General features: G+C 42.1%; 45 protein-coding genes (1 of these 45 running past the window's edge). 13 read left to right on the forward strand and 32 right to left on the reverse strand.

Annotated features, from left to right (window positions below):
- On the forward strand, positions 1-236 hold a 236-nt coding region (locus B151_RS20265), incomplete at its 5' end, for a hypothetical protein (RefSeq protein ID WP_211207852.1).
- 285 nt (positions 237-521) lie between these two features.
- Entirely contained in the window at positions 522-1484 is a 963-nt protein-coding gene (locus B151_RS0111550; protein WP_020403794.1) for an integron integrase, read from the forward strand.
- Between the two features lie 368 nt (positions 1485-1852).
- On the opposite strand, the gene B151_RS0111555 is transcribed toward B151_RS0111550, so the two are convergent.
- From B151_RS0111555 to B151_RS0111575, 5 genes are all read right to left on the reverse strand, one after another.
- The gene (locus B151_RS0111555; protein ID WP_020403795.1) at positions 1853-3127 is read right to left on the reverse strand and encodes an MgtC/SapB family protein; all 1275 of its coding nucleotides are present in this window, start codon (positions 3125-3127) and stop codon (positions 1853-1855) included.
- 275 nt (positions 3128-3402) lie between these two features.
- Positions 3403-3882, reverse strand: a complete 480-nt coding sequence (gene smpB / locus B151_RS0111560; RefSeq protein ID WP_020403796.1) for an SsrA-binding protein SmpB — start codon at positions 3880-3882, stop codon at positions 3403-3405.
- Positions 3883-4080: 198 nt separating this feature from the next.
- A complete protein-coding gene (locus B151_RS0111565) occupies positions 4081-4509 on the reverse strand; it encodes a hypothetical protein (RefSeq protein WP_020403797.1) in 429 nt (142 codons plus the stop codon).
- Between the two features lie 24 nt (positions 4510-4533).
- Positions 4534-5754 carry a site-2 protease family protein gene (locus tag B151_RS0111570; RefSeq protein ID WP_020403798.1) on the reverse strand — a complete coding sequence of 407 codons (1221 nt, stop codon included), beginning with the start codon at positions 5752-5754 and terminating at the stop codon, positions 4534-4536.
- A gap of 18 nt (positions 5755-5772) precedes the next feature.
- Complete coding sequence (locus B151_RS0111575; protein WP_020403799.1) at positions 5773-7002, reverse strand: arginine deiminase; 1230 nt, start codon at positions 7000-7002, stop codon at positions 5773-5775.
- Between the two features lie 116 nt (positions 7003-7118).
- Between B151_RS0111575 and B151_RS0111580 the strand changes: the two genes are divergently transcribed.
- Positions 7119-7886, forward strand: a complete 768-nt coding sequence (locus B151_RS0111580) for a transglutaminase family protein (RefSeq protein ID WP_026166633.1) — start codon at positions 7119-7121, stop codon at positions 7884-7886.
- A gap of 91 nt (positions 7887-7977) precedes the next feature.
- Here the strand turns inward: B151_RS0111580 and B151_RS0111585 are convergent, their stop codons facing one another.
- The 3 genes from B151_RS0111585 to B151_RS0111595 are packed head-to-tail and all read right to left on the reverse strand — an operon-like array spanning position 7978 to position 13539.
- Entirely contained in the window at positions 7978-10587 is a 2610-nt protein-coding gene (locus B151_RS0111585; RefSeq protein WP_020403800.1) for an ABC transporter permease, read from the reverse strand.
- Positions 10588-10593: 6 nt separating this feature from the next.
- Positions 10594-13188: an ABC transporter permease gene (locus B151_RS0111590; RefSeq protein ID WP_020403801.1), complete on the reverse strand. Its 2595-nt coding sequence runs from the start codon at positions 13186-13188 to the stop codon at positions 10594-10596.
- An 18-nt stretch (positions 13189-13206) separates the two neighbouring features.
- A complete protein-coding gene (locus tag B151_RS0111595) occupies positions 13207-13539 on the reverse strand; it encodes a PadR family transcriptional regulator (protein WP_020403802.1) in 333 nt (110 codons plus the stop codon).
- A gap of 149 nt (positions 13540-13688) precedes the next feature.
- Between B151_RS0111595 and B151_RS0111600 the strand changes: the two genes are divergently transcribed.
- From B151_RS0111600 to B151_RS0111610, 3 genes are read left to right on the forward strand one after another with little or no spacing between them, the layout of a single operon-like run.
- On the forward strand, positions 13689-14255 hold the full coding sequence (locus B151_RS0111600; RefSeq protein ID WP_020403803.1) for a hypothetical protein: 567 nt from the start codon (positions 13689-13691) through the stop codon (positions 14253-14255).
- A gap of 33 nt (positions 14256-14288) precedes the next feature.
- The gene (locus B151_RS0111605; RefSeq protein ID WP_020403804.1) at positions 14289-14705 is read left to right on the forward strand and encodes a HEPN domain-containing protein; all 417 of its coding nucleotides are present in this window, start codon (positions 14289-14291) and stop codon (positions 14703-14705) included.
- The gene (locus tag B151_RS0111610; RefSeq protein ID WP_020403805.1) at positions 14699-15091 is read left to right on the forward strand and encodes a hypothetical protein; all 393 of its coding nucleotides are present in this window, start codon (positions 14699-14701) and stop codon (positions 15089-15091) included. The genes B151_RS0111605 and B151_RS0111610 overlap by 7 nt, the downstream gene beginning before the upstream one ends.
- Here the strand turns inward: B151_RS0111610 and B151_RS0111615 are convergent.
- The 14 genes from B151_RS0111615 to ppk1 all read right to left on the reverse strand — a co-directional run bounded on the left by B151_RS0111615 (position 15088) and on the right by ppk1 (position 39502).
- On the reverse strand, positions 15088-15741 hold the full coding sequence (locus B151_RS0111615; RefSeq protein ID WP_020403806.1) for a response regulator transcription factor: 654 nt from the start codon (positions 15739-15741) through the stop codon (positions 15088-15090). The genes B151_RS0111610 and B151_RS0111615 overlap by 4 nt on opposite strands.
- Positions 15742-15753: 12 nt before the next feature.
- Positions 15754-19242: a sensor histidine kinase gene (locus B151_RS0111620; protein WP_020403807.1), complete on the reverse strand. Its 3489-nt coding sequence runs from the start codon at positions 19240-19242 to the stop codon at positions 15754-15756.
- Positions 19243-19709: 467 nt separating this feature from the next.
- A complete protein-coding gene (locus B151_RS0111625) occupies positions 19710-21341 on the reverse strand; it encodes a sodium/sugar symporter (RefSeq protein ID WP_020403808.1) in 1632 nt (543 codons plus the stop codon).
- Between the two features lie 12 nt (positions 21342-21353).
- Positions 21354-24038 (reverse strand): MGH1-like glycoside hydrolase domain-containing protein, encoded by a 2685-nt coding sequence (locus B151_RS0111630; protein WP_020403809.1) that lies wholly within the window; start codon positions 24036-24038, stop codon positions 21354-21356.
- A gap of 180 nt (positions 24039-24218) precedes the next feature.
- The gene (locus B151_RS0111635; RefSeq protein WP_083909909.1) at positions 24219-25367 is read right to left on the reverse strand and encodes a T9SS type A sorting domain-containing protein; all 1149 of its coding nucleotides are present in this window, start codon (positions 25365-25367) and stop codon (positions 24219-24221) included.
- A 63-nt stretch (positions 25368-25430) separates the two neighbouring features.
- Positions 25431-26870 (reverse strand): alpha-galactosidase, encoded by a 1440-nt coding sequence (locus B151_RS0111640; protein WP_026166634.1) that lies wholly within the window; start codon positions 26868-26870, stop codon positions 25431-25433.
- Between the two features lie 111 nt (positions 26871-26981).
- Positions 26982-27761, reverse strand: a complete 780-nt coding sequence (locus B151_RS0111645) for a SusF/SusE family carbohydrate-binding protein (RefSeq protein WP_169332212.1) — start codon at positions 27759-27761, stop codon at positions 26982-26984.
- A gap of 42 nt (positions 27762-27803) precedes the next feature.
- Positions 27804-29276, reverse strand: a complete 1473-nt coding sequence (locus tag B151_RS0111650) for a RagB/SusD family nutrient uptake outer membrane protein (protein ID WP_020403813.1) — start codon at positions 29274-29276, stop codon at positions 27804-27806.
- 13 nt (positions 29277-29289) lie between these two features.
- Positions 29290-32646: a SusC/RagA family TonB-linked outer membrane protein gene (locus tag B151_RS18610; protein ID WP_051069746.1), complete on the reverse strand. Its 3357-nt coding sequence runs from the start codon at positions 32644-32646 to the stop codon at positions 29290-29292.
- A gap of 2 nt (positions 32647-32648) precedes the next feature.
- Entirely contained in the window at positions 32649-33722 is a 1074-nt protein-coding gene (locus B151_RS0111660; RefSeq protein WP_020403815.1) for a FecR family protein, read from the reverse strand.
- A gap of 175 nt (positions 33723-33897) precedes the next feature.
- Positions 33898-34089 carry a PID-CTERM protein-sorting domain-containing protein gene (locus B151_RS0111665; protein ID WP_020403816.1) on the reverse strand — a complete coding sequence of 64 codons (192 nt, stop codon included), beginning with the start codon at positions 34087-34089 and terminating at the stop codon, positions 33898-33900.
- 12 nt (positions 34090-34101) lie between these two features.
- On the reverse strand, positions 34102-36258 hold the full coding sequence (locus B151_RS19605; RefSeq protein WP_020403817.1) for a T9SS type A sorting domain-containing protein: 2157 nt from the start codon (positions 36256-36258) through the stop codon (positions 34102-34104).
- Between the two features lie 149 nt (positions 36259-36407).
- Positions 36408-37031, reverse strand: a complete 624-nt coding sequence (locus B151_RS18620) for an RNA polymerase sigma factor (RefSeq protein ID WP_020403818.1) — start codon at positions 37029-37031, stop codon at positions 36408-36410.
- 233 nt (positions 37032-37264) lie between these two features.
- Positions 37265-39502, reverse strand: a complete 2238-nt coding sequence (gene ppk1, locus B151_RS0111680; RefSeq protein WP_157470959.1) for a polyphosphate kinase 1 — start codon at positions 39500-39502, stop codon at positions 37265-37267.
- Between the two features lie 90 nt (positions 39503-39592).
- On the opposite strand from ppk1, the gene ruvB reads away from it, so the two are divergent.
- The 4 genes from ruvB to B151_RS0111700 all read left to right on the forward strand — a co-directional run bounded on the left by ruvB (position 39593) and on the right by B151_RS0111700 (position 43367).
- On the forward strand, positions 39593-40606 hold the full coding sequence (gene ruvB / locus B151_RS0111685) for a Holliday junction branch migration DNA helicase RuvB (RefSeq protein ID WP_020403820.1): 1014 nt from the start codon (positions 39593-39595) through the stop codon (positions 40604-40606).
- A gap of 333 nt (positions 40607-40939) precedes the next feature.
- Complete coding sequence (metK, locus tag B151_RS0111690; RefSeq protein WP_020403822.1) at positions 40940-42064, forward strand: methionine adenosyltransferase; 1125 nt, start codon at positions 40940-40942, stop codon at positions 42062-42064.
- A gap of 64 nt (positions 42065-42128) precedes the next feature.
- Positions 42129-42527 (forward strand): methylmalonyl-CoA epimerase, encoded by a 399-nt coding sequence (gene mce / locus B151_RS0111695; protein ID WP_020403823.1) that lies wholly within the window; start codon positions 42129-42131, stop codon positions 42525-42527.
- Positions 42528-42578: 51 nt separating this feature from the next.
- Positions 42579-43367: a glycosyltransferase family 92 protein gene (locus tag B151_RS0111700; protein ID WP_020403824.1), complete on the forward strand. Its 789-nt coding sequence runs from the start codon at positions 42579-42581 to the stop codon at positions 43365-43367.
- Positions 43368-43387: 20 nt separating this feature from the next.
- On the opposite strand, the gene B151_RS0111705 is transcribed toward B151_RS0111700, so the two are convergent.
- The 5 genes from B151_RS0111705 to B151_RS0111725 all read right to left on the reverse strand — a co-directional run bounded on the left by B151_RS0111705 (position 43388) and on the right by B151_RS0111725 (position 49677).
- Entirely contained in the window at positions 43388-44350 is a 963-nt protein-coding gene (locus B151_RS0111705; protein WP_071594704.1) for a glycosyltransferase family 2 protein, read from the reverse strand.
- 2 nt (positions 44351-44352) lie between these two features.
- Entirely contained in the window at positions 44353-45852 is a 1500-nt protein-coding gene (locus B151_RS0111710; protein WP_169332213.1) for a capsule assembly Wzi family protein, read from the reverse strand.
- A 23-nt stretch (positions 45853-45875) separates the two neighbouring features.
- On the reverse strand, positions 45876-46946 hold the full coding sequence (locus B151_RS19610; RefSeq protein ID WP_020403827.1) for a glycoside hydrolase family 99-like domain-containing protein: 1071 nt from the start codon (positions 46944-46946) through the stop codon (positions 45876-45878).
- An 8-nt stretch (positions 46947-46954) separates the two neighbouring features.
- Entirely contained in the window at positions 46955-48610 is a 1656-nt protein-coding gene (locus B151_RS19615) for a cyclic peptide export ABC transporter (RefSeq protein ID WP_020403828.1), read from the reverse strand.
- Between the two features lie 176 nt (positions 48611-48786).
- Positions 48787-49677: a Stealth CR1 domain-containing protein gene (locus B151_RS0111725; protein ID WP_020403829.1), complete on the reverse strand. Its 891-nt coding sequence runs from the start codon at positions 49675-49677 to the stop codon at positions 48787-48789.
- A gap of 91 nt (positions 49678-49768) precedes the next feature.
- Between B151_RS0111725 and B151_RS0111730 the strand changes: the two genes are divergently transcribed.
- A complete protein-coding gene (locus tag B151_RS0111730; protein ID WP_020403830.1) occupies positions 49769-50305 on the forward strand; it encodes a LicD family protein in 537 nt (178 codons plus the stop codon).
- A gap of 21 nt (positions 50306-50326) precedes the next feature.
- Here B151_RS0111730 and B151_RS0111735 read toward each other — a convergent pair whose 3' ends face one another.
- Together B151_RS0111735 and B151_RS0111740 are read right to left on the reverse strand one after the other, a co-directional pair.
- Entirely contained in the window at positions 50327-51049 is a 723-nt protein-coding gene (locus tag B151_RS0111735; protein WP_020403831.1) for a phosphocholine cytidylyltransferase family protein, read from the reverse strand.
- A gap of 1 nt (position 51050) precedes the next feature.
- Positions 51051-52190: a glycosyltransferase family 4 protein gene (locus tag B151_RS0111740; RefSeq protein ID WP_020403832.1), complete on the reverse strand. Its 1140-nt coding sequence runs from the start codon at positions 52188-52190 to the stop codon at positions 51051-51053.
- Positions 52191-52210: 20 nt separating this feature from the next.
- Here B151_RS0111740 and B151_RS0111745 point away from each other — a divergent pair, with 20 nt between their 5' ends.
- Both B151_RS0111745 and B151_RS0111750 read left to right on the forward strand, forming a co-directional pair.
- Positions 52211-53209 (forward strand): phospholipase D-like domain-containing protein, encoded by a 999-nt coding sequence (locus B151_RS0111745; protein ID WP_020403833.1) that lies wholly within the window; start codon positions 52211-52213, stop codon positions 53207-53209.
- Positions 53210-54160, forward strand: a complete 951-nt coding sequence (locus tag B151_RS0111750; RefSeq protein WP_020403834.1) for a CDP-alcohol phosphatidyltransferase family protein — start codon at positions 53210-53212, stop codon at positions 54158-54160.
- Here the strand turns inward: B151_RS0111750 and B151_RS0111755 are convergent.
- From B151_RS0111755 to aepY, 3 genes are all read right to left on the reverse strand, one after another.
- Positions 54120-56471 (reverse strand): MMPL family transporter, encoded by a 2352-nt coding sequence (locus tag B151_RS0111755; protein WP_157470961.1) that lies wholly within the window; start codon positions 56469-56471, stop codon positions 54120-54122. The genes B151_RS0111750 and B151_RS0111755 overlap by 41 nt on opposite strands.
- Before the next feature lie 79 nt (positions 56472-56550).
- On the reverse strand, positions 56551-57639 hold the full coding sequence (locus B151_RS0111760; protein ID WP_020403836.1) for a 2-aminoethylphosphonate aminotransferase: 1089 nt from the start codon (positions 57637-57639) through the stop codon (positions 56551-56553).
- A gap of 2 nt (positions 57640-57641) precedes the next feature.
- On the reverse strand, positions 57642-57671 hold the 3' portion of the coding sequence (aepY, locus tag B151_RS0111765) for a phosphonopyruvate decarboxylase (RefSeq protein WP_020403837.1). 1092 nt of this gene lie beyond the right edge of the window; the window shows 30 of its 1122 coding nt (coding positions 1093-1122); its start codon lies off the right edge, out of view; its stop codon occupies positions 57642-57644.

Consider the following 57671-nt stretch of genomic DNA (forward strand, 5'->3'; position numbering starts at 1 on the left):
TTGAACCACCGCTAAATGTGGAAAAAGCAACCCATTACTGCAAATTAAAAATGCCCTTTGTTTCCTGGACAGGCTGGCTGGAAGTGTGGAATAGGAGTGTTGAACAAAGCCCCGAGCGCTCCCGAAATTCAAAACCAATTCTAACGACTTTTTCAGCGAAACATTTACCAAAACCACGGGCGCAGATTCGGGACTTCTTAGTGGCAAACCACAAACAACGCACCGGACGAAATTAAATGCCACGAACCGCAAAAAAGCTCCGATCAACACACAAAACCTGAAAGCCTGGCCGGGCACATAACATAATATTATCCGAACGAGGGTATTGTTAGGGCGAACGAGTGGAAACCGCCTTTACGCGCTTTCCTGCCACTTCTTGTTCGTATAATGTGATTTTTGGGATGTTATCCGAATCGTCGTTCGCCTAAGCTGTTCGGATAATATCCAATTTTTTTTGTAAGGAATTGCTTCCTCATCGCTCTAACAAGATAACACCATCAACCAAATAATCAACTGATATTATGGCTAAGTCTAAATTATTGGAACAGGTCAGGCAGGAAATTCGACGGCGAAATTACAGCTACAAAACTGAACAATCCTACACCAGTTGGATTATCCGATATGTGAAATTTCATGGAACGGTTCACCCCAAAAATTTGGGAGATACCGAAGTGGAACAATTTCTGAATTACCTGGCGAACGATCAAAATGTGGCTTCCGGAACACAAAATCAGGCGCTTTCGGCTTTGTTGTTTTTGTATAGAGAGGTGTTTGGAAAAGAATCACTGGATCTCAAAAATCTAACCAGAGCAAAAAAACCTAAGCGTTTGCCGGTGGTTTTATCCGTAGAGGAAATAGCAGCTATTCTGAAGGAACTGAAGGGAGTAGCCGCACTTATTTGCAGGATTTTATATGGCAGCGGACTCCGAATTTCCGAGTGCCTGCGACTTCGTGTTCAGGATATTGATTTTGATTATGAGCAATTATGGGTGCGTTCAGGAAAAGGATTGAAGGACCGGGTGAGCCTGCTGCCTCAAAAATGCATTCCAGAACTCAAAGAACAAATCAAAAAAGTGGAAGCTATTCACCAAAATGATTTGGCCAAAGGATTCGGAAAATCAAATTTACCTAAAGCCCTCTCAAAAAAATATCCCGGGGAAGACAAGGAGCTTCGCTGGCAATATTTGTTTCCGTCAAAGATTATCTCCGAAGATCCCAGAAGCGGACTAAAACACCGATATCATTTGTCTAATCGATATGTGCAAAAAAGGCTCAAGAAAGCAGCTAAAAAAGCAGGCATCAACAAAAAAGTAACCTGCCACACCCTCCGTCATTCTTTCGCCACTCATTTATTGAAGAACGGCTACGATATCCGCACTGTCCAGGAACTGCTCGGACACAAAAACCTGAAGACGACGATGATCTACACGCACGTGATCAACAAAGGCGGCAACTACATCAAATCTCCGGTGGATGTTTTATAAATCGTCCATCCATCATTCGAAAATCAGCTCAAAATGAATTCTGATTAACCGAATGACCGATTTGAATCGTTTAATCCGGCCTTAGGAAAATGGCCGTTAAGAAGGTGACGAAATGCAGCGTTAAGAAATAAACCATTCCGCTGACTAATCCGCAAACAAGCAACCGGAGGGATGGAGCTTTGGTTTATTTTAGTGAAATGGAGTCAGCTTTAGGTCATTTTCCGCAGCCTTGATTTTTTGGTTCGTTTTGTATCAAGACAAAATGAACAGAGAAGCCTAACTGAGAGAAAAAAGCCTAACATCAGGAATGGGTAAAAGATATATCAGGAACCGACTTAAGAAGTATTTTGAGGAAGATTAGTTTCTGCTCAAACAAACAACCATACACTCAAAACCCCACCGGTCGAAATAACTCCGACCATCCACAACAAGTCGATGCTTTTTTGCCAGCCGGCCCAGAAGATAAAGAGTCCGGCTTTTACGAGGGTGTTGGAGATCACGGAAATGACGATACCCATGGTGGCTACATAATTGGTGATCTCCGTTTGTGCCATTTTAGACAAGGACAGCGTGATGGCATCCACATCCATCAAACCGGATAGCAGCGCCAGCAGGTAAATGCCCTGATCCCCAAACCATTCCTGCAAAGCGGTTGCCGCAACTAAGATCACCGCCAGCAAAGCTCCGAATTTCAACGCGGTGGGAAGCTGCAGCGGATTGCCAAGCTCCAGTGTGGGATTCTCATCATCGGTATCATTTTCAGATTTGATCCACAGCCAGATCACACATAAAACCGTAAGGACCAACATGGTGGAAAGTGGAATCCAAAGTGGGTCGAGGAGAGATCGGTTCACCACAGAAACTTCAATAAAAACGCGTACCAGCATGATGGAGGAAGCCACCAATACGCCGGCTACAAAAATGTAGGTTTTTCCTTTTTTTATCTGTTTGGCAAACTGGGAAAGACTGATGGTAACGGCGGTAGATGAAGCGAGTCCGCCAATGATGGAAGTGAGCAAAGTGCCTTTATCCTGTCCCGCATATTTCACCAGAATATAGCCGATGAAGGAAAGTCCGGAGATCAGCACCACCATCCACCATATCCAATAAGGATTCAGCGTATCCCAGGGGCCATAACCCTGATTCGGCAAAACCGGCAGCAATATCACGGAGATCACCAGCAGTTTGATGCCGGCATATATAACTTCCATTTCAATATTTTGAAGCCAGCGGTGCAGAACGGGCTTCATGCTGAGGAGAGCAATTACGGCTACCGCACTTCCCAGGGCCTCGATCTGATGACCAAGCGCGGCCCAGGCTCCGAGTGTAAAGGTAAGCAGCAGCGCCACTTCGGTTGTAATTCCAATATCTTCGTTTTCTTTTACCTTGATCTCAAACACATAGGAAGCAACGACCAGAGAAACAAACCCAAGAAAGACGATTCCCAAAATCCACTCGCCGGTGTAAGGAATGAGGGTCGCCCAAATTCCACCTAATAATCCCACCAGGCTAAAGGTTCGGATTCCTGCAATTCGATCTCCCTCATCTTCCTTTCGCCCGTACCAACCCCGTTCAATGCCGATGAGCAATCCTACTCCCAAAGCAGAGAGCAGTTTCCAGATTATGTCGATTTGAGGTTCCATGGGTAAACTTCCTTAATTCGCTTGAATTCGATAGAAAACTATCCCTTTGTCGTCACCCTGAGCGTATTTAATTTTATCAGGACATAATATATTCCGCGACGGGTCTCAAAGTTTAAACCCGTTGACTTGTATTATAATTTGTCCCGATTTCTCGGGATCGCGTTTACCAAATGTCTTACATAGTACTTTTAAAGCGCTCAGGATGACAATTTCACAGAGTTTATCTCGGATTCACAATAGCTACTCAAATGTATGAAAAAACAGCAGAATTGAAACTACATATTAATCTTGTAGTTCCCTTTCACATTGCGCTCTATCTGACGCTTCACATCTTTTTCTTTGATGGAATCGCGTTTATCAAATTGCTTCTTCCCTTTTGCCACGCCGATCAACACCTTTGCTTTTCCTCCCTTGAAATAAAGCTTAAGCGGAACGATGGTATATCCCTGTTGCTGTACGGCTTTGTCGAGCTCCCGGATTTCTTTCTTGTTGAGTAGCAGTTTTCTCGGACGGCGCGGATCATGGTTGTAGTAAGAACCATGCTCATAGGGTTTGATGTACAACTCTCGCAGCCACACCTCTCCATTTTGGATATAAGCAAATGAATCGGTAAAACTGGCCTTCCCCTGTCGCAGCGACTTCACCTCGGTTCCTTTTAAAACCAAACCGGCTTCATACGTTTCCTCGACATTAAAATCGTGGCGTGCCTTTCGATTTTGGATGGTGGGTGTTGTTTTTTTCTTCTCGTTACTCATATGATCACTTTTTGTGATGCTGTTTTTAGAGATAATTTGTGTCTTAGGAAATCCATCTGTCGGATAACCCGTCTGATGGATGAGCCTGAATAAGCTTAAAAGTTAGAATCAGAACGGCCGGAAGAGCCTCAAGCCGTCAGACCGAAAAGAACTTTTGCTAAAAATGATACACATTCTTTACCTCACATTACTATGATGCTATACCTGAAAACCCATTTCTTCGAGTTTATCCAGCACTTCTTGTTCGGGCTGACGATCCGGGAAGCTGCGGTAGATGGCTAAGATCTGATCAATTTCCGCACGGGCTTTCTCGTTTTCCGGGTTGATCTCCAGCACTTTGATGAACTCCCGCAGCGCGTTGTTAGCACTCTCCCGCATTTGCGCCGGCTGTGAATTATAGATCAAATGAATGCCGTGACGAAGGTGGATCTGCTCTTTGAGTTCGTCTGCGTTTTCCGGAGATGCTTCTTCAACTGCATTCATAGCGGCGTCAAAATCAGCTTCCGATAAATATTGCTCTACTTGTTGTTCTAACGTGAGTTCTTCGGCCTCCTGATTTTGGGTTTCAGATTGTGAACAGGCAACAGTAAGACCGATTGTTAAAAGGGAAATAAGAAATATTCTCATGAAGATAGTGTGTTGAGGGTTAGATTAGTTCATATAAATTGGGTTCGGACTGATACAGAGCAGAAAGATAAGCATACTGAGCCATCCTATCACACGTCTTCCGGGAGATAATTGCTCTTCGATATCCACCGGAGGGTGTTCTACCTTTACCACAAAAGCCACAAAAAAGCTCCACACCAACCAAATGAAGGAAGCATTACCGGGATCAATTCCTCCCGTAATAACTGTGTATCCTGCAGTGATGGCTATGGATAAAACCGTCATCCCCTGAATCCAGGTTTTGTTGGCCAGCATAAAGGCTTTGTGGATCAGAAAGTATACCAACATCCCCCAAAGCAGCCATTCCACCAAGGGCACATCCAGGTAACCGGCAATAATGTCTTTGATGACGGGCACGGCTTCAATCCCGGCAAGTGCCGTTAGAAACGCATAGAAAACACGAGCTACGATATTGTGTTTTTTATGCCCGATCAGGGAGTACAAAATATGTCCGCCATCGAGTTGACCTACCGGCATCAGGTTCAAAGCGGTGAAAAACAACCCCAGCCATCCTGCAAATAAAAACGGGTAATGATACATTTCCCACATAGGCGGCACATTCTCAAACATAGAGGCGAGTGCCGTGTAAAGCAACGTATTTCCAATGGTGAGAACGCCCTGCCCCTCAACTTCATCTGTGATGAAATCAGGATAGGTGCCGTTTTGGGCTACGTATTCTTTCAGTTCCTCGTGACCGGAAAAATTTTGAACATAGTCCGGTTCAGGAAGCGTGGCAAAGCCCACCAACAGAACGATCAGTGCTACAATAAATCCCGCAACAGGACCGGAAGCTCCAACATCAAAAAGCTGATGCATTTTCCGGATGCGTTCTTTGATGCGAATGACGGCTCCCATAGTTCCAATTCCAATAGGTATAGGAATATAGTATGGCAGGGTAACCCGGATGTTATGCTTCACCGCCGCGAAATAATGGCCAAATTCGTGCACCGTCAGGAAAGAAAGCAGCAATCCGGCAAACAACAATCCTCGCAAAATATCTTGTGTGTTGGGGATACCGAAAGGAAATAGAATAGGATCGAACCCTACGAAGTTAGCGCCGGTAAGGGTTACAAAACACAAGGTTAGTAAAAACAATCCCAGATGTTTTAATTTAGTCTTGGTGTCGGGATTATTTTTTTGCTCTTCGGTTGAAGAAATGACTTCAAAATCGGTAGTAATTTCCTCTCTGAATGAATTTGGATCCAATCGTTTCTTTGTTTCGAGTTAAATGGTCTTTCTTGAAATGGGCATGGTCATACAGCGTGCTCCGCCTCGGCCCCGGCATAATTCGTGTCCCTGGAAACTAATCGCAATCTTTTGGTCAGGATTCGCAATGAATTCTTTGTTCCCGAACTCTTCCACAAATTCAAACTGAGTCATCAGGTTGTAACCATGTTCCACCAGGGTATTAAACGTGTTGGTATTACGCTCGTAGCCTACAATTATTCCGGGAGCCAGGGCAAAAACGTTTGCACCGTCTGTCCATTGTTCCCGAAATTGATTGGTACGATCTTCTCCCCCACATTTTAGAAATGTGAAATCCTGCCCGGTAGTTTCTTGCAGGGCATGATGCAGCGAACTTCGGGTTTCCGTTTTAATGGTATCTCCATCTTTAAAAAGTGCCACCACGTTATCCTGCTGTTCCATGATGGCGGGCGGAAATGCAATACATTCGTTCCGGCTCGCAAAGGTAAAAATGGTATCAAGGTGCATAGAAGATCTTTGCTTGGGGATATCCACAGCCAGAACGGTTTCAACGCCGCTGCTTAATAATCCTTCCGTTGCTTTGATCAAGCCGCTGAATGATGTTCTCTCACTCATCCCGATAAGAACCAGCTTTTCGGAAACCACCAACACATCCCCTCCTTCAATGGACTGCTGGCCCGTAATTCGAATGGCATTTTCCCGCACGCTTTCAAACATGGAATGGTACTGAACTAACGTTTCCATCATCAGCGATTCCCGAAGCCGGGCTTTTTTAGCTGCCCGCGATACCAGGATCGAATTTCCGACTACAGCTGCCAGGTCTCTCGTAAACAACAAATTTGGAGATGGGTGAAGTGTAAATCCTTTTGAATTTTTCAGATGCCCCTGAGTCACAAAATCCAGCAGATCCTGTACATCGAGCTTTAGCAACTCCCCTTCAATCACGTGCAGGTTTTCTTCCGGAAATTCCCTCACCAGTTGTTCAATGAAATAGGCCCGGGCATCTTCCTGCTGAAAAACCTCCCGAAAAAGATCTACGATCTCAATTACTTGTCCACCGGCGGGCATTGCCGCTTTAAAAACATCCAGCATGTCAAGATGTTCGCCGCGAGCATCATCTTCAAAAATGATATCATCAAAAAGCAGTTCATCTTTCAACTCGGGATTTACCAGGGAAACTTCATGTCCGGGAGTGTGAACGATTACACCTTGCAGGTGACCGATTTCGGAGGAAACATTAATATCCATAAATGGGTTAATTAGTGATTGAATGAAGCTGTGCAATATAACGGTTAGCAGCGGCATTTATAAGAAGTAATTGTGCAGATGAAAGGATATCTTGCACGCCGAAGAAAAGAGATGTTATGACTTCAAAAAATGAAATTGAATCGCTGCTTTTTTTAATGGATGATCCCGATCCGTTTGTGCAGCAAAGTGTAGAGAACAGGCTTCAGGAATTAGGCGAAAATGCCATTCCCCTTTTGGATGAATACCGAACGGAAGTGAACAGTAAAGATGCCAGGGAACGCGTCAGCGATGTGATCCACAAGCTTACATTCGAAACCCTTGAGTCCGATTTTATTGAAGTATTGGAAGGCGGATTAAAGACGCGTAAATCTTTAGAGGAAGCCGTTTTTACGCTGGCTCGTTTTGGTGATCCAACCCTTAGAATTTCTGAGTATCAGAAGAAATTAGATCGTTTTGCGCAAATGATAGAGCCACAGATCAAGTACCGGCTCGATGAAAAGCGCAAGATGAAGCGCATGCTTAAATTTATTTTTGAAGATCTGAATTTTCGAGGCGATACGGATACCTACCACGCTCCCAAAAATTGTTTTTTGAATAAGGTGATCGACAACCGGCAGGGTTTGCCTATTTCTCTAAGTTTGATCGTAATGTTTGTTGCCCGCCGGCTCGAAATGCCCTTTTTTGGCATCAACATGCCCATTCACTTTATGCTGAATTATGTAGGGGATAAAGAAGAATTACTCATCGACCCCTATGACGACGGAGCCATTGTAACCTACGATCAGTGCTACTTTTTCCTCAAAAAAACAATATTGAGCCGCGGCCCGAGCACTTCCAAATTGCCACCAACCTTGATATTGTGCTCCGGTGCATCCGGAATCTGATTCACAGTTATGAACGACAGGAAGCTTTGACACGGATTGAAGACCTTCGAAAGCTGCTGAATATTGCTGAGATGTATCAGGATTGAATTTTTTATTCTGACCTCAGGTTTGAAACCGGGTTCGTTTTGGCGGCTTTCAACGCCTGAGAACCTATCGTTAACAAGGCTAAAAATAAGATCATTAATGCGCCTGTAATAAAGACCCCGGCATGTAAGCCTACTTTATTCGTCACTTGCTCCATCCAGAGGTTGTTTATGAACCAGGACAAAGGCAAGCCGATCAGGAAAGAGATGCCGATCAAAACTATATATTCCCGGGAAAGCAGTAGCACAATGTTTTGAACAGAAGCTCCTAACACCTTTCGGATTCCAATTTCCTTCACCCTGTTTTCTGCGGAATACATGGCCATTCCAAGCAAGCCCAGGCACGAAATTAAAATAGAAAACGCAGCGATGAGCCCGAGAATTTTAATGAAATCAATAAACACGATCATCTGTGGATTATCCTCAAGCTGTTCGTTCATAATTTTGTATTTCAGAGAATAAATACTGTCGAAACTAAGCCAGGTTTTGTTGAGCCCGGCTAAGAAATCCGGAGTTTGTCCCGGCAATATTTTAACTACGGCATAGTCCGTTTTTTCGGGTTGGTACAGCATTACAATCGGATCGCCGGAGCGTAAAGGATCGGCCGAAATGAAATTTTCGATCACTCCCACCACATCAAGCGGTTTGTCATCCACCGTAATTTGCTTACCTAATGCCTCTGCAGGAGTGTTGAAACCTAATTGCAGTGCCGCCTGATCACTGATGATGACGGCTTTAGAGGTATCGGTGCCGGTTTCGGGATTAAAGTTTCTTCCGGAGATAAGATTCAGCCCCATAGTTTGAATATAGTTTTCATCAACCCGAAAAGAATGTGCGTTAATTTTCTTGTCAATGGAATCGGATTTAATCCAAACGCCATCAATGGAACCGATAGCCGGTATCTTAGACGAAGCTGCTACCGAGGCTACATTCGGATTTTTCTCAAGATTGTATTTGAGTCGGTTGAAAGAGACATCCTGCAGGGCAATGTTTACGATATTCTCCCGGTTAAACCCGTAATCGGTGTTTGCCATAAATTTAAACTGCTGGAACAGGATAAATGAGGTAATGATAAAAATCAGCGAAAAGGTAAACTGACTTACTGTGATTATCTTTTTGAGGGTTTGACCTGAAAGGCCTTTCACGTTGAAAATTCCCTTCAACACGCGGGCCGGGCTGAATGAGGAAAGATATAAAGAAGGATAAAAACCGGCGACGATACCAACGATCAGGGTAAAAGCGAGGAATGCCAAAATAGTTTCCGGGTTTGTAAGCAGATTCGGCTCAACCTGGTTCTGGGTGAAACTGATGAAGAACAGGCTGTTGAATTCTGGAAGCAACCATCGCAAAATAATGGTTGCAAATACAAGCGAAGAAAATGCAATGAGTACAGATTCGAACAAAAACTGCTGCACAATGCTTCCGCGATGCGCGCCCAACACCTTTCGAACACCAACTTCCCGCCCCCGGTTAAGTGAACGGGCAATGGTAAGGCTTACATAATTAAACACCGCAATAAGCGTCACAATGATGGCAAATCCCACAAGAAACCACGCTATAAAGCCGGGCATTACCATCCCAACCTCATTAGATAAAGCCGGGCCGAGGTTAATTTCTGTAAGGGGTTGAACCTGAAATTTCTTTAACTGATTTTCGCCGGAAGGATCCGCGTAGTTGGTGCTAATGACTGATTGAATTTTAGACTGGAATTCCTGGAGATCCGCATCCTTCTTCATCAAAAGATAAGTGTAGGAATCGTAGGTGCTGTTTTTCCAGTTTTGAAGAAGCGACTGGCTTTTGGTATCGGCCGTCAGCGTGGAATAGGATGCAATGCTTTCAAAGCGGAAATGCGTACGTACGTCGTTATCAATAATTCCTGTAACCGTATAATCCTGATCACCTAAAGCGGTGATGGTTTTGCCAAGTGCTTCTTCATCTCCAAAAATTTTGTAGGCGCTTTCGGGAGTCAGCAGAATGCTTCCCGGATCGCTAAGGGCCGTCTTTGGATTTCCTTCGATGAGTGTAAAACCGAAAATGGGCAGAAAAGACGAATCTGCATACATACCTTCAAGAGGCAGTACCGTTTCTCCGTGCCTGAATTCGCCATTAAAACCTCCTCGCACCTGAACAGCCTGTTCCACTTCCGGGTAATTTTCCTCCAAAATTCCTCCAAGCGAAGCGGGTGTGGTTGCATACAGGTTGCTGTCATCGTTATAAGGAGATTTAAAATCCATAATGATGCGAACAATCCGATCGCTGTTTTTTGAGAAATCATCGTAACTGGTTTGGTCTACCAAAAACAGGATGATGAGCAGGCAAACCGACATACTTGCGGCCAGGCCAAAAATGTTGATAAATGAAAAGCTGGTGTGCTTTTTGAGGTTTCTCCAGGTGACTTTCAGATAATTAAAAAGCATTTCGGTATTCCAGATTAAGGATTGAAGGATGAACCAGGGCAAAGAGCGAAGGATTTGAGACCAAAAAATGAACCTGGCTCGGGTAACTCCCTCTCTTTTTATGTTCAATTGATATTCTTCTTCCAGATCGCCAAGTAAATGATGCAGTTCATCAGGAACAAAGCGCTCAAGAATTTTCAGTATGGATATAATTTTAGGCATCAACGGTTATTCCGACCTCAGGTTTGAAACGGGATTCGTTTTCGCAGCTCTGTACGTTTGAGTGCTAATAGTAAAAAGTGCCAATAAAGTTGCAAGCAAAGCCCCAAAAATGTGGATCGATATCCCAAATTCTACCTTGTTGGAAATCAACTGAAGCCACAGAGAATTCAAAAACCATGAAGCTGGGACACTTATAACTACGGCAATTCCAATCATCCATAAATATTCTTTTGAAAGTGTAAGCACCAATTGATTGACCGACGCTCCAAGCACTTTCCGAATTCCAATTTCCTTTATCCGGTTTTCGGAGGAATAGATGGCAAGCCCTAATAACCCCAAACAAGAAATGAAGACCGAAAACAAGGCAATAAGACCGATCACTTTTACCATATCAATAAAAACGTGAAGACTTGGATTATCCCGGAGTTCTTCATCAAAAAGGGTGTATTTCAGTGGATAAGCGCTGTTCAATGATGCCCACATGTCTTCCAGATTACTAACGAAAGAAATAGTTTTCCCGGGTTTCGTTTTGATGAGAGCAAACCGTGTTTGGTCCGGCCTGAAAAGCAAAATGATCGGGTCATTCAAGCTGGTAATATCGGCAGCCACGAAGTTTTCGATGACGCCTGCTACAATCGGGTTTCTTTCGAAATTGGTGACGTTTATTTCCTGGCTAACAGCTTCTGTCGGATCACTAAAACCAAGCCGCCTCATCAATACGGTGCTGATGATGACTCTTTGAGTAGAATCAGAACTCATTTCAGGATTGAAGTTTCTTCCTGCCAATAAGTTTAGATTCATGGTAGGAATAAAATTTTCATCCACACGAAATGAATTGACCTCGATCTCTTCCGAACCCTTTATCGAGCTCACTTCTTCAGTATAAACAGAACCGGTTCCCGGAACTGGATTGACGGCCGTCACTGATTGGACGTCGGGTTGTTGCTTGAGGCTGTTTTTCACTTGTGACAGCGGGATATCATGCAGTTGGAGCTTCACTATTGCTTCCTTATTAAACCCATAATCGCTATCCGCCATGTGGCGAAACTGTAAAAAGAGCATGATGGAAGTAGTGATAAAGATGATCGAAAAGGTAAACTGACTCACCGTGATGATCTTCTTCAGCGTTTGTCCTGATAATTTACTGGTGTTGGAAAGCCCTTTTAGAACCTGGGCCGGGTTAAAGGAAGACAGATAAACCGAAGGATATAATCCGGCTGCTATTCCAACTACCACGCTAAAAAGAACGAGCAAAAAGATCACTTCCGGCCGAATTAAAAGAGAGGGATCTACGGAAGCCTCCATAAAATCGATAAAATACAAACTGTTGAATTCCGGAAGCAGCCACCTGAGCAAAAGTGTTGAAAAAAGGAAAGCAATGAGCGCAATCATCACCGATTCAATGATGAACTGTTTGATCACATTAAGACGATGTGCGCCGTGCACTTTTCGTACGCCCACTTCCTTGCTCCGGTTCAACGCTCTTGCCACGGTCAGGCTTACATAATTGAAGCAGGCAATGAGGGTGATCACAATGGTGAAACCAATCAAAAACCAGGCAATGATACCCGGTATCACAAAACCAATTTCATTGTAATGGGTTTCGGCTAAGTTAATATTGGTTAAGGGCTGGATACCAAAACTCTCGATCGTAGAAGCTTCCTCTTCCTTATAGTGAGTAGCTATCAGCGACTGGATCTTTTCTTTAAAAGCCGGGATGTCAGCTTCTTCTTCCATCAATAAATAATTGTAGGAATTCCATACGGTATTTCGCCAATTTTCAAAGTATTTGGCTCGATCAGGGTCAGCAATGGCAGTAGAATAAGAGCCAATCATTTCAAATTCGAAGTGGGTTTTTGGGGAGTCATCGATGATGCCGGTAACCGTATAATCTCTATCCCCAACTTTGGTAAACGTTTTCCCTAATGCATTTTCTGTTCCAAACAGTTTACGTGCCGTTTCAGGGGTTATGATTACATTTCCAGGTTCATTCAGTGCGGTTTCGGGATCTCCTTCAAGAAGTTCAAAATCAAAGACAGACAAAAAATTTGGACTCGCATAAAATCCGGATAAATTCACATCCATTTCCGAGTAGCGGAAATCACCATAAAATGCGCCATATATTTTTACCGCTTCTTTCACTTCAGGATATTGCTCAACCAAAATATCTCCCAAAGAAGCCGGAGTAGTTGCAAACATTTCTCCGGAAGAAGAACTTTCAAAAGTCACCCGTACAATTCGATCGCTGTTTTCATGAAACTGATCATAACTTTTTTGATCGATGATGAAAAGAATCATCAGCAAACACACCGAAAGACTTGCAGCCAATCCCAACACATTGATCAGCGAAAAACCGGTGTGTTTTTTCATGTTTCGCCAGCTCACTTTCAGGTAATTATAAAACATAGTGGTACTCCAGGTTAAAGATTGCAGCAAAAACCACGGCAAAGAGCGAAAAAACTGAGCCCAAAATTTCAACCGGGCTTTGGTGATGCCTTCTTCGTTTTTTGTTAGTTGATATTCTTCCTCCAAGTCACCGATGAGATGATGCAGGTCGGGTGGCAGAAGCTTGTCCAGAAATGCAGAAATCCACGTAGTCATTTGCAGCGAAGATTATGATTAAGCAGGAACCCATCCCAAACCAATGTCAGGCAGGTTTCTCCAGGTTTTTTCTTGAACCGAATGCACTTCCTGAAGAGCATTTACTCCTTTGGCGGTAAGCTTAAAGAACCGTTTGGAACGACCGCCTCGCTCATCAGTTGGTTCGCTATCCCAGGAAGAGAGATAGCCTCGTTTTTTTAATCTTTTAAGTGGAACATAAACGGCGCCTACTGATAGCTCTCGTCCTAGAATTTCAGAAAGGTGCAGCCGGATCTCCAGTCCGTATGCCTCATCCTGAAGTTTCCATACGGCCAGCAAGATCAACTCTTCCATACGTGAGAGTAAATCCATAGTTATTTGTTTTAAATTTTAAAATAAATGATCCGAGATAGTACTAAACTTTTTCTAAATAGCAAAATGAGTGATCTAAATCGTTGCTTACAGAAAAATTTTGTAGATTCAAGTTCGTGCTTTACTTAGAGCAAAATCAGGTTTGAGCCATGCAAAAACGCAGCGATTTCTATTTTAAATATCCGCCCAATATCCATGAGCTGGATTTAGCTACCATGGTGAACCTGTTTCGTACACGCGGAGAACCTCGGAAAGCGGCTTCCGGACAGTATATTGCTTGTGCTGAGAGCGGGGTATTATTGAAAGAAGCTAAATCATGGTTTGGGCTTCATTACTCCCAAAAAACATGGGACAATTTACTAACAAAAGGCTCTGAAGGCTTTCCTTTGACTGAAGTTGAGCTGAATATTTTGGGAGTTGTATATATCAATGATGAAGAAGCTCCCCACAGAGAATATGTGGAAAAACAATCGGGAGTAGCTGAAAAGCTGGCGTACCTGATCGTCAACGATCTGCGCTCATTCGGTTTTTTGGATGAGGATGACAGCGGTTTTGTGCGAATCACCCCAAGAGGAGAAAAAGCACTGCATGGAATAGCCCGGCGGATTTACGAAAAAAGGTTTATGCCTGAAATGCTAAAGACCTACACACCTGTAGATGAGCCAAAAATTGAACAGGCTCAAAAAGAAGACCTGGATCAAACGAGTTTGTTTTAAAAAACAGAAGGGTACTCATAAAATTTAGATTTTATGGACAGAAGCGATTTACAAGAGATCGCTGAAATGCGACTTAGAGAATCAAAAATTTTGTTTGATAATGAAGAGTTTGCCGGTGCTTATTATTTAGCAGGATATTCAATTGAATGCGCATTTAAAGCGTGCATAGCTAAACAAATTAGACATCAGGAATTTCCCGATAAAAAATTTATTCTTGATAGCTATACGCACGATTTGGATAAACTTTTAAATACATCTGGCTTGAAGAATGAACTCTATAATGAAATTGAAGGTAATCAAGAACTCAACGCTAACTGGTCTATTGTTAAGGATTGGAGTATTGACTCTCGATATATTTATGAAATAAGCGATAGACGTGCAATTGATTTAATTGAAGCAATTGATGATAATGAAGATGGAATTTTAAATTGGCTGAGGAAGCGATGGTAAAAGAACAGTTAACAAACGAAATGGTCAATGCAGGTAGAAATCTGCTCAAAGAATTAGATCTGTCAGATTTAGAAATATCCTCAGCATTCTGGTTTTATATGGAAGATTCAGAGAAATGGCGCTTAGTCGTATCTTCACCTAAAGTAAAAATGGAAGGGCCAAAGAAAGTCTACCTAAAAGTTCAAAATGTACTTGAGAAAATGGAGGGCGGTGATGTTAAATTAAATCTTAGAGATATTAGCGTTGTAGAAGAAGATCATTCTCTCATAAAACTAATCAGTAAAGGAGTAGCTACAGGAAGTGGCATCTCGGAAATTCGCTTTTCCCGAAATACAATAAATGGTCATTACATTGAAGATGCGCTGATTTATAGGTTGAAGAATTAACCCTCAAACATATTATTCTTGATCGCATATTTTACCAGTCCTGCGGTGTTCTTAGCTCCGGTTTTTTGGAGCAGGTTTCTTCGGTGAGCATCAACCGTTCTAACGCTTACAAACAGCTCGTCTGCAATTTCCTGATTGGTATATTCATCAACAATCAGCTTAAGTACTTCTTTTTCCCTGTCCGTGATGTTAACCTCTTCGGAATCTCTGAGTGATTTTACGTCGGGGCTCACCAATTCCTGAAGAATGGCTTTCGTGGCATCGTCACTGAAATAATGCTGGCCATTCATAATCTTTTCGATCGCGTTGAGCAGTTCTTCTTTTCCTGAACTTTTTAGAATGTACCCGGATGCCCCTGCCTTAATCATTTTCCTGATGTGCTGGTCTTCACTAAGCATCGTAAGTGCCAAAATCTTCACATCCGGATAACTATCCTTTATCTCTTTGGTTGCTTTAATCCCATCCATTTCGGGCATGGTTATGTCCATGATGATCAGGTCGGGAGCATTTTTATTGCATTGTTGAACCGCTTCTTTCCCATTTTTTGCTTCATACGCAATTTCCATTCCCGGTTCATCTTCCAGCAAAATTTTGATCCCATCGCGCACGATCTCGTGGTCATCAACTACGGCAATTCTTATATCAGGCATAGTTCAATTTCATTAGGCAGGTGCCTCAATCGGCACAATTATATGTAAATACGTTCCTTTACCCGGTTTGCTGTCGAGTTCAAATTCACCGCCCAAAGCTCCGGATCTTGTTTTGATGGTTTGAAGTCCTAATCCCGGGTTAAAGTCCGGACCGGCCATATCAAAACCTTTGCCATTATCATCAATCGAAAGAATCAAATCAAGCTGATCTTTTATAAGCTGTACATTTATTTGTGTGGCTTCGGAATATTTCACTGCATTAGAAATTCCTTCCTGGGCAATCCGGTACAAATTAAGCTCTACTTTTCTGGGTATATCCAACTTGTCAACATTGTGATAGTAGGAGATATTGATATCGGTATTGTTGCTATAATTATCAATGAGCGCTTCTATGGCCAGGGCCAATCCGTAATCATCAACTACACGGGGAAGCAAATTCCGTGATATTTGTGCGGTTTCAGTTACCGCATGTTTTAATAAATTCAGGCCTTTTTCAAACTGCTTTTGTCTTCTTTCATCCAGTTGATCCATGTTATTTTTAACAGCATCAAAATTCATATTGGCTGCCGCCAGGTACTGCCCCAATCCATCGTGAAGCTCTCTTGCAATACGAGCTCTCTCTTTATTCTCTCCTTCCACTAAAGAAGCCAACACCATTTCTTCTGCTTTCTTTTGATTGGTGATGTCATTCACCAGAATGAGCCGATATCTGTTCCCAAAATAATCAATATCAGAACCGGCTATAGTAACATAGATCAGGTCCCCGTTTTTTTTAAGGTGTCGCCATTCCTTGTTTTCATCCAATTCATGCGCTTTTATTCCAGAAATATCTTTTTTGACATCTTCGCGATCGTTTTCCGGCCGGATGTCCAAAATGGTCATTTCCTGAAATTCCTTTCGGCTATACCCGTAATGCCGTACAGCCGCGTTATTCACTTCAACGAAAGAATAATCATCCGGATTGAAGATCCACATGGGCTGTGGACTTTTTTGAAATAGTAAGCGATAGTTGTGTTCCGATTCTGCAAGTCTCCGTTCGGCTTCGGCCTGGGCAGTAACATCAACTACGGTGGATATCATCAGGTTTTGGTCGTATACGGGAATATTTTTCGCATTAATGATCTTCTTTTCTCCGGTTTCTGTGGTTACCTCAACCCCTCTCCAGTGCATCCGCTCCGGATCTTTTGATGCCACATCCGCCATAATCATCTCAGTCATCTTTTGCCTGTATCCTTCATCAGGATATATTTTTTCGAAGAATGTGTCTACATCCGCTAACGTATCTTTAGGCCATCCATAAATTTCAGCAAATTTTGAATTCATGAGCGTAGTCTTTCCACTGTCAATCAAATTAACGGCCACCCCGATTGGCAAATTCTCTAAAGTTGTTTCAATGAAGTCATTTCTTTCTTTTAGCCGGGCTTGAAACTCCTCCCTTTCTGTCATATCCTGAATGGTTCCGCTTATGGCTACCGGATTCCCTTTTTCATCGTATTCCGTTTGTGCCAATTCCTGAAAGTAGCCAATTTCACCGGACTCAGATTTTATGAGCCGATACCTCACATTCAGAGAACCTGTTTGTAGTGCTTCTTTGAATGCAGCATCATAATCATCCCGGTCCTCAGGGTGAATCCTGTCCAACATTGCTTCATAAGCTGTGTCCCCTTCAGGTTCTATTCCCGTAATCTCACAGAATCCGTCTGACCAAACTACTTCATCGGTTTGCACGTTTCTATACCAATGCCCAAAACCGGCTATCTCCTCTGCCCTGCGATACCTTTCCGTAATCTCCTTAAGTTTTTTCTGATACTCAATGCTTTCGGTGATGTCCTGAATAGTCCCATTTAGAGTTGCCGGCTCCCCCTCATGATCATATTCCACACGCCCAAGCTCATGGATATGCTTCACTTTTCCGGTCTCTTTTCCTACAACTCTATAATTAAAATCTAATTTCCCTGTTTCAATTCCCTCATCCACGGCCGATAAAAAGTGATCCCAATCATCTTCATGGATCACTTCCTTAAGCATGTCAAACGTTAGCTTGTGCTGTTCCGGATCTAATTCCACGATATCATAAAAACCGGACGATACCACCGAGCCATTTGTTTTAAGATTCCGTTTCCAGTGCCCCAGTTTTGCAAGCTTCTCAGCACTTTTATAGCGGGAATTCAGCTCTTCCAGTTCTCTTTCTTTTTGTTTCAATTCCGTTGTATCAAGCCCAATTCCCATCACCATTTCATCGGTAACCCGGATATTTGACCAAGAAGTGTAGATAGTATCACCCTCTTTTGTTCTTATCCGGAAATCTTGCCAAGAGCCGTCAGCCTGCCTCATATGCTTTTGCGCCCGTTTGGCTTCCCCTGCTTCAGGGAACATCTCTTTTTCCAGCGATATATCTTTTATAACCAGATTGGAATATCCCATCACCTCTTCAAAATATTTATTAACCCGATATATATGCCCTTCTTTATTGTGAAGATTGATGAAAACCGGAATATTATCATACACTTTTTGAAGCTCAAGACGATCTCTTTCATGTTCCCGGGCTAATTTTTTTTGATCGGTCACATCCAACCCAATACCTATTGTCGTCCCGTCAGATAAACGAATATTAGCCCATTGCTGTATTCTTTTTTCCCCTTCCTTGGTATAATTCTGGAATTCAAACCAGGTCCCGTCAGCTTTTTCCATGGCCTTTTTGGCCTCTTCTCGTACTTCAGGATCAGGATACACCTTATCCATAATGTTTTCGCTGAGAATCTCACGCTCTTTCCAACCTGTAATTTCTTCATAGGCTTTATTCACCCGTATGACTTCAAGATCCTCAGTAGTTACATCCAGCATGACCGGTATATGCTCAAAGATACTTTCAAAAAGTTCTTTCTCACGGGCGTACTTTCGTTCCAATTCTTTTTGTCGGGTTACATCCATCAGCACTCCCGCCAGTAAAAGTGAATCCTCCTCCGTATCTGTAATCTTTGTGCTGTTGCATCGCAACCAATGTTCTTTGTCATCCCCCCAATTTACCCTGAAATCAATATTGAATCCTTCTGAACCCCCATCCATTACTTTTTGGAGTTCCTGCAGAGCCTTTTCCCGGTCTTGGTAATTAATCAATTTGGCATATTCCTTCAACGTCTTGAAATCTTTTTTTGAACGTACACCGAACAGGTTGTGAAAATGATTCGAATAGGTGAGTTCCAAAGAGTTTAGATCCAAATACCACGTAGCTGTTTTTGTAGCGGAGAGGGCTTTATCTATTTTATCTTTTTCAGCAGTGATCCGCTCATTGCTTAGGTTTATGAGATAGAATAGGAATCCGGCGGTTATGAGCACATAGAACACACCTTTAATGGTCTGTAAGCGTGAAATCAACTCCGGGTCTTGTGTGATCCACACCAGGAATTGATCGGAAAGCAGGATCCAAAGAATCGCAAACACCAAATAGAACAACGTAATGGAAAGTGCATTAAGCTCTAATAACTTCGGGATCCGCCGCATAATCTACTGTCTGAAAATTAAACCGATATGCGAAAGAATTAAGTAAAGGATCTTCTAAAATCAACCTTTATTCTTGCATTGCTTAAAAAAATCATCTTCTGATAATAGGGAACAGGATTTGTGAGATCCCTGAACAAAAAAACCACCCTCATCTAATATTAGACAAGGGTGGTCATATTTGCACCCACGATATAACCCAAAAGTATCTCTCTTGACCAATTAGTTAGAGCGATGAGAACACGATTCCTTACACTTTTTTTAAAAAAATTTTTCATATAGAAAAAACTCCTTAGAGTTCTTTAGGACGGGGTTTTTTGATACGGTTTTCTATTTCCCGAAAAAAAATTAAAAGAAAAGCGGTGATCTTGTTCGAGGAATAGCGGAAGGATAACAAAAAGCCATCTACTTGGGATGGCTTTTTGTAAATACAATTTAGTTACCTGTACCTGACTTTACTGAATAAGGTATTACCAAAATACGATATAAAGCACCGAAGTTATTATCAGAACTACATAGGCACCTATATTGAATGCAGGACCGGTTTTAAACATACTTGCTTTGGTATGGATGGCTTTGGGATCATCATCCTGAGGGTTGGTTGTAAGACTTACACCTGCAATAATCACAATGGTAAGTACCAGGGTGTAATACATTTGGTCGAGGAAAGGAAGTCCCAGGGCAGGGAATTTCAGTAAAAGCGCGATCACAATAGATGATAAAACGCCAACGATTGCTGCCTTGGTGGTTGTTTTCTTCCAGAACAGTCCCATGAGAAACACAGCTAAAATTCCCGGACTCACTATTCCGGTATACTCCTGAATGAACTGAAATACCTGGGGTACATCTTCTAGTAAAGGTGCAATTAAAACGGCAATGATCAACGCTGCCGCTGCAGAAATTCGACCGGTATTCACGGTTTGCCGATCGGTTGCATTTTTATTGAAATACGGCCGATAAATATCCATAGTAAAAATAGTAGCCACTGAATTAAGCATGGAAGCCAGCGAGGAAACAATAGCTGCAGCCAAAGCAGCAACCACCAGTCCTTTAAATCCCGGGGAAAGAAATACACTGATAAGCCATGGGTAGGCATTGTCATATTCTATGCTTCCGTCAGGGTTGGTAAATACACTTAAGACTCCGGGAATTTGAGTTGTACCTTCCGGTTGGGTGTATAATACATACACGATAATTCCGGGGATCACCACAATGAGGGGAATGATCAATTTCAGGAATGCGGCAAAAATAATTCCTTTTTGAGATTCTTTAAGAGATTTAGCAGCTAACGTTCGCTGAATGATGTATTGATTAAATCCCCAGTAATAGAGATTTGCAACCCACATCCCTCCAATCAAAACCGCAATACCCGGCAGGTTCTGAAACTCGGGGTTTGACCGATCCAGGATCATATCGAACTTATCACCTGCAACATCATAGAGATGTGCCATTCCATTGAATATCCCTCCCTCTGGTGTGATATTGTACAGGGCCGCCAATGTAGTTACCAACCCACCGATCACCAACAGAGCCACTTGAAGAACATCTGTCCAGGCCACGGCAGATAAGCCGCCATATAAAGAATAAGCGGCAGCAATCAATGCCAATCCAATTAGAGCATAAATTACCAGGCTTCCGTCACCGCTTCCCATAATGGTATCCAGTGCCTTGGCTCCCAGGAACATAACGGTCGTTAAATTCACAAACACAAATAAAGCGATCCAAAACACCGCCAATATTGTTTTGAGCGTGGTATTAAAACGATGCTCGATAAACTCCGGAATAGTGTAAAGCTTCTTCTCGATAAATATGGGCAACAGGTATTTCCCAACTATGATCAGAGTAACCGCAGCCATCCATTCGTAAGAGGCAATAGCAAGTCCTACTGCAAACCCGGAACCGGACATTCCTATTATCTGCTCAGCTGATATATTAGCGGCGATCAGGGATGCGCCAATAGCCCACCAAGGCAGCGATTTTCCCGCAAGAAAATAATCCTCGGCATTTTTTTGATGCCCTTCCTTATCCCTCGACACCCATAGGCCGATTCCAATAATTGTTATACAGTAGGCGACAAAAACAACAATATCTATTCCAGTCATAGTACTTCTTATTTAAGGGATAACCTTTATTAATTTTATTTGATCTAATAGTGCTTGATTAGTTTTCCCATCCATATTTACAGATGAGGAATCGTACCGGATTGAAATTTGATGTTCACCGGGATTCAGTGTCAGTTTAATGAGATTGGACCACCCCCAGTTAGACCATTCCCCTTCTCCTCTCTGTGGAAGAACGAGTGCCCCGGCTTTATTATCATCAACATATAGACTTCGGATGGCACAGTTGTTGTCCGTATTCCAAGGCCCCGTTCCATTTGAATATCTTACACTTAAAAGATAACTCCCGGGTTCGCTTACCGTGACCGGGATATTCAATGTTCTATTTTTATTGGTACTGATCTCGACAGCTCCCTGCCCGGAATAATTAATCAGGCTTTGGCTAGAAAAAGATTGGCTGAACGACTCCACTTCAATCGTTGACTGTTGTTCATCAGTCAGGTAAAAAACCGGTTCACTCAAAAATGATTCTATCCCGTTCTCACCCACTGCAGACACCTGGTACTGCCCATACCATTTACCTTTGATTTTAAATTTAGGTTGGACCACCTCCCGAAGATATTCTCCATTTTTATAGATCATATAAGCCATTGCATCTTGTACCGGCTGCCAGCTTAAGGTATTATTGTCTAACTGAACTCTTGGATTCGGAAGAGAAAACTTATTTTCTAAAATTTGATATTTCTCATCTCCAAAAACATCCTGCATCACAATTTGGATGGTATGCTCTCCTGAAATATTAGCTGGCAGTTTGGCTTTGTTGAGTTTTTTTTCGTCTAAATAAATTTTGGCTATTTCAGATCCAAATCCTTCTATTTCAAAATTCAGAATCGCATTTCGATAACGGAATCCCTTTATAATTTTTTTGCCGCTATATGCCTCCGGAATTGTTGGCTCTAACACCATTCCATCTGTTTCAAATTTCATCCCTAAAAACACCCTGTAAACCATCGCAAGATTACCCGCAACGCTCCATTGCTGTCTGTCAGAATTGATCTGCGTGCCTTCATAATCCCCGGTTTCTGCTACAAAATTCTCTTTGTTGGTAACAAAAAGAGCCGCGGATCTATATAAAGAAGCAAGTCCATGATTCAACGCAGCTTCATTATTTACTTTTGCTGCTGCCCAATTCCAATATGCCTGCACAAAAGGCCATACTCCATTGTTATGATAGGGAGGCACATCAGGAATTTGGGGATAGATCGTAGGAATCCCATAAGGGATAGCTGGTGAATTAGAGATAATCTGTTCAGATCTTTCTTCATCAGCTATGTCAAACAGAATGGTTAGAGATTCTCCCAGAGCTTCGAATCTTTTGGAAGGAGCCAAATAATGCCGGCCGTATAAATATTGATTATAATATCCCCTGTTCTCATTCCATAAATATTCATTCAGTGACGACTTAATACGTTCACTGTACTCCTTGTAATACTTTGACTCAGCCTCTTTACTAAGGGCCCCTGCAATTTCACTCATAACTTGAAACCCCTTATAAAACACCGCATTTGTACCTAGGTTAATGGATTGCGAAATATCGGCGTTATCCATCCATCCGGGGTAGCTTTGCTCTCTCCAATCCAAAAAAGAAGATTCCCCTTTGAACAAACCGGTAGCCTCGTCATATACGATTTCCAGATCATCCTCCAGAGAATTTTTAATAATCGGATAGATGGTCTCCAACCATTCTTGGTCGCCCGTTACCTTATAGATTTCCCAGGCAGCCAGACTCCAGACTACCCGGTCTGAGGATACCGGCCAAGCTCCACCTGATCCCGTATCTTGAATGATCCGATCCCGGTTTACCTTACGCATCAGGCTTTTCTTAGCTATTTCAGGTTCTAAAAAAGCGTACGAAAGCAACACGCTATAGCTGATATCCCTGGTCCACACACCTTCCCATTTTGCGCCGGTTCTGAATGTGCTGTCTTCTTCGATGAGCATCTGCGTTTCATCCAGCGACATATTGTATAGTGCATCTATCAAAACCTGATCTGACCGATAGGATGGATAAGAAGAAATATCGTGTTGCAGCTTCCACTCTTTGTTTTTTTCTGCTTCCGGATCATAGGGATTAAGTGTTACAGTGGTCTCGTAAATGCCATCGTTATCCTTATCATGCAGCCGGTAATCCGGGTTGTTGTGAAGGTTGTCAAAATCCCAGCTGAATGGTGCTGAACCTCCTGCTATATACACCCCTTTGAACTCGGATGCGGAAATGGTTTCTCCGGACCATGCTTCATAAAATCCTTTCTCTTCAAATTGACTGAGTACTTCACTCATATCAACCCGAACGGTAAATTTGGTGTTTTTAGGTAACGGCTGATCTATACTTTCATCTACAAAAGAATCCGGATCTTTTGCTCCAAATAAAATAACCGGCGATGTGAAAGATCCATTTTCAGGAATTATGGTTAACCGATGATCTTGACCCGGAGCTGCTTCGTTGTCCTTCCCATTAATACTGAACTTGAACGAAATGGTAGGGGGATAGTTAGTATTAGCCAAACTTCTATAGGTAGATATAATATGATTCCGGCTCTCAGCTCTTGCTACATACTCTCCCTGAACTACCTTATCCGAATAAACGGTAAATTCATCTGACTGATAAAGGACTTCTGAAACAAAAAAAGAGCTTGCTCCAATGGTGGCAATAATGGCCGCGGATATTAATTTATTCATTTGTTCAATGTGTTAGATAGATAGGTAGGTAAGTAGAGATGAAATGTACCTTGAATGAATTCGGATTAAATTGTTCCGACTATATACACTCTGGACTTTTCTTAATTGTCCCTGTCTTAGATCCTTATAAAAATCCCCAAAGTGCCATAATCTTGGCTCTTTGGGGTATGGATATCTTATTTATTTAACCAATGTCATTTTTTTGGTGAATGTTATCTCCGGGGTAATTAACCGGTAGATATACACACCACTTGCCAAACCGGAACTGTTGAAGGTTGCCATATGATTTCCGGCACTCATTCTGCGGTTTACAAGGGTTTGAACTTCGTTACCCAACACATCATAGATCGCTAACTTAACTTCTGAAGATCGGTTTAATGAGAATTCAATATTTGTAGAGGGGTTAAACGGATTTGGATAATTTTGACTCAGACTAAATTCTTTAACGGTCTCAGCCCTTTCATCAATGGAAGTGGAGGTTTGTTTTTGAATGGTTATAGTACTATCACTGAAGTCAACTGAAATGTCATATGTTCCTGTATCTGCTTCAGCTATCACCCATTTATAGTCGGTATTACCTTCAACACAGCCTTGTAAAATTTCGAACCCGGTCTCCGTAAGATCTTGCCCTTGCTCTAAAGGATGGATCCATTCGCCGGCACAGAAATCACTTGCTTGATATGTTTTCAGCTTGAATTCACCTGCACTTAGTGTTCCCGTCCAACTGAAGGCGTAAGCAGATGTGTCTGGAGTCATGGCGGTTTGATTGGCTAAATCCCAGCCACCGGGCGTTGCATCACCAACCAAGTACAAATTATCATACTGTGAATCTTCCTCAGAACCGGCTACCTGAGTAAAAGTAACCGTAGTATCATTCAGGTTTACTGTCACTTTATAGGTTGTATCTTGTGTAACATTCCATTTATAGTCAGGATTGTTTTCAGCGCATCCAGTAAGAATGACCGCCTCCGGATTATCTGTGGATTGCCCTGCTTCAACGGGATGGATCCAATCACCTTCGCACCAGGCATCAGCTCCTTTGTAGGTTGGAAATTTAATTTCTCCGGGACTTTCTTCTGATCCACTTAATCTGCCTGTCCAATGGAAAACCAATGAATCGTTTGTATCCATTTCCATAAGTACAGGATTTGCAATATCCCAACCTGCCGGGGTAGCACTTCCCATCAAGTATACACTGTCATAGTCTGCCGATAACATAGATGAGTGATCTAAAAAACTATCACTCCCTTTAAAACCAGACGCAAAAATGCCTGACGATGTGATAACCACTAAAAGCGGTAATAGTATATGTAGCTTATTTATCTTCATATCATGTTCCTCGTTATTTGATTCTATAGTTGCACCACCAACAAAGAATGTTTTAAAAAAGGATTATTCAGAAACTATTTTTAGAACTCTTACACCATGAGCAGGAATTTCTGCTTCAAAAGAATTCATCGCACCCAAATTCTCATGAGCCCACAGATCTCTAACATTTGCGGCTTCACCAAGTTCAAGTTCTTCTTGAAAATCAATACTTCTGGTTTGGGGAGAATCTTCCCGATTAAAGAGAGCTACCACCCAATCACCATTCGACATTTGCCCCTTCCATATCTGACTTGCGGCATCATTCGGATCATTTGTAAGTGGTTTACCTACAAACCCATCTTTATTCAGGGCCAACATTTCTTCGTTTTGATACAGCCAGAGGTCATTCCCAATGGTATTATACTGATCTGCAGGCGAAAGCGGTCCTCCTGCCATCAAGTGAAGTGAGATCACTGACCGTTTTTCATCATCGTTTGTCATGGTATTTAACCGAATGAAATCACCATCTAAAATGAGCTTTTCGCGCCCGGCTATGTATGACCAATAAATATATCCGTCGAAAGCGTTTGCATACTGAGACCAGTATGATCTGCGCACTCCTCTTTGAAGTTCACTGAAGCGATGCCATTCACCGGTCAAAACATCCTCATTGATCCGGATCATATGCCCGTAACGCTGTTCCATTTCAGCCTCGTTATTCAAACTTGGCATCACCAGGCTTAGAAAAATGCCGTTTTCATCACAAGCTTCGCGCATCCATTTAAGGGCTTTTTTATAGTCGGAAGTGGGACGATCCGGGCCAACATCTCCAATGTTTTTATCATATCCATCCTCAAACCATGACAGAAAATCTACGCGAAGATACTTTATTCCCATGTCGGCATAATGTTGTACATAGCCTTTTATGTATTCTTCGGCTCCCTCTTTATTCACTTGTACCCATGTAAACCATTTACTCTCTTCATCGGGGTTTACAATGTTGGCCAATGGGATATTGGTTCCTTTTATTCGGGCGCCATCATTAACGGCACTCATATTGATCCACAAAGGGTTATCATACATACCCAGGTTCATTCCGCGGCTTTGCAGCTCATTTGCCCACCAGGCGTAATCGTTCTCCCAATGGCGGGAATGGGAGGTTCGATACCCATACTGGTTGTACTGGGAAACATCGCCCCATCCATCAATAGCTACCATTTCATAGCCATAAGGTTTGAGGTTTTCCTCTACCCAATCAATATTGGCCTCAAAATCAGCCTCTGTGATATAGTTGGAAGCATCATCGGGTTGCAAGATATGATTTTCGTACACGCTCCAGTATAGCGGGGCTTTGTAAGGATTTACCGGAATAGGATCATCTCCATCGTCATCACCAGGATCTGTTGGCTCTTCAACATCATCGTCATCATCTGAATCAGCGGGTGTAGACCCGCAGGCAGTCATGATGGTAAACCCAAATAATAGAATAAATAATAGCTTTGGTAATTTGCTGATATACATCATTTCTTCATCTCTACTTTTTCAAAAACTTATTTCGCAAGTCAACATTGAAAGAATCAGGCCATTTGGCCTGACCGATCAATGTTGTTCTTTGTGGTGGTGTATTCTTTTTACTTACTGCTTTTCTATGTTGATGGTCTCATTCTCGAGGTCGATGGTAATCGAATAAGTGCCGGCTTCTTCTTCCGTCAATTCCCATTTATGGTCGGGATTAGTATCCGCACAGCCTTCAAGTATCACATATTCGGTGGATGATATGTCCGCGGATGCTTCTGTGGGATGAAGCCAATCTCCTCCGCAGAAATCGTTTTCTTCATAGGCTTTAAACTTGAACTCGCCGGCCTTCAACTCCCCTGACCAAGAAAAAATATTGGGATTATTTTGGTTTGCCGTAAGCGGAGTTTGCTGATCCAAAGACCAGCCACCGGGTGCAGCACTTCCAATTATATAAAGGTTCTCAAAAATCACTTCAACCGGTTCCTGAAACTGTATTACCAGAAAAAATGAGAGGATTGAAGAGTTTCCGGATGCATCTTCCACACTTAGATTTGCAACATATGGGGTGTTGTTTTGCAGAGCGCTGATATCCACAAAATCCAATACTTGCGTGCCTTCAATTTCCTGACTTATGCTAATTAAAGAACCTGATTCCGAACCAATCTCTATGCTGTATGAGGAGAGTTGGGTTTCGTCAAAGAATTCTACTTCGAGTAGGGTTCCGGAATCGTCATATTCGATGTAAAGCGTATCGTTTTCTGCAACATTATTCACTCGGACAACAGGTGCATTTTTGTCTTCCTGCAATCCCGTTGGGGCTTCTTCCGAACAGGAAATACTTCCAGCTATCAAAGCCAGAAGCATCATCGTCCACACATGTTTTTTTAATAATCTCATATTCTTTCTGCTATAGTTAATGCTCTTCATTCAATGACAGCCTTAGTATTTGTCATTTTGGTCTAAGTTTGGATTCAGATCGCGATCTGTCTGAGGAATTGGCAACAAAATGTGCTTCGTTTTATCAAAGCTTGTTTTTCCTCTTTCAAAGAAATAATCCTCTGCATAATCAGGCCCGGCTCTCATCAGGTCAAACCACCATTTACCTTCAAAAGCGAACTCCATTCTTCTTTCATGAAATATCTGGGTTCTCATATCTTGCTGATTGAGCCCGGTTACATCTCCCAGTCCTGCTCGATCTCGTACCTCATTAATGTATTCTTCGGCATCCTGAGGCCGCCCTTGTTCATTAATGGCCTCGGCAAGTACAAGCAAAACATCTGCATATCTTATCACGGGCATATTCAAATCACTGTCGGTGGCTGATACAGATTCACTGCCCCGCACCCATTTTTTGATATTGTATCCTGTAGAGGAATAATCCGGGTTGTAGGTAAAACCGCCATAGGTATCTCCATCTTCCCAAACCGTGACTGATTTTCTGTCGTCATTGGGTTCATATGCATCTACAAATTCCTGTGTTACATGCCCCCAACCATATCCTCCTCCGGGGCTGAGTCCGCTTCCCCTCGGATTCGTAAACTCGGTAGCCCAGGAACCCTGATGTGGTTTTGAAAACGGATCATACCCTGCACCACTGCTGAATTGTACCTCAAAAATCGATTCCTGATCATTTTCATTGAAGGGCTCAAAGTTTTGCCAATAATTTGGGTTTAGGTCATATCCCATGGTCGTAACATCCCTTGCCATCTTCTCAGCCTGCTCATAATCTCCTATTCTTAAGTACACTTTGGCAAGTAGCGCAATTGCTGCTCCACGTGTGGCACGGCCAACCTCATTAAATTGTCCGCCTCCGTAGTTAGGAGGAAGCACTTCCGCAGCATCCGTAAGATCTGAAATGATCAGCTCATAGGTTTTTTCCACACTGGAGCGTTCTACCAAGAGATCATCAGAAGCCGGTTCCGTTATGATGGGAAGCCCCCCAAATAGCCGCACCCCATTAAAGTAATATAAGGCTCGCAAGAATTTGGCTTCCGCAATAATTCTCTCTTTTAAGTCTGCATCCAAATTGGTCATCTCCCCAACCCGTGCCATCACAAAATTAGCTTTTGAGACTCCCGGCCATATTCCTCTCCAAAGATCTTCCACTCCCGGATTATCCGGTTCAATAATAAAGGAGGACATCTGTTTGGTTTCCAGGCCGTCATCGCCACCACCGGCACCTACTTCGGCATTTGCAGCTAAAATATCCAGTGTCCAATACCGAAAATTGTATTGATTTGGCCACTGCAAGGTCTGATATGCTCCATTTAACGCTGCGATAGCATCACTTGGAGTTTGGAAAAAATTCTCACTGTTTATGGTGTTTGTAGGAGTGGTATCTAAAATCGCATCCCCACACCCCCAGATACATACAGTCAAAAATAGTACAGTAATTACTTGCTTCAATTTCATGATAATATCCTTTTTAGAGTCCTACTTTTATTCCAAGAGTGATGATTCGGCTTGGAGGATAGACACTGTTGTCGATGCCATCCGCTCCTACCTCAGGGTCAAAACCGGAGTAATTCGTGAACGTGTAAAGGTTTTGTGCCGATGCATACACTCTCAGCAACCTGAGATTCACTTTATCCATAAGATTTTGGGGAAGGCTATATCCTAACACCATGTTCTTTATTCTGAGGTAAGAGCCGTCTTCAACATACCGGTCCGAAACCCGCTGATTGTTATTTGGATCCGTGGTAGTTGCCCTTGGCACTGTTGTGCTCGTGCCTTCACCCCTCCATCGGTCTAACGTACTACTTAGCTGATTTTGAGCCGTTGCCATAGACTCACTAAATACTCTGTTGGCATTAAAGATCTCTCCTCCATAACTACCCTGGAGAAAGATGCTTAGATCCCAGTTTCTATAGTTAAATGAATTGGAAAAGCCGTAATAAAAGTCAGGATTTGGGTTGCCAATAAAAGCCCGGTCCTCTACATCTATCACCCCATCTCCGTTGAGATCTTTATAGCGAATATCGCCCGGCGCCGTATAATTTGAACCCACTGCAGAACCTCGTAAACCATCCGGATTCTGATTTTGAGAAGCATGATCATAAACTTCATCCCAATTCTGGAAGATGCCATCGGTTACATATCCGTAGAAAGAGCCAATGGGTTTGCCAACCTCGTATCGGGAAGCATATTTGTTGAATGTCAGCTGTCCTGCAAGTATAGGATCATCTCCATTTGGACCGCTCAGTCGCAGAATCTCATTGTCATTGACCGATAGGTTCAGGCTCGAATTCCAAAGCAGATCGCCAAACTGCTTGTTTGTATTGATACTGAACTCGATACCTTTATTTCTAACAGCACCCACATTCAGTATGGGACGTTGTGCATCAAAAAATCCTGACGTAATTGGGATAGGAGATTGCAAAAGCATGTCTTCTGTATCCCGAATATAATACTCAACCGTAAAGTCTACGGAGCCATCAAAAAGAATAAGATCCAATCCAAGGCTTGATTGTATTACTTTCTCCCAGCGCAGATCATCGTTAGGCAGATTTTGAGGAATGACGGCAGGAACCGTAGAGTTTCCATAGGTATATCGATAGGTAGGATCCAACAATGAAATATATCCAAAAGCCGGAATAGCTTCCTGATTTCCGGTAATTCCATAACCGGCTCTGATCTTTATATCATCTACCATGGCTATTTCCGGCATGAACTCTTCCTGCGAAATACGCCACGCTACCGAACCTGAAGGGAAAAGCCCAAACCGATTATTTTGGCCAAACCTTGACGAGCCATCATAACGAGCGGTAGCCGTTAGAAGATATTTGGATCGATAATCATAATTCACCCTTCCCATGTAAGACAGAAGACCAAATTCCGACGTGGACCCAAAGACATCTTCATTACTTTGGATGTTATCAAGCTGATTGGCCACATCACTTACAAGCTCCAGTCCTGATGCTCCTATAAACCGGTTATTTGATTTCTGAATGCTCATTCCTCCAAGTACTGTAACGCTGTGATCCTTAAAATCCTGATCGTAGGTTACCGTGTTATCCCATAGCCAATCAATTCTGTTGTAAGAAGACTCGTAAACTCCTGAATTTGGATTTTCTTTCACACCCCAATCATACTTTGGCGACCAGGACCGAGCCAGCTCGTATGAAATATCAACGCCGAATTCTGATCGCAGTGTTACTCCTGATACAGGCTCAAGAGCAACAAATAAATTGTTCAGCAACCGGTGTTTATCTTCCCGGGCTTCATTGATGGTAGAAATTCCAACCGGATTTAGTTCATCTCCGGAAAACTCCGCAATTCCTGTTGGCCCCGAAAAATCACCATTTCTACGAACGGGTTGATTAGGCAGTGAATTCATCGCCATTCTTACGAGACCGCCTCCCCCTTCATTCTGAAACTCCGCAAGACTGTACGTGAAATTATTTCCAATTGAGAAGTATTCGCTCACATCCGAATCCAGGTTTATTCTGAACGATTTTCTCTCAAAACCTGAATTAATGATTACTCCGTCTTGAGAAATCACACCGCCACTTACTAAATACCTAAGCTTGTCGGTACCGCCACTCACAGAGGCTGTTATATTTTGGATAGGCGCAACCCGAAAAATCTCGTTCAACCAGTCAGCTGAATCTGCCACGGAAGCCGGATTTGAAAAAGCCGGGTTCAATACATTTTCACCTCCATTAATGCGGGCTTCATTGTTAAGCCGTGCATACTGAGCTGCACTTAATACGTTAATGGGATCGGCTATTTGCTGATATCCGGAATAGGCATTTATATCGACCTGGGCTTTGCCAGCCGTGCCCTTCTTAGTCGTTATCATAACTACGCCATTTGCACCGCGGGCCCCATAGATGGCTGTAGCCGAAGCATCCTTTAAGACATCTACTGAGGCAATGTCTTCTACATTTATAGAGCTCAATCCTCCATTTATAGGGAATCCATCAACCACAAAAAGAGGCTGACTGTTATTAATGGTTCCAATACCTCTTATTCGAACTACTACCCCTGCCCCGGGTTTTCCTGATGAAGGCACTACTTGCACTCCCGACAACCGGCCTTGCAGGGCCTGATCAACACTCAGATAAGAATTATCTTCAATGTCTTGGTCTGAAATACTTCCCACCGACCCCGTTAAATCCTTTTTGGTTTGAGTACCATAGCCAACAACCACCACTTCATCGCCTTGCAACACCTCGGGCATCAAAGCTACGTTTAGCGTTGTGCGGCCACCAATGGGAACCTCCTTCGGCTCAAACCCAAGAAATGAGAATTGCAGTGTATCTGAGAGTGAGGGCACCGTTAATTCGAAGGCACCTTGAGCATCGGTAGAAGTACCTCTTGAGCTCCCTTTGATCAGAATACTTACTCCCGGTAACGTTTCGCCGGTGGCAGCATCTGTAACTTGCCCCTTTACAGTTTCGACTCTCGCAAAGTTATCACGAGGTGTATGCGGCAATTTGACCAGGAAATTTCTATTCCCTAACCGTTCATATTCCAAACCGGTTAGTTCGGTGATCTTCTGCAATAAAGATTGAAAATCGTCGCTGTTTTCAAACAAGTTTTTATCCACTTTTAAGTCGTTGGTTAAGTGACTTTCATAGATAAAAGTAACATCAAACCTCTTTTCTATCTTTTTTAAGAGTTCATCAACACTCATCTCTGCTTGGGCGCGATCCTGATAAGAGATGAGTCCATTTTCTTGTGCAGCGATGGTGTGTTGATTCAAGATCAGTCCCAATACGATGATCACAAAAGTTTTTATTCCGGCTTTATCCATTCCTGCTCCAAAAATTTGATTCATTATCATTTGTTGATCGAATTGCCCAAATACACTGTGCTGTCTTTTACCGTAATGGGCCTGTCCAGTAGTTTTTGCAATGCATTTACAAAAACAGAAAGATTATTGTTAGGCAATGAACCTGTTACAATGATCTTATCATAGTCAGACTCCTCAATCCTAAAGTCTACTTTATAGATATGCCCCAGCCTTTCAGCTACATCAGAAAGCGGAGCCTGTTGAAACACCAGTTTATTATCGATCCAGGATGTATAGATCTCAGGCTCCACAGCTTTGGTCTTAATGGAAGTCCCCTTTACTGAAAACCGACTCATTTCGCCCGGATTCATCAGGTATTCGTCAATGACTTCCTCACTTTCTGAGACCAAGGCCAGCCGCACTTTTCCTTCTTTCAGATAAACCTCTGTGTCTGAATCGTAGGCATTCACATTAAATTGGGTTCCAAGAACGGTTACTTTACCATTTGGAACATTTACAGTAAACGTCCTTTCCTGCCCTTCCGGATTATTTGTGATATCGAAATAGGCTTCTCCCCTAAGTGTAACCTCAATATTGCTGCCGGCTGATTTGGTTGGGTAGGTGAGCTGAGAGTTCGCATTTAGGGTGATCTTTGATCCATCAGAAAGGCTTAGGATCTTCTTCTCACCATTCTCAGTTGATGTAACCGTGAATTCATTAACTACGGTTTGAGATGCCTGATCATTTAAGCTTTCGAGATCTACAGTACGGTATACCAAAAAGCTCATCACCAGAACCAAGAATACTGCGGCCACTTTGGTGAAAGCACCCCAAAAATCACTTTTCGAAAGTTTGCCCAAGTAAAGTAGCCTTCTTGAATCTTTTTCAATGGAGGTGTTTAAGCGTTTTAGCTCGGCTCCAAGCTCGGGCCTCTTAACTTTTCGGAATTTTAGATCTTTAACGATAAGCCGAAGGCTCTCGGCAAGTTCTTGTCTTTGCTCGTTTTTCTGAACCCATAGTTCCCATCGTTGCTGCTCCTTGGCAGAAGCGCTTCCTTCGATCCATCTTAAAAAGGAATCGTCCTGAAGCAGCTGGTCTAATTCTGATTGGGTATTTGCCATAATATTTAAATAATCTGTTTCTACGCTGTTAAAGAATATTTTACTTTGCTTTTATACCTATATAGAGACAGCAAAACCGAAGTAGTACTTACATTTTCCCAAAATTTTTAAGAATCAGATATCATTATCATTCTATCTATTTCTTAAGTAGCTATTTGAATACAGAAATTCTGTTTTATACAGCTTTTTGTGAACGCAATTTTTTAACTGCATACATCCCTCCGGCTGCAGCTAAAATACCAAGACCACCATCTATTGGTGCCTGACTTGGCGCTTGAGGCAATCCGGGTTGTGCCATTAAATATTCAGGGATTAATAAGGCTATTGCCAGTAGTACTGTAAAAATGATTATAAATGAGTATTTCATGACTTCTCTTCCTTATTTTATAATTGTAAGTTTTTTAGTAATGATTTTAGAACCAGCTTCTAAACGATAGACATATAAGCCGGATGACAACCCGTTAGCATTAAAATTCACTTTATGGCTGCCCAATGATCTATACCCATTCACTAATAGAGCCACTTCTTGTCCAAGTAGATTATAAACAGCAAGTTTTATATTCATTGCTTTTGGAAGGGCATATTCTATTTGTGTTGAAGGATTAAAAGGGTTTGGATAGTTTTGCTCCAACACGAAGCCTGAAGGGATTTCCCTCAACTCATTAATACCTGTTGCCTGCTTAGCCACATAGTTCAGCCAAAACCTAACTTTTTCTTTTTTGGATTTTAAAGTTACAGCCAAAGAACCTGGTTCATTTTGTACCAAAGGCGAAACTGTTTTTTCTGATACAGCAGATAATTCAAATTCATAGTCAAATTCATTATTGATTAGTATATGAACCCCTTGAACTTCATCCTTCAAATAGATCTTGAATCCATCGGAAACTTCAAAATGTTCTGCTTTCAGCTTGAACCTTCCACTTTCTGTTGTCTTTATATATAAAGGCACTTTGTAATTTTCCTGCCCTAAAGGAAGGTTTGCAATGTCAAAGATTTCACCAGATTTTTGAACTCCAAGCTGAGCATAATTTTGATTCAAAGATTTAAGTTCTAAGGCATCACCCTGCACTTTATCTTGATGTGATCCTGATTCTGAAAACTGGATCCATGCCGAATTTCTAACTCCTTCGCCTTCTAAAACTAATTTAGCATTTGCAATGGGGTTTTTAATTTTTCCATAAAATATCCCCCCCGAAGATTTAGACTGCTCATTGAAAGTAATTTCCTGAGAACCTACTGTTGAAGCATTCTGCACAAAAAAGCCCTGAAATGGCTTGATTAATCCATCCGTTAAATCACCGGTTGTGCCATTCCAGCTCTTCCAACTTCCGGATGTATTTGGGTCGGTTCCTGCATCTCCGCTTCCATCATTGTTATCCCACACGTAAGCAACATTGGTAAGCTGATTTTTAGTGGTTTCATCAAAGTCGATTGTTGATGCAAACGGATTGCCAACTAAGGTCCAGCCATCCGCATTTGAATTCAGTGTAGGGGACACATTTGTTGCATTTTCTACACCAGAAACTGATAAAGTTTTAGGATATGCATCAACTGAGCCATCATAATTATCATCAGAATAGACAAAAGCCAAAATGCCGTTACCTGCTGTAACATTCGTATTCTCTAAATCCGTTATCCCATTCCAGTTTTCTTCTGACATGCCAGAGGAAGCTTTATTCCAACTAAAAGTATTTGGAGACCCATTGGTTACATCGGCACCAGTAGCACCTTGAGTCCATAAAGGCTCCATCAGATCACTTATAGAAGTTTCCGTGGGAGCTGATATCAGTCGATACCCTTCACTTCCATATAATTTTACCGAAGCTTCTGAAGAACTAATTTTCAGATTATTGTAGTAAATAGTTTGCTCTGAAGCACTCCCTGCTTGAAAAGTATAAAGCTGAAAGCTACTTACTTGCCCTGAATAGGTTCCTGAGTCAGTATCTGAGACTCCACCACTTCTGATGATGGTCCAGTTTCCCCCTGACTCGCTGGTTTGTTCGAGTTTGATAGTAAAGATGGTATCATCTGAATAAGTATTTCCAATGCTTCCGTTACCTGTGTCAGCATCTTTTACCACATAATCGTCACCAGACCCCTGGTTGCCTACCTCAAATACAAAAATGGAAGAAGCATCATCCGTGCCCCTTATCCTTATACCTTTATAACCTGCTCGCCAATTTACATCTATGTCTATCGAAAAAGTTTGACCCACCTTCAGATCATCTGCCAAATATCTGAAAACGTCAATATAATTTCCGGTATCATTAACATCACTAAGCCAGAATGAATCTCCATTTACATCTATGGTTGTTGCTCCACCATTATTAGCAGAAGAACCAATACCTGTATTTCCAGAAGCATTTCCACCAAAGACCCAGCCCCCAAAACCATAACCTTTTTCATCTGTATCTGACCAAGAATTATTGTAGCTCGATGCATTATCACTACCTATAGAAAACTGAGCATTTATATTTTGCCCCCCAAATATCAGCAATATCAGAGTTGCTAATCCAACTATACCTTTATTTTTCATTTTATCCCATTCTAATTAACATTCCAGCTGTAAGCACTTCAAATGATGCAAGCGCTTCCAAGCCAATTTGTTAATAAGAGAAGGTCAAAAGAGCAGAGTACTCAAATTTTTCAACTTAATTCCATATAAAAATTTTCAACCTTAACGAACTACGTGGAAATCTGCTTGATTAGTGAGATCAAAAACATCATATCTGCAGAGGACTTAACTATCACCCGCAAGCTTTTAATCGCTCTTGACAGGTTATTTTTCACGCTCTGATAATTGATATCCATGACTTCCGCAATCTCTGCATTCGATAATCCATGGTAATATCTGAGATAGATGGTCTCTTTTTGTTTGGCATTAAGCCGGTTTAGGACCCGGAGTATTTCTTTTTTCTTGCTTTCATCTTCCCCTTCTTCAATTTCAAGCTGATTTAAGGTGAAGTCTTTCTCAAATAGATTTTCAACAAAGGTTAAGTTTCTTTTATATCGGTTTCTCTCTTTTTCTAAGCTCCTTAACACAATCCGCCGAACTGAAACCAAAAGATATGCATTCACCGAAGTGGCTTTATTTATACGATCTTTCGTTCTCCATAACTCCAGAAACAACTCCTGAATCGAATCTTTGACAAGGTCTTCATCCGGAACAATTTTATATGCATAAGCAAATAATTCATCATAGAATCTTCGAAAAAGAAGATCTAATGCCTTTCTTTCACCATTTCTCAGGCGTTCCCATAAATTGTCTACATCTTTACCTGATGGGTCTTTTGAGTTACTCAGTGTCACTGTTTAAGAATTGATTCCGGAGCTCACCTGTCAAGGTATATAATAAAAAGAAAATTAAATCCGTGAATTTGCAATAGCTTTTTAAAATGCCATCCCCCCAATATTCCCCACTAACTACATGAATTGTTTTAACAAAGAATAGTTGAAATGACCATTTGGAATTTTTCCTTTTGAAGAAACGGCGAATCAATCTTAACTGAAACTGCCTGACAACCTTACCTGATTTCCGGCTTTCACTCCGCTTGTGGAACCGGCTCTTTTCCTTCACTCATATGCTGCATCAGATAATCATGGGCGCTGAGTTTGGAGCTTCCTTTTTCTTTTTGAGCACGCTCATAAGTCCCATCCGGCTGCAACAGCCAGCGTTGCTTATTGTCGTTGAAGTAGATGTTAAGCACAAACTGCAGATATTTTTTCAGCTTTTCGTTTTCGATTGGAGTGATGGCTTCCACGCGCGCATCCAGGTTGCGGTGCATCCAATCGGCTGAGCCGATGAAGTATTTATGCTCGCCTTTGTGATTGAAATAATAAACGCGGGAATGTTCCAGGTAGCGCCCGATGATGGAATGAACCCGGATGTTTTCACTCATTCCTTCTACGCCCGGAATCAGACGACATACTCCTCGAACGATCAAATCAATTTTAACACCAACTTTAGACGCCTCATATAATTTTTGGATGGTCAGGGGATCTTCCAGACTGTTCATTTTAGCAATGATGCGGGCCGGGCGATCATTCTTGGCTTCATTGATCTCAAATTCAATAAGCTCATTCATTTGTCTCCGCAGATGTTTGGGAGCTACCAATAACTTCTCAAACGTTTGATCGGGGGCATAGCCGGTAAGCAAATTGAAAATATCTGTTACATCTGAAGTGATGCCTTCATCGCAGGTGAACAGCGCAAGATCTTCATAAAGCTGTGCCGTATCCGGATGATAATTACCGGTTCCGATATGGCAATACGTTCGTAATCCATCTTCTTCCTCACGGACCACCATCGTCATTTTGGTGTGAATTTTGAGTCCCGGAATTCCATAAGCCACATGCACGCCATAATTTTCCAGCTTCTGCGCCCAGTTGATATTACGCTCCTCATCAAATCGTGCTTTGATCTCCACCAACACCGCAACCTGTTTTCCTTCCTCAGCAGCCTGCATCAGTGAATGCATAAGCGGCGAATCTTTAGACGTTCGGTACAAAGTCTGTTTGATAGCGAGCACTTTAGGATCCTGAGCCGCTTCTTCCACAAAACGCTGTGTAGAAAGTTCAAAGCTGTGATACGGATGATGTACCATAAAATCGCCCCGACGGATCACCTCAAAAAAACTGGGAATCTCATCTTCGGGGTTGTGTCTTAATGCCGGATGAAGCACCGGATTCCATGGCCGTTCTTTCAACCGGTTAAATCCCGCAAGCCTTGCGATCTCCATCACATCTACCAACCCTATAGTCCCCTGCATTTCATAGACATCGTGCCAATCGATATTCAAGTGGCTGATGATGTATTTTTTCAGATGCCTGGGCATTTTTGCATCGATCTCCAACCGTACGATCTCTGCAAACTTTCGCTCTCTAAGCTCATCTTCGATGGTTTCCAAAAGATCTTCAGCCTCTTCTTCATGCCGGTCTACTGAAGCATTTCGGGTGACCCGGAACATGTGCGCCGACAACACTTTCATCCCCGGAAAAAAGACACTCATTTTCTCACGGATGATATCTTCGATCGGAACCAATGTAACCTGATTGCCCTTCCGGTGAACCTGAACGAAGCGATCACGGTTAGCGGGAATTTTGAGTCGTGCAAACAGCTTCTCCCTGGTTCTTGGATTTTGAAGCTCGATCGCAAAAGATAAACTCTTATTGGAAATGAATGGAAACGGGTGCGATTCATCCACTGCCAGCGGAGTAATAATTGGATATACTTGCTTTTGAAAGTACCGGTCACAAACCCCTTGCTGATATTCATCAAGATCCTTGTAGGATTTTATATGGATTCCTTTTTTAGCAAGCTTAGGAAGTAAGTCATCAAAAAAGCAACTCCGGTACGACTCGATCATTTGCTGCACTTCCTTGCGTACGGCAGAAAGCTGATCGGAGGGCGTCATCCCATCCACCGAAAGTTCCTTTACCCCTGAAAGAGCCTGCCGTTTTAGTCCGCCAACTCTCTTTTGAAAAAATTCATCTAAATTGGAACAAACGATCGCCAAAAACTTGATGCGCTCCAGCAGTTTGTTGCTCTCACTTTGGGCTTCCGCAAGTACACGTTCATTGAATTTCAGCCAGCTCAGCTCATAATTGAAGAAATATTCTTCCCCGAAGATTTTCAAATCACTGAAGCGCAGATCTTTATGCAAACCCTTTCGTTTCAGGATCTCATTCTTTTTGGGATTGATCATATTCTTGCTAATCTTCGCATCCTCAATGGAAGGATCGAAGGTCATTTCATCTGGCGAAAGAGACGATTTCTTCATAGAAAAGCTTACGATTTAGGTACGCATTTAGCCTTTAAACTAACTATAATTCTGTTAACTTAGCGTTAACAAACCTTATTATATCCCAACGTGAATAATCCGCTTTTAAATCCCGAAGAGAAAGAAGATGCGTTCGAGCAAACAGTACGCCCCGGCTCGCTTCAGGAGTTTATTGGACAGCAAAAAGCCATCGACAATCTCTCCGTTTTCATCAAAGCGGCTAAGCAGCGGGGTGAAGCACTCGATCACGTGATCCTTTCCGGTCCTCCCGGATTGGGAAAAACCACGCTTTCTTACATTATTGCGAATGAAATGGGCGTGAAAATTCGCCCCACTACCGGACCGGTTCTCGAAAAGCCCGGCGATTTAGCGGGAATGCTCACCAACCTGGAAGAAGGCGATGTGCTTTTTATTGATGAGATCCATCGGCTCAACCCGGTGATTGAAGAATATTTGTATTCAGCCATGGAAGATTATAAGCTGGATATCGTGATCGACTCAGGGCCCAATGCGAGGAGTATTCAGATCGAGTTGAATCACTTTACACTGGTCGGAGCCACCACCCGAAAGGGCTTGTTGACGGCTCCGCTGAGAGCTCGTTTTGGCATCGACATGCGGCTGGATTATTATGATGTAGAACTGCTGCAACGCATCGCCCTTCGAACTGCAGATATTATGGGGATGGGAATCACCGATGCCGGCGCTCATGAGATTGCGAGAAGAAGTCGTGGCACGCCAAGAATCGTGAACAAACTCCTCCGCCGCACCCGCGATTTTGCCCAGGTCGAAAATATGGACACCATCGACGATCAGATCGCCGACAAAGCCCTGAATGCTTTAGACGTAGATCAAAATGGCCTCGATGAAATGGATATTCGCATCCTGAAAGCCATCATCGAAAATTACAGTGGCGGTCCGGTTGGGTTGAGCACATTAGGCGTTGCCGTGGGCGAAGACAAAGGAACCATCGAGGAAGTGTATGAGCCGTTCCTGATCAAAGAGGGCTTTATGCAGCGCACGCCCAAAGGACGAATTTGCACGAAAAAAGCCTACCAGTATCTGGGAATTGATTCAGGAAAAATGGAACGGGATTTATTTAGTTAAAAAGTCTCGTAAAAAGAACCTTCGAGCGTGCGTAGCTCCTCGCAGCGTTCGGCTTACAAGGCAAGAACCCATAACGCTCGAAACCCGAATTTTCGGGAGTACGCTATGGGGTTATTCCATTTCAACCAGTCCTCTCGTTGAGTAGTTCTGATGCTCAACACCAACCCGAGTCTACGCCTCAAACTGTTACCAAATCGAATAAATATCCCGTACAATCTTTCACTCTTTTTCTCCTCAATTCTTATTAAATTTATCGCCATAGCGAGATGGAATGCATCTCGCTTTTATTTTTCCTAACCGAAAGTACCTTATACATATCAAGATATTATTTACATGAAAAATCTCTTTACCTCTGAATCTGTTTCCGAAGGACATCCGGATAAAGTTGCCGATCAAATTTCAGATGCTATTTTAGACTCCCTCCTCAAAGAAGATCCCAATTCCCGCGTTGCGGTAGAAACTATGGTGACCACGGGTTTGGCTATTGTTTCCGGAGAAGTAACCACCGACGGTTACATCGAAGTGCAGGATATTGTCCGCGAAACCATCAAAGATATTGGCTATACCAAAGCCTCGTATCGGTTCGATTCAGAAAGTTGCGGGGTGCTTTCCACCATTCACAGCCAAAGCGAGGATATAGCCCAAGGGGTTGATCGTGACGGCGCCGGTGATCAGGGAATGATGTTTGGCTATGCCACCAAAGAGACACCGGAATTCATGCCGATGCCACTTCAGTATTCTCATAATTTACTGAGAGAACTTGCCCGCATCCGAAAGCAAACCAACTTAATGCCATATTTAGGCCCGGACAGTAAAAGTCAGGTGACCATAGAATATGACGAAAATAAGCAGCCAAAAAGAATTCATACCATTGTGCTTTCAACCCAGCATGATGCCGATGTCGATCAGCCCCAAATTGAATCAGATCTTAAAAAGATTCTGTTTCCACAAATTATCCCCGCAGAATTACTCGATGAGGAAACGATCTACCATGTGAATCCAACAGGAAAATTTGTTATCGGTGGTCCCCATAGTGATACCGGGCTTACGGGGCGGAAGATCATCGTAGATACATATGGAGGCTTCGGAGCCCATGGAGGCGGTGCTTTTTCCGGGAAAGATCCTTCCAAAGTAGATAGAAGTGCGGCGTATGCCTCTCGCCATATTGCTAAAAATATTGTAGCGGCAGATCTGGCTGATGAGTGCCTGGTACAGCTTGCCTATGCCATTGGAGTTGCCGAACCGGTTTCCATCAACGTGAATACCTATGGAACCGGAAAAATGAATGATACAGAATTGGCAGATAAGGTCGCCAAAACTTTTGATTGCACGCCAAAAGGAATTATTGAAAGGTTTAATCTTAAGACTCCGATCTACAAGAAAACTGCTGCTTACGGCCATTTTGGCCGCGAGGAATTCCCCTGGGAGAAGCTGGATTATGTGAATAAACTGAGCTAAAGAATATTGAATATTGAACAAGGGAATATTCAATAATGAATGGTAATTCTTAATCAAGATAAAGATGCACATTGATCATATCGGAATTGCGGTAAAGGATGCTAAGGAAGCCACAGAAACCTATTCGAAAATCCTGAATGCAAAGCCTTCCAAAACAGAAGTGGTTGAAAGTGAAAAGGTGGAAACGGTGTTCTTTCAAACCGGGGAATCCAAAGTGGAGTTACTGGCGCCGACCGCTCCCGATTCGGTGATCGCAAAATATGTAGAGAAAAAGGGCGAAGGACTCCATCACGTAGCTTTTGAAGTGGATGATATTCACGCGGAGTTAGAGCGTCTTCGAAATGAAGGATTTACTGTATTAAATGATGAACCCAAAGAGGGAGCCGATAACAAACTGGTCGCTTTTGTTCACCCCAAAGACAACCATGGAGTGCTGGTAGAATTGTGCCAGACTAAAAAGTAATTTTCGGTTTTCTGCTCTGCAAACTGTCCTTTATCAATAAATTAGCTCACATTGAAGAAACATTTTCTGTCGTTCGTTTCAAATTTTAAAGATGAGAATTCCTATCTAAAAGAGTGGCTGGATTATCATATAAAAGTTGGGGTCGACCATTTTTACTTGTTCAATCAAGATGGATCTGAGGAGTCCTGGCGTATTCTGGAACCTTATCAGAAGGAAGGAATCGTTACGGTGCATGACTGGACTAAAATAGACTCAAAATATGAGGGCCCTACGTTCTTTTTTCAGAAAAATAAAAATCACATGGGCTACACGCATGCCGCAACTCATTACCGACAGGAAACAGAATGGCTGCTGAAAATTGACCTCGATGAATTTTTGTTCATGGCTGATGAGCAAGAGAGCATCAAAAGCTGGCTGAAACAGCTTGACAAAGATTCCATTCGGGCAATTCGCGTACCAAGAATTGATTTTGGAAGTAATGGCCATCAGAAAGAACCGGAAGGTGGTGTTCTGGAAAATTACACCCGAAGGGAAGAAAATCCCTCTAACTATAAAGATATGGCCAATTCCGATTTTCTGAATGATAATAATCGGTGTTTTTCTTCTCATAAATGGGCATATCGATGGTTTTCGGGAGGGAAGATCTATGAACCTGATCCAAAAAATAGCCTTCGAATCAATCACTACTACACCAAATCAAAAGAAGAATATTTTGACCGGCAAAATATCAGTCGCGGCCGCAAAGTAAGTGAGGAAGACTTCAGAGCTATAGAGGAGCGGACTAATAAAGTGGAAGATCGCTCTATATTAAAATATTTACCACTTAATTCGGAAAAATAGGTTGGGGTAAATTGATAAGCTTAAACTTTTTCTCCAAAAACTACATAAAAGCGAATTTTTAGTGGATCTGCCCCAACTAATTTCATTATAAAAGCAATAAAGTATCGGTGCAATGGGTACATTAATTTTGCTTTACTTTTTGCTGTCTTCCGTATAAATGAAAGCATTTTTAACCAGCTATATTCCTTAGCATTTAAGATATATCCGGCAGTAATGCTGTGTGCATTTTTCGAAAATTCTTGAGTAGCCAACACATTGTTAAATCTAATACATGCATCAAAACGCTGATCAAGCATATCTTCATTTCGCTCTTTTATGAGTGAAGAATCATGGTCAAGAACAACATACACTATGCTACGACTAACATTGATATGCTTGGCATGAATTAAAACCTGGAGATTGAACAATACATCATTCGAATAGTGTATTTCTTCAAACTCAATGTTATGATCAACAATTAAGCTTTTGGAAATCAGCTTTGCCCAGGGAGCATCTATTTTAGTGAGGATTTTTTTGGTACTAACGGGTTCATTTTCTTGAATATTAGCCGCTTCTTCAATCAAAAAATTCAAGAAATTTGTTCTGCCAGATTTTTGACCCTTTGCTGTTATTGAACGTGTTTTAAAAACTACGAAATCGTATTTATTCCTTGTTACCGCATCAAATTCTGTAAAGGCTTCCTGGCTGAAAAAGTCGTCACTATCTGCAAAAATCAGGTATTTCCCGGAGGCATGAAAAATCCCTTGATTTCGACCCCAGCCGGCTCCTTTCGGGTCTTTGTCATGGTTATAGAGAATGGTTAATTGCGGCGTTTCAGCCTCTAAAATGAGAAGCTTTTCTTTTGTGGAGCCGTCACTTGCATCATCAATAACAAGAATTTCAATATCTTTTCTCTTAGGAATCGTAGAGAGAAGTTGGACCAATAGTGCAAACCGGTTTCGATGAGGAATAATTATACTATATTTATGGTTATGGGAGCCCAACTCTACTTAATATGATATCTTAAAACCAATTGTGGATGTAGATTTATTCGAACATCATCGGGTACAAATAAATAATTATCTCTTATACCAATTCCCAATCCGGCCTGATATTCCAGCAGGCCGATCTGATTTTTGACATTCAGACCCAAATAATGTTCGATATCCTGATAGTTTCCAATGTCATCATATAATCTTAAATAAAAAACATCGTCGTTGAAGCGGGTTCGGTAGTATTCAAAAAGTACCGACATCTTATTATGATGATAGCTGATATTCACCGAATGATTGCTGGAACCGGGCCCAATGTAGGCCCCCATCACTTGCCCATTATTGGCATATCCCTGGCGTACCTGTCCATGGGTATATAAAGATCCGGAGGGGCGTAGCCTCGCGGTTTCCCAGGTTGCCAGATTAGCATTTTCAAATATAAACTGAATTTTACTTTCACTATTCAGGCTAAAATTCTTTACGAATCCCCAAACAAACCCTGCATTTTGTTCGGGCTGAGTGATAAAATCCGGGACATCACTGAAAAAATCACCGCGAATCCATTCCAGGTATATTCTGATATCTTCACTTTTTGAGTGCCAATCTACTCCAAATGAAAATACCTGGTCGGCTCGTTCATTTACATTGCCCTGTTCATCCAGCTGGTCGTCTCTGAAAAAATCAGTGGCAAGTTTTATGTAGTCAAGGTTGCTTTCCCGATCTTTAGTTTGAAGACGCAGACTTCGCTGCAGGCTAATCGAAAATCCGGGGAAAAAGCTGGGTTCATACCCAAACACAAACCCATTATGGATCTGTGTGTCATCGGAACTATCATTATTGAAGTAATCTGATTCTTTTGTAACACCAAATACCCATTGCATTTCCAGATTCCCAATTCGGGTATTCCATGGCAGATCGTTACCAATTCTTACATTCGGAAAACCATTCGCGTTGTTGCTCATCATAGGCTGATTAAAGATCGCCGGCCCCCAAATCTGATTCTGAGTGTTAAGGCTAACGCGTACATTCCGGTAGGCATACGCGAGTTCAGACTGCCCAAAATAGGCCTCAAAAAGGCTTTCATTACCATAACGCTTTACATAGTCGATGCCGTTGGTAAACCGATCCTGATAGGTAGGGTTGGACCCGTAACTTTCCCTCAGGTCAAATTCCGTATTTTGCGCAAATACCAGTTGTGGGGCGATGGTAAATTCGAAATTCCCAAAGCGCCCCTGGACACCTGCAACCAACGATTGATTGATCCCTTTCCCCTGCCAAAGATAGCCGTCATTGAAACCCGAGGCATAGCCGGTATTAAGGGTTGTATGTGAATAAAGAGGCAATACTTGAACATAATTACCGGCGGATTTGGGCTTATAGCTTACAACTGATTTGAAAGCAATAGAACTGCTGTCGTGATCAGTCAAAGCCGTTCGTTCAATTACATCATAGTGATTTAACAAAACCTCCTGTGCCCTAACAATCTCACTTAGAGTCATTAAAGCGACTATCATAAAAAAATACTTCAAACTGTTGTTCATAAACTATCATTTTTGATCACATCTTTCACCAAATGTGATATATCATATTCCTTTCCATGCAAGGTATAATTTTCCAATATGTTTCCCTCAGCCCATTCATTATACGCTTTCACAAGAATAAAAGGCAGTTCCTTGATATTGAAGACCTCTTTTAATACTTCCATTTGAGATCGAACCTGATCTTCAATTGAGCCCGAAACAACGTTTCCTGAATTCTCATATCTATACGTTGTATCCCATCCGCTTAAAATAGTTGGGCAAAAATTCGGGTATTGCATATTCTCGTTAAGGTGCAGCCTGAACCACTCTGTGTATTCTTCAATTGAAGTTACTACCGGCTTTTTCCAAGGATTAACCGAAGACCATTTCTTTCTCCTTTTAAAAACATTTTTCTGATTGAACACATCTTCCGGCGGAAAACCTATTCTGAAATGCTTTAAATCGGATAGTATTTCGCTATTTAAAAAAAGCGTAGGGAATACCCAATGAATTTCACTCCCCGTTCTTTGGGTAAAAGCATCGTTTAGAGCTAGAATATATTCTTCAGCTTTTTTATGGTGTGGTGCATTTACCTGAAATAATGGATTTGAATCTATTTTCAAATATCTCTCATCTTCAAAAAAGGGGAGTAAGTCATCAATATGACTTTCTATATGTTCTAAATTATAGCGCTGTTTGAAGATAATATCGTTCTTTTTACCCACCCACGAACCGGTCCAGTCGCTATTAGCCCATGCAAAAAAGAAGTTTTGAGGTATGGACGGATTTTTTAAGTGTATCTCAGGTACTTTTTCTAATGCCCGTTTTCCTTTCTTAAACCAATAGTACCAATACACAATCCCATCAAGGCCGATCTCCCTCGTATTATGTAGAATCCTTTTCGCTTCCTTTGGCTCCGACAGATCATAAAAATCACCGTTTTGAGGAAGCATTGGATTCTTGTGGCCTTCAAAACGGGGTTTTGAGTTCCGAACATTCGTCCACTCGGTAAAACCTTTTCCCCAATACTTATCATTTTCAGGGATAGAGTAGAACTGAGGTAAAAAATAGGCATAAACAGGGATCATAAAACCGCTCAGCTTTTACTATTCATGATTTCGCCATCCTGCATGCGGATGATCTTATCGGCTAATTGTTCGTAGGTGTAATCGTGGGCAATGTTGATGACCACTTTTCCTTTTTCTTTTAGATGAGGAAGTACTTTCGTGTAAAATATTTCTTTGGAATGCACATCCTGATAGGCCACCCATTCATCAAAGATATACACTTCTTTATCCTCCATCAGCATGTGCACCAACTGGAGTCTTTTCTTTTGCCCTTCAGACAGATCAATAGTTGTAAAAACACCATTCCGGATACTCACTTTATGATCCATCTCCACCATTTTTAAGTAAAAATCCGCTTTTTGAAGCTGCTCCTTGCTCAAATGCGACAAATCATCAAACAGATACGAATCGGTTAAAACCACAGCAAACCGATCCCGGTAATCATCAAGATCAGCATCTTCAAGCAATGTATCTCTGTAGTAGATTTCTCCGGTGTTGGGTCGATACAATCCACATATAAGCTTAATCAGCGTGCTTTTTCCGGAACCATTTCCTCCTTCAATAAATAGCCGGGCTCCTTTTGTCAGCTTAAGGTTGATATTTTTGAGCCGGAATGAATCCTTGCTGTTTTGATATCTGAAATCCACGTTCCTCAACTCAATAAGCGGCCGGTCATGATCTTCCGCCTCCGGTGTGACTTTTATCGCCTCCTGCCCTGTTCCACTTATCGATTTCTGGGTGGTGCTTGTTTTTTCAGAAATTTTATTAAGCTGAATACCAAGTTTCTCGATCTGTATCAGCGAAGCCTCTATCCTTTTGATGGTTCCTAAAAAACCGGATACAGTAGATAGCGGGCCCAACATAAATAGTATCAATGTTAAATAGGTGTTGAAAAAAGAGACGGTAACGATCTCAAACATATATACCAACAAAATGATAACTCCCAGAAATGCCATCAACACTACATCATTCAAACGATTGTTGAATGAGTTAAATACCATTTCCCGAAAATACCACTTCATCTGAATCTCGGAATTCTCTTTCAATTTATGCTCTACATATCGCTCTTTGAACTTCTTATGGAGCATTAAGTTGGCGATCCCATACACCAACCCTTCGATTAATTTATAGATCACATTTGAGTGCTCACGATTCAATTTCGCATATTTACCTACCAATCTGATATTGATAAAATTGACTATATATACGATCCCAAAAGCCCCTAAGGTCAAAGCCCCCATCTTGGGAGAAAGCCAAAACAAGTACACCAAAATACCGAGAACGGTGGCGATCCCGGTGGTAACGCTTGGCAGCCGGTTTATGAGGTTTGCAATATGATTCAGGTCATCGGTTAGCACCGGCAGGATATTCGACTTCATACCTTCCACTCGCTCGAAGGGAGCTGAAAGCACCTTCTTTGAAAGCACTACCCGTAGGCGGTGAATCATCTCCCGGTTGATCTGAGCTATGCTAACAGAAGATGCCAACGATGCCACCAAATACGCAGCGATCATCGAAAAGAAATAGATCGCAAATTGCGTGGTATCAAAGGTGTCTGCATTCGTTAATGAAGCATGGATCTCTTTTATGATAAGAGTGGAAAAAAGCCCGGTTAACACCGAAGAAAAAATCGTTACGAACAGTAAAAAGTAGGATCCTTTTAGCAAGCGTAGTAATGCGCGCATTAACTTACCAAGATTTTTTTCCTAACGGGTTTAATTTGTGCAGCTTGAAGCATTTAGAGTGGTTTAAACAGCTCAATTAGTGGTTTTATCAGAACTTCAATCTAAGAAACAATTCTTGTAGAAAACAAATGCAACTGCTCTCGATGTAGCTCCTTAAAAAGGTGGTTTTCCAGTTCCTATTTCTCAAATGATGAAGGTACAGGATACTTTTTCTCTAAAAATTCCTTTACTAATGTAACCACTTTGGGGTTGGGATTATCTCTGAGATCATCATTTAAACAATAGAAATCGGGGCTGTCTTTTTTCATTTGTTCAAAAAAGGACTGCTGTCTTTTAACATTATTCGTCAACTTATGAAATCTGAAGACTTTATTTAGCTCTGTGATCCAAACCGGGTCTGATTCCTTCCGATGGTTTTTGAGCATGTGATAACGGTACAACTTATAGGGACACAAATTACGATCATCACGAAATTTGCTCTGCCGGGTACGCTCTGTTTTGTCAGGAAATAATGAATAAGCTTCTTCCCAATACCTTTTATTGATCAAGATCGGCTGGTGTTCAATAATTCCCATTCCAATTAGGTCCCGATAACCATCATAAATTCTCCAGCCGAGGTTTTCACCAAAAAGCGTATTAAAAATGCGATACTTATTATCCTTATAAAATGATTTCAGCGTAACAGGCGCACCAAACAGAAAATCATCATTCATATACAGAAAATTTTCCCTCAATCCGGGAATATGATGCATAAAACTTTCAATCACATTAGAGTTAAACGTTGGGAGGTATTTCTCAGGAATAACCTGATCGTGATGCACCAGCTCTATGCGATCACTGTTTGTATGGAGCCAGTCGGGCACCTGTGGTCTTGCCGTTAAAATGTATATCTTGTTAAAAGAGTTGAAGTAGGTTTCCAGCGACCGGAGGCTGTATCGCATCATTTCAAAAGAATCCCGGAAACGCTCGGGGTTGGTATCTTTTTTTATATTTGCGTGCTCATTGCGGACTTTTGCATAATCCGGGTCAGCCCCGTTAACCCATGTGTAAACTACATCAAAATTCATTCAGCGATATTAAGGAGGACTTTTGCTAAACCCTGTTAGTTACCAATTCCGGCGAATTTTTGAATATACTCAAAGAATCGTTCATACGAGAATGAATAATGTAGACTTACGCCGCAAGGTGCTGTGGGAATTATTCCAAAGCTCGAATCATTTTTTAAAATCCCTGGATGTAGATTATTGGGTCAACTTTGGTACGCTGCTCGGTTTTTACAGAGAAAATGACATTATCGGCCATGATATAGACATCGACTTTGGCTGCCATGAAAAATACTATCCAAAAATTCTTGCCAGCAAAAACAAACTGCCTCGTGAACTCACTCTTTGTGATACCTCCAGTCGCCATAATGGGCCCAAGCTTTATATGAGCTATAAAGGCTTTGATGCTGATATTTATTTTTATAAAGAGGATGGCCAAAAGCTCTACAGTTACGAAAAGACAAAATGGGAAAACTACAATGCTCCTATCCCCATGGAAATGGTCTTCCCCACTCAAGATCTTGTGGCCAGGGATATTGAAACCCGCGCTCCCAACGATATTGAAGCGTACTTAAAAACCATTTACGGTTGCCTGGACAAAGATGCTGTTCGAAACCCTGAGACTGGATATTGGGAACGGGCTGAATCTTAATAGCGCTGTATTTCTGCCGGTTTACAAGTTGGGAAGCACCTGGGATAGTGCATACTCCATATGCTTTTCATTGTCGATCTCGCACCAATTCAGATTTGGAAAATGAGCCACATCAATCGGTTCCTCATCCAGAGAGTACTGTGCAAGCATGATCTCATAATCTTCACTGTGATCAATATTCACCCGATTACAATAATCCGAGAAACGGGAAAGAAATCCTTCTGAAAGTGCCCAAATCCCGGTCATAACTCCTTCCGGTTGACTTTCACTGTCAACTTCTTTTGTAAGATTTATCAACCTTCCGGCTTTTGAGGAAAAATAAACATTATCGTCAAGGCTCAGTGGAGCTGAAGTCACAATTTTGTTATCGGATCCGGCCTTTTTGCGAAGCTGTTCATAAATGCCCGGATCATATAAAATATCCGCTTCCAACAGGTAAAAAGCTTCCTTCACCTGTTCCTCAAACATCAAAAAAGTGTAGATACTTGCGCGGGAATCATAATGGGGGTTTTCTATCAGTGTGACTTCTTCATATTTCTGCTCAAGATATTCGAAACTCTCCATCAGGTGTCCGCATCCTATTAAAATACGCCCCACTCCGGATGCCCTCAATGCAAGAATAGAATATTCAATAATCGGCCGACCCTTAAGTGGCGTTAACGGTTTAGGAAATTCGTCTCCGGTTACACTACGCAGCCGGGTTCCTTTTCCTGCAGCAAGAATAATAGCTGTTGTTGGTTGCATATCAGTTAGCGTAGATCTTCTCAATTTTTTCAGTAAGCAGTTTCCAGTCGTGTTCACCTGCAATTTTTAAACCTTTTTCGATCAAGGCTTCCATTTCTTCAGGCGATTGTATGTGCTTTTTAAGCAACTCAAACAATGCATCTGTATCTCCGGGGGGTGGAAAATTATCTACCCCGTATTTTCGGCCAATATTCAAGTAGCCATCATTACCATAGCCTGCTACTTTAACCCCAAGAGCCATCCCTTCCAACAAAACGATACCAAAGCTTTCACCATATAATGACGGCGCCACCAGGAGATCGGAATCCAAAAGCATTTGATTTTTTTCATCATCGCTTGTTTGCTCAAAAAAAGAAATACCTTCCAGCCTGTTTTCTTCAACAAAAGTTTTAGCCTTTGGCAACAATGGGCCGTTACCCAGCATTTTCAATGTCACGTCTTGACCCAAGTCCCCCTCCTTCAAACGACGATAAACTTCCAGCAGGTCAAAAACGCCTTTTCGGCTTTCAAACCTTCCGATAAAAATTAACCTAAATTCATTCTTTTCTGGTGGAGTTGGGGATAATCCATCACCGGCATCAGCATCAATGCCATTGGGCAATATTCGAAAATTGCCCGGAGGATTTTGGAAATTGACTCCCATCGCATTGGCCTGGGTTTTCGAAACAGAAATAATTTCATCCACTTTGGGGAGATAATATTTAGCGGCCAGCCTCATCAAATTCCCCCCAACATATTTTCCAATGCCAAAATCGGGAGGGGTATCATGAAAAGTACCAACTTTCTTTACGCCCTTGGGCAACAATCCCAATAATTGGGTTTGCATCAGCGGGTTCCAAATGGTGTGAAAGTGCACTACATCAGGGTTGAAGTTTTTTATGATATCGAGCGTGCGTTCTTTTTCAGTGGAATTCAAAACAGATATATCCACGGATGTGCCCCAAATACCCACTCTTTTTGCTTTCGTCAAATACTTAACTTCGCAATCAAACTTTCTTTCAAGGGATGATTTGGTTAAGCTTGGAGCAAAAACCATCACATTGTGATTTTTCCGGGTCAGCTCGTTACTTAATTGCGTAACATGAGACTGAACTCCACCTGGAATAGATAAATCGTAAGGGCACACCTGAATGATGTTCATATATAAAGCGCGTCAACAATATGTTTGAAAATCACGCTACCACCGATACTTGTGTTTTCTCTGATAGCGATCATTTTTTTGAGCAGTTAACCGCCGACGTTCAAACAGCAAAACGATCTGTTTGCATACAATGCATGAGTTTTGAAGCCGACCGGGTTGGTACCAAACTTATTGAATTGCTTGGCAGTAAGCCAACCCTTGAACGCACTTTATTGATCGATCAATATTCTAAATATGTCGTAAACGATACATTTTTAAATGCCCCCCAAGGCTGGATGAATCAAAATAATGCCCGCACCGAGCGCAAAGCTTTAGACGGACTTATAATAAGAGCAAGAGAAATGGGTATTCGCATTAAGTTCACAAATCCCATGGGTTTTATGATGTACCGGTATCCCGCCCGAAATCACAAAAAAATGGTGCTGATAGATGACAGAATATCTTACCTGGGCGGCATGAATTTTACAGAGCACAATTTTCATTGGACCGATATAATGATCCGTCATGAAGAACCCGATATAGCAAACGCGCTTAAACATTCTTTTGATTCGGACCTTAAGGAAGCAAAAGCTCCGCCTGTAACGCCCATCAATAACCACAGTACGCTTTATACTTTAAGTGGACTGAGCACAAAGCATACGTTCCAAAAAATATTGGAGCGCATCAAATTAAGTGATAAAGTTGTCGCTATATCGCCCTATATTTCATACCCTATGTTGGATGCAATTGCAGCGGTCAGTGACAATTCCGTAATCGTACCGGCAAACAACAATAAGCCGTTTATTCGTTTTATCCACGGATTACAGCGTTATTCAAATGTCAATTTTAAATACATACCGGGTAAAATGCTTCACGCTAAATTGCTCATTCTGGATGACGAAGTAGCCGTATATGGTTCTTCCAATTTTGATACCATCAGCTATTTTTTTGAAAAAGAGGTAATTTTAGTGAATAAAGATCCAATTCTTACTACGAAGCTAAAAACTTTTATCTCAAAGTTAATCAACCAACAACCATAGATGTCAGCAGCGGGTTTTTTCAGCGAGTACGAAAAGTCAATAAAGAATAGAATTGTTGAGGAAGGCTATGACCTGGTATTTAGCCGACCCTGTGGGTACGTTCTTGCCAAGTTTTTTCACACACTAAATTTTACCCCAACCAATATTTCTGTTTTGGGCATGCTGATTGGGGTAACCGGCGGCATCATGCTTTACTGGCAAGATGTGTTTTTGTACACCGCCACCGGAGCCATTTTGGTTACTTTTGCCGGGCTGATGGACAGTGCCGACGGACAGGCTGCGCGGCTGTACAATCAGCATTCGGAAATGGGGCGTTATCTGGACTTTTTTAATGATATGCTCGTTTTCATTAGTTGCTACGCAGCCGGCATGCATTATTTTGCTGATCAATACACCCTGGCCGGAGTTTGGGCTATTGGGTTAGCCTCCGGGTTTGTGCATAGCGTAAAATCTAACATTTATGAATACTACAAAGGCGAATTTCTGCATTTCTCACTTTCCGATTCCAAACAAAGAAATGAATCGGTAGAATACTTACGCGAAAACTTTGACCGCACCTCCACTGTAACACGGCGCATCACTTATCCCATCCTCATTGATTATGTAAAAAGACAAAACCAGCTCAAATTCCGAAGTGATGAAGTGACAGACATTTTTGAAGAGGCGAGAGCCAAAGATCCCCAAAAGTTCAAAGAGATCTACGAGCGTAATTGCCGCAAAATGCTGGCGGCCTGGGCCTGGGTTTGTGGATCTAACGTTATGCGGAACGGCCTTCTGATCTCCAGCCTGTTCGGAAGAATGGATATTTTTGTGATTGGAAATATCGCTTCTTACGGATTATATCTTTATGTAGGAAAAAGGCAAAACCGTGCTGACAAAAAGATCCTCAAGGAGATCAAAGATTGGGATCTTAACGCCTTAGAAGATAAGTCTGTACAGACAGTGCTATAAGGTAGGTAGCAACCAGCGTGGTGGTGATGCCGGTGATAGCCAATATCCCTACCGACTCCATTCCGGGATGATCAATAAACAGCAATCCGATAAATCCAAGTATAGTCGTAACCGAGCAAGCGGCAAGTACCGGGAACTTCACCGATATAAAGTATTCCAGAAAATTCGACCTTTTGTTGATTAGCGCATCAACAAGGTGAATGCCGTTGTCGGCTCCCACGCCTATAATGATCGGGAAAACGATCACATTGTAAAGGTTGATATCAAACATAAAAACCGAGCGGATGGATAGCAGCATGCCAATTGTAAGTAACAAAGGAGCAGCTGCCATGAATGCCTTCACCAAAGACCGATAGTAAACCAAGAGGATCAAAAAGATGGTGATGAGAGGAACCACAAAAAGAAATGTGGACTCGCGAATCAGCAATTCAAGAATACTGGAAGCAATGATCGTTGTACTTGCCGCATAAAATGTTTTCCCGGAATCAATACGAATGGTGCCAGAGCTTTTCCTGAATTGTATAGACGTTTGCCCGTTCGATAAACTCATAGCAGGGTAAATGACCACCAACGGTGCCATACTCCCATCTTTATAAAAGAACCGGTTCTTAATGTACTTCGGCAACCCGTCTATGCTTGGAGGAACAGTGTTTTCAGCGATATCAATGAATTCTTTTGCATCATCATTTACATCTTTCAAAAACTCTTCATTGGCATTTAAAAGTTGCTGTATCGAATCTACTTTTTGGGCTTTTTTATCCAATTCCTTACGGTCAACCGGATAACGTGCTGAAAAAGATTCCACTCGCTCAATGTCATTATACGGACCGCCAATTCCTTTCTTAATTTCCGAAAACAGCTCCTTTGATTCCTGAATATTATCGGTAATAAAATAGGACGGCTCGTGATATCCTTCGCTGGTGTTGGTTTCAGAACTCAGTGAATCATAGGGGGTGGCTCGTGAGGCCGGTTCCAGATCCGAAAAGTTGAAATTAAAACTCATGGACTTGGCTCCAATAAATCCACCGAACAAAATCACTATAAAAAACAACGGCAGGGAAACGGTACGAATGGGTTTGGCGATTTCGGACAAAAATGTGGGTGACGGTTCAACCGGTTTCTCGCTTTTCGTGGTGTTTTTAGCCAGTGACGGGGAAAGCAGCAGAAACAGATAGGTTGAGAACAGATTCACCAAAACATTGATGAAAAAGATGATCCCAAATTGAATAAAGCCTTGAAATTCAGCAAAAATAAGGCTCATGATGGCCAAACCGGTAGTCAAACAGCTTAGTAAAATGGGTTTGGTGGAAGAAAAATAAGACAAAACCACTTTTTTGACTGAAGAAGTATTCGGTGGATGCTGCTTATTAATGGAGTAAAGATGCAATATATAATCGAGATTGATCCCGAACAGAATACTGAAAATGATGCCGGTAAAGACATTGATCTCATTAAAAATGAAGGAAGAAAGCCCGATGGATATCACAAAACCAGAGAATAACACAAAAAACATCAGTAACAGGTCTATGATGATATACCGGGCTTTGTAAGCGGAACTGCGGTTTATGAATATCATGTACGCCACCAGAAAACTAACGAGACTTAAGATCCCGATCACGAGCGCTTTGGTTACAGAAGCTTGTACATCGTTGATCTTGTTGTAATGATTTACATAGGAACCGCCCCAAAATAGTTCAAGTCCTTCATGTTGTGCTTCTATCTCCGATTTCTTTTGCCTCAGTAAGCGGTAAGTTTGCTCTACTTTTGAATAATCACTTTTGGGAAAATCAGGCAAAAACAACATGCTGATCACGGTGCTGTCTTCATTTATTTTGTAGCGCCGGGTGTTTGCAACCTCTTCCAGCAATACTGAAGACTGTCCCCCCAAATCAATTTCTGCGGATTGACTATCCTCCTCATCAAAGTTGACGTACATGGGATTTGCTTCCAGCTTTTTCTCCCTGATATACTCATCCACTTCTTTATGCAGCTGATCAAGTTCCGCATTCGTCATCAAAAAAAGTGCCGATTTCCTGATGTCGTACAGGTCGTTCTCCAGTTCGGCTCCTCTAAAAATATGCTGCCCATTTTGCTTTAATTCCAAAAGTGTATCACGAATGGCGTGAGCCGGTTCTATGACCGGCCTGTCATCAACTGAGTGTATCACCAGCGTGAAGCCGCCCTCCGTTGAATTCAGTTCCTCAAGTTTTTCGTAGGTAGCAAGATGATCGTTATCCTCAGGCAAAAGAGCGATCAGCTCCCCGTTGAATTTCAGGTTTAAGCTCCGGTTCAGCAAATAACCAAATGCCATTAAATACCCAATGATAAGGAGCAGAAATATGTATCGGGGCTTTGTCAATGTGTGCTATCTGTAAAAGGTTTGGGGATGCTCAGTTTTTGAGATAGGATCTGATCTCGGAGATCACATATTCCAGATCGCTTTTCTGCAAATCTCCAATTACCGCCATCCGAAACGTATCTGATTCCGGAATTACACCGGGATACACGGTGATATTTCGTTCGTATAAATAGTCATGAAAGTGATCAAATCCTTTTGGCAAAATGCCCGTTCGTTTTATGGCGATAAGGATCTTTGACTGTTGTTCATCCGGTAAATAGAATTCAAATCCAAGCTCGCTCATTCCATCATATAAAACCTGCCAGTTTTGTTTATAGCGTTCCCATCTTTTGCTAACGGTTTCTTCGAGGGTCTCATCAATAGCTTGCTTAAATGCATAGCAAACCTGCACCGGTGGTGTGAACCGCAACTGCCCTTTTTCCTTTAAATACTTCCATTGTTTATGCAGATCGAAGTAGAAGTTCTTTGAATTCTTTTGGAGATGCTGTACTTGGTCCTTGTGAAAAAGCACAAACGATAATCCCGCCATGCCCTGAATACATTTATTGGATGAGGCAGCAAGATATCCAATGTTTAATTCCTTCAGGTTGATGGGATAGGCTCCAAAGGAACTCATCGCATCTACGATCAGCGTAACATCCTCCTCATTACATACCAAAGAAATTTCTTTCAGCGGATTCATCATTCCGGTTGAAGTTTCATGATGAATCATAGCCAGGTGAGTAAACGTACCGCCCACAAGTTTTTCCTTGATACGATCTCTGTCCGGATACTCGCCAAACGCATGAATGGTCTCATGCGGAAGACCGTATGATTCACAGATCTGCTTCATCCGAATGCCATAAGCACCATTGGTGACAATGAGGACTTTCTTTGTCTCATCCAATGCTGAGGTGAGCATTGCTTCTACCGCGCCGGTTCCACTTGCAGCAAACAAACACGCTTCGTATTCATCCTCAGCGTTGCCAATGACCTTTAGTCCATTGACTATTTCATGCATCAATGTCCCAAATTCTTCTTCCCGGGGACAAATATCATTAACCACCAGGGCATCCTTCACACTTCTTGACGTTGTTCCAGGGCCGGGATTCAGTAATATTTTATGCTCCACTTCCTTCATTGTTATTCCTCTGATAGAAACTTCATAAAGTT

The sequence above is a fragment of the Gracilimonas tropica DSM 19535 genome, assembly GCF_000375425.1.
GTDB classification, from domain to species: domain Bacteria; phylum Bacteroidota; class Rhodothermia; order Balneolales; family Balneolaceae; genus Gracilimonas; species Gracilimonas tropica.

Bases quoted from the DNA above. Each gene is read 5' to 3' on its own strand.
- B151_RS0111635 (WP_083909909.1), bottom strand. From the start codon at position 25,367: ATGAAGATAAATAAGCTACATATACTATTACCGCTTTTAGTGGTTATC.
- B151_RS0111550 (WP_020403794.1), top strand. From the start codon at position 522: ATGGCTAAGTCTAAATTATTGGAACAGGTCAGGCAGGAAATTCGACGG.
- B151_RS0111735 (WP_020403831.1), bottom strand. From the start codon at position 51,049: ATGCAACCAACAACAGCTATTATTCTTGCTGCAGGAAAAGGAACCCGG.
- B151_RS0111730 (WP_020403830.1), top strand. From the start codon at position 49,769: ATGAATAATGTAGACTTACGCCGCAAGGTGCTGTGGGAATTATTCCAA.
- B151_RS0111630 (WP_020403809.1), bottom strand. From the start codon at position 24,038: ATGAATAAATTAATATCCGCGGCCATTATTGCCACCATTGGAGCAAGC.
- B151_RS0111615 (WP_020403806.1), bottom strand. From the start codon at position 15,741: ATGCCTGATATAAGAATTGCCGTAGTTGATGACCACGAGATCGTGCGC.
- B151_RS0111650 (WP_020403813.1), bottom strand. From the start codon at position 29,276: ATGAAATTGAAGCAAGTAATTACTGTACTATTTTTGACTGTATGTATC.
- B151_RS19615 (WP_020403828.1), bottom strand. From the start codon at position 48,610: ATGCGCGCATTACTACGCTTGCTAAAAGGATCCTACTTTTTACTGTTC.
- B151_RS0111725 (WP_020403829.1), bottom strand. From the start codon at position 49,677: ATGAATTTTGATGTAGTTTACACATGGGTTAACGGGGCTGACCCGGAT.
- B151_RS0111600 (WP_020403803.1), top strand. From the start codon at position 13,689: ATGCAAAAACGCAGCGATTTCTATTTTAAATATCCGCCCAATATCCAT.
- mce (WP_020403823.1), top strand. From the start codon at position 42,129: ATGCACATTGATCATATCGGAATTGCGGTAAAGGATGCTAAGGAAGCC.
- ppk1 (WP_157470959.1), bottom strand. From the start codon at position 39,502: ATGAAGAAATCGTCTCTTTCGCCAGATGAAATGACCTTCGATCCTTCC.
- B151_RS0111605 (WP_020403804.1), top strand. From the start codon at position 14,289: ATGGACAGAAGCGATTTACAAGAGATCGCTGAAATGCGACTTAGAGAA.
- B151_RS19605 (WP_020403817.1), bottom strand. From the start codon at position 36,258: ATGAAAAATAAAGGTATAGTTGGATTAGCAACTCTGATATTGCTGATA.
- metK (WP_020403822.1), top strand. From the start codon at position 40,940: ATGAAAAATCTCTTTACCTCTGAATCTGTTTCCGAAGGACATCCGGAT.
- B151_RS0111590 (WP_020403801.1), bottom strand. From the start codon at position 13,188: ATGACTACGTGGATTTCTGCATTTCTGGACAAGCTTCTGCCACCCGAC.
- B151_RS0111645 (WP_169332212.1), bottom strand. From the start codon at position 27,761: ATGAGATTATTAAAAAAACATGTGTGGACGATGATGCTTCTGGCTTTG.
- B151_RS0111625 (WP_020403808.1), bottom strand. From the start codon at position 21,341: ATGACTGGAATAGATATTGTTGTTTTTGTCGCCTACTGTATAACAATT.
- B151_RS0111665 (WP_020403816.1), bottom strand. From the start codon at position 34,089: ATGAAATACTCATTTATAATCATTTTTACAGTACTACTGGCAATAGCC.
- smpB (WP_020403796.1), bottom strand. From the start codon at position 3,882: ATGAGTAACGAGAAGAAAAAAACAACACCCACCATCCAAAATCGAAAG.
- B151_RS0111575 (WP_020403799.1), bottom strand. From the start codon at position 7,002: ATGGATATTAATGTTTCCTCCGAAATCGGTCACCTGCAAGGTGTAATC.
- B151_RS0111760 (WP_020403836.1), bottom strand. From the start codon at position 57,639: ATGAAGGAAGTGGAGCATAAAATATTACTGAATCCCGGCCCTGGAACA.
- B151_RS19610 (WP_020403827.1), bottom strand. From the start codon at position 46,946: ATGATCCCTGTTTATGCCTATTTTTTACCTCAGTTCTACTCTATCCCT.
- B151_RS0111595 (WP_020403802.1), bottom strand. From the start codon at position 13,539: ATGGATTTACTCTCACGTATGGAAGAGTTGATCTTGCTGGCCGTATGG.
- B151_RS0111585 (WP_020403800.1), bottom strand. From the start codon at position 10,587: ATGCCTAAAATTATATCCATACTGAAAATTCTTGAGCGCTTTGTTCCT.
- B151_RS0111580 (WP_026166633.1), top strand. From the start codon at position 7,119: ATGACTTCAAAAAATGAAATTGAATCGCTGCTTTTTTTAATGGATGAT.
- B151_RS0111755 (WP_157470961.1), bottom strand. From the start codon at position 56,471: ATGGCATTTGGTTATTTGCTGAACCGGAGCTTAAACCTGAAATTCAAC.
- B151_RS0111710 (WP_169332213.1), bottom strand. From the start codon at position 45,852: ATGATAGTCGCTTTAATGACTCTAAGTGAGATTGTTAGGGCACAGGAG.
- B151_RS0111620 (WP_020403807.1), bottom strand. From the start codon at position 19,242: ATGCGGCGGATCCCGAAGTTATTAGAGCTTAATGCACTTTCCATTACG.
- B151_RS0111565 (WP_020403797.1), bottom strand. From the start codon at position 4,509: ATGAGAATATTTCTTATTTCCCTTTTAACAATCGGTCTTACTGTTGCC.
- B151_RS0111610 (WP_020403805.1), top strand. From the start codon at position 14,699: ATGGTAAAAGAACAGTTAACAAACGAAATGGTCAATGCAGGTAGAAAT.
- B151_RS18610 (WP_051069746.1), bottom strand. From the start codon at position 32,646: ATGAATCAAATTTTTGGAGCAGGAATGGATAAAGCCGGAATAAAAACT.
- B151_RS0111555 (WP_020403795.1), bottom strand. From the start codon at position 3,127: ATGGAACCTCAAATCGACATAATCTGGAAACTGCTCTCTGCTTTGGGA.
- B151_RS0111750 (WP_020403834.1), top strand. From the start codon at position 53,210: ATGTCAGCAGCGGGTTTTTTCAGCGAGTACGAAAAGTCAATAAAGAAT.
- B151_RS0111745 (WP_020403833.1), top strand. From the start codon at position 52,211: ATGTTTGAAAATCACGCTACCACCGATACTTGTGTTTTCTCTGATAGC.
- B151_RS0111660 (WP_020403815.1), bottom strand. From the start codon at position 33,722: ATGGCAAATACCCAATCAGAATTAGACCAGCTGCTTCAGGACGATTCC.
- B151_RS0111740 (WP_020403832.1), bottom strand. From the start codon at position 52,190: ATGAACATCATTCAGGTGTGCCCTTACGATTTATCTATTCCAGGTGGA.
- B151_RS0111640 (WP_026166634.1), bottom strand. From the start codon at position 26,870: ATGATGTATATCAGCAAATTACCAAAGCTATTATTTATTCTATTATTT.